Below are 47,451 nucleotides of genomic sequence, written 5' to 3'. Positions count from 1 at the left end.
TACCGGTAATCATGTTATCCAATGTATTGCCTGTCCCATTAATATTGGCACTGCCGTTTAAGATCAAGGTTTCTACATTGGCCCCCAGGGTATAGGTGATGCTGGACTGCACAGTATCAGTTCCCTCTTTAGCGTTTTCAGACACCACATCGCCAGTATTATCTACGATGTAAATGTCATTGCCCAAGCCACCAAGTAGAGTATCCGCGCCAATACTGCCGTCGAGAATATTGCTAGCGCTGTTACCGATCAGAACGTTGTTCAATGTATTGCCATTGCCGCCAATACTGGCTATACCGGTCAATGTCAGTTTTTCCAGATTGGCTCCTAGCGTATAGTTAATACTGGACTGTACTGTGTCGATACCTTCATTGGCATCTTCTACTACTACATCTCCGGCATAATCCACTAGGTAAAGATCATCGCCGGTACCGCCATACAGAGTATCCGCACCTGCACCTCCGTCTAGAGTATCATTGCCGGCTCCGCCGGTTAACGTATTATTGACGCTATTGCCTAGAAGAACATTGTCTAAGCTATTACCAGTCCCATTAATTGCGGTTGCACCTATAAGTGTCAAATTTTCAACATTGCTGCCAAGGGTGTACGTGATGGATGCCTGTACTATATCCATGCCTTCTCCAGCATTCTCTGTTACCATATCCCTGGCATTATCGACAATATAAATGTCATTACCAAGACCACCAGCCATCGTGTCCCAACCAGTACCTCCATCCAGCACATTATCACCACTATTGCCAATAATATAATTGTCCAATTTATTGCCCGTTCCGCTACTGTTAGCTGTGCCGGTCAGCGTCAGATTCTCAATGTCTGCCCCGAGTGTATAGCTAACTGATGTTTGTACTGTATCCGTGCCCTGGGAGTCGTTTTCAATGGCAACATCGTTGATATTATCCACGACGTAAATATCATTTCCCCCACCGCCGATCAGCGTATCCGCGCCTATCCCGCCGTCCAATATATCATTACCCCCACCGCCAAGAAGAACATCATCCCCATCATTCCCATACAGCAAATCATCGCCGCCAAAACCACCAACTACATCGTTGGAGCTAGTTCCCTGCAACGTTTCATCACTATCATTTCCTTGAAGGGTTACCAGCTTGGAGGTAATCTGCAAATCAGACATTACCGTTCCATCGGCAAATTTGAACTGCTTGATAGTACTGCTTTTATTCTGGAACCAATCCTCAATAGTCAACGTTTCCCCACTGTCTTTTAATTTTAAAACCAATCCATTACTCGTCGCCAGATATTCAAATGATTCCGGTGTAATCCCTGCACCAAATTGTACTAAATTATTGCCAGTATCATCGGAACTAGTAATTCTGTCATTGCCATAACCAAATCCATAAATGTAAGTATCGTCACCTGCATTGCCTTGCAAATAGTCGTCGCCAGCCCCGCCGTCGAGAATATCATTACCAGCACCAGCCCAGAGTTGATCATTGCCATTCCCGCCGTATAAGGTATCGTTACCCTGCCCCCCAAATAAGCCGTCATTACCGTCTCCCCCATCTAATAGATCATCTCCACCATTGCCGGAAAGAAGGTCGTCGCCACCAAGACCATACATCTTTTCATTATTGTCGATTCCGTTTATACAATTAGCATAGGCAGAACCATAATAAGTTGTTATCATGGACTGAATCTGCTCTGCCGTGATTATGGTGCCATCTGCAAACTGAAATTGGTTGAATTGATAATCCGTTCCAAAACGCCAATTTTTTAAAGTAAGCGTTTCTCCGGTGCTTTTCAGTTTCAATGTTAACTGAAAAATCGAAGTATCGTCTATGTACTCAAACGATTCGGGAGTAATACCCACTCCAAATTTCACTGTATCTTTGTCGGAAAGGCCACAGGAGCCGTATATCGTATCGTTTCCATAACCACTTCCGTAAATATATGTGTCATCTCCTCCATCGTCCAATATACAATCATTTCCAGCACCACCATCTACTGTATCATTGCCGATCCCACCGGTTAAAGTATTATCAATGCTGTTACCTATGATCATGTTGTCTAAGGCATTACCTATCCCCAAATTTGCTGTTGTCCCCATAAGCACCAAATTTTCAACATTGCTGCTAAGAGTGTATGTGGCGGTCAACTGTAGTACTGTATCCATGCCTTCCCCGGCATTTTCAATTACTTTATCCCAGATATTGTGCACAATGTAAGTATCATTGCCAAGACCACCAGCCATCGTATCCCAACCGCTAATTCCATCCAGCACATTGTTACCGCTGTTACCAATAATATAATTATCCATTTTATTTCCTGTCCCGCTACTGTTAGCTGTGCCGGTTAACGTCAGGTTATCAATATACGCTCCAAGGGTATAGCTAACTGATGATTGTACTGTATTAGTACTTCGGGAGTAGTTTTCAATAACAACGTCATTGACATTATCCACGATATAAATATTACTTCCCCTACCACCAATTAGTGTATCCGCGCCTTCTCCGCCATCAAGCACATTTCCGCCATCATTACCGATTAATACATTATTTAACGTATTCCCAGTCCCATTAATCCGCCCAGTGCCGGTCAGGGTCAAATTCTCTACATAGTCTCCCAGCATGTATGTAATACTTGATTGCACGGTATCCGTGCCTTCACCCGCATTTTCAATAACCAAATCTCCCGCATTATTTACAACATATGTGTCATTGCCTGCACCGCCGGTTAAAACATTGACACCGCTATTGCCGATCAGTACATTATCCAATTCATTCCCAGTCCCGTTGGTGGCTGCACTACCGGTCAGCGTCAGATTCTCAACATTGGCTCCCAACGTATAGGTTATCGAGCTCTGTACCGTATCAATACCTTCATCAGGATTCTCAATTACCACGTCTGCAGCATTATCCACCACATAGATATCATTGCCAATACCGCCAAGCAGCGTATCAACGCCTGCCCTGCCATCTAGAATGTCATTCCCCGCTCTACCGATCAATACATTATTGCCGCTGTTGCCAAAAAGCACGTTATCCAGCTCGTTACCTGTTCCGCTGATGTCCGCCGTACCGGTCAGAGTTAAATGCTCAATGTTGACTCCCAGCGTATAGGTCAGTGAAGTCTGTACGGTATCTGTTCCTTCACCTTCATTCTCGATTACCGTATCTGCAGCATTATCTACTATGTAGGTATCATTACCAGTTCCCCCTATAAGAGTATCCGCACCTGTACCACCGTCCAGCACATTATTGCCTCTATTGCCAATCAATTGGTTATCTAATGCATTCCCCTGCCCATTGATACCCGCTGCGCCGGACAATACAAGATTCTCTATATTGTCACCCAGTGTATAGGAAACATATGACTGTATGCAATCTATTCCTTCATCTGTGCCTTCATTAACCCTATCCCCAATATTATCCACCACATAGGTATCGTTGCCGGTACCACCAAGGAGAGTATCCGCACCCGCACTGCCATCAAGAATATCGTCCCCGGTACCACCCGTCAATACATTAGCGCCGCTATTGCCGACGATCGTATTAGCCAGCTCATTGCCTGTACCATCAATATTGTCGCTGCCACTTAAGGTAAGGTTTTCCACATCGGCTCCTAAAGCGTAAGTGATCCTAGCTACTACAGTATCCATGCCTTCGTCCGTATTTTCAATCACTACATCGCCCATATTGTCTACGACATATTCATCATCACCCATGCCGCCAGTCATGGTATCCGCACCAAAATCACCGTTGAGCGTGTCGTTCCCTGAGCCACCGGATAGTATATTGTTCCCGTAACCTCCTGTTATTGTGTTATCCAGTTCGTTGCCGGTACCGTTTATGCTACCACTGCCACTTAATGTGAGGTTTTCCACATTGGCCCCTAAGACATAACTGATACCGGACATTACAGTATCCGTGCCTTCTCCCATGTTTTCCGCCACGATATCGCCTATATTATCTACAACATAGGTATCATCACCAATACCGCCAAGCAGCGTATCGGCACCGGTGCCGCCATCCAGAATATCATTGCCCACTCCACCGGTTAGCACGTTGTTCCCGCTGTTGCCAAACATGACATTATCCAGAGTATTGCCGGTGCCATTCGTGTTCGCAATCCCGGTTAACATCAGATTCTCTACATTGCTCCCCAGATTATACGTTATGGATGAAAAGACGGTATCACTGCCTTCATCAGCGTTTTCGACTACCACATCGCCGGCATTGTCAACTATAAAGCTGTCATTCCCGCTACCACCAACCAGCATATCGGCACCGGCACCACCATCCAGCCAGTCATCGCCACCGCCGCCGGATAGAACATTATTTGCCCCGTTGCCGGTTAGTTCGTTAGCCAGCGTATTGCCCGTCCCATTGACGGCCGCTCCGGCGAGAATAAGATTTTCCACATTCGCCCCCAGTGTATAATCAATGGTCGCATAAACCGTATCTATTCCCTCATTCGAATTTTCAACAACCACATCTCCTGCATTATCCACCAGATAAACATCACTGCCCGCCCCACCAATCAGGGTATCGGCGCCCTGCGCCCCATCCAGCTTGTTTGCGGCGCTGTTTCCCATCAGCACGTTATTGAGCGCATTGCCGGTCCCATTTACCGCATCCGTACCGGTCAACGTGAGATTTTCAATATTGTCGGCCAAAGTAAACGACACGGAGGCTTGCACTGTGTCCGTTCCTTCGTCGGCATTTTCAATAATCCGGTCGGCCCCATCATTCACAATATAGGTATCATTGCCTATACCGCCAAGTAAAACATCACTGCCACTTCCGCCGTCAAGCACGTTATCACCGCTGTTACCGGCAATCCGGTTGCTCTGGGCATTGCCTGTACCGTTAATATTAGCCGTCCCAGTCAGTGCAAGTTCCTCTACCTCATCGGGGAGTACATAGGATACACTCGTCTTTACCGTATCATAACCTCCGCCGGCCACTTCCTGGACAATATCTCCGGCATTATCCACGATATACGTATCGTCTCCGGTACGCCCCTCTATCGTGTCAGCGCCCAGCCCACCATCCAGTGTCTGCCCACCGGCATCACCGATCAGTACATCATTGCCATCAGTCCCTTGAAGCAAAGGATGAGCCGTCGCCGGAAAGGCATCTGGTTCAGCAAAAATGAAATTAGCTGCCGAAAGCTGGTCTGCCGTTATATTAAACAGGGAAATGTACTGGGTACCAACAGCCATAGGGCCAAGCCAAACCCGTAAAAACGGTTGCCCATTAACGGTAAGTGACGTAAAGTTAAGATCGTCAAAGGATTTCACTTCACGAATGTGCGAAAGATCAATTTTTTCATTCTGGTTAGTCACTTCAAAATCATCGATTAAGTTTTTCATCAGTCCTTGGGATGCTGACGCCGATGTATCTTCAACCACAACAAAATGATCATCACCGCTGCCGCCAGCAACAGCCCCTCCGGTAAATTGTCCTTCTGTAACTGTTATATGCTGCGCAAGAAAATTTGTAGTAGCCAAATTGCTCAGCCCCTGGTCTCCCTCAAGAAATATAGTGTCATTACCTGCATCCCCACAAACATAATCAATGTCGTCACCGCCGGACAGAGTATCGTCTCCCGCTCCGCCAAAAATCACATCAATTCCGGCTCCGCCATAGATTTTATCATTTCCACTCCCTATATTTCCTCCTGTTTTTTCACCATACAATTCATCGTCGCCAGCGCCACCATAAATTATGTCACTACCATTCCCTCCGAACACAGTATCTTCGCCATCCCCGGCCCAATATGATACATCCAGTCCATCTGGAAGTTCCGTCTTTCCATCTGATGAATCGCTGCCAAAGGCATACGCATTACTACTCATTAGATCACGAGGAGTAATTCCTTCACCGATACTTATAAAATTATTAGTAGACAACGTATTTGCCTCTACGTTTTTGAGCAGCACCGATTGATTGCTGCCAATATTCACACGAGTATCCGCACCCTCTTGGGTAAAAGTTAATACAGATGAGGCACTTTCCCCTAATCCGGACAATGCAATTCTATCTGTATCAGCTGAGAAATCAGGGATAACATCACTACTTCCACTTTCTTCGGCAATTACAAATAAATCCCCATCTGATCCACCGCTCATTATGTCATTGCCACTTCCACCAAATAATACATCCTTACCGGAACCACCGGAAAGAACATCATCGCCGCGACCGCCCACAAGAATATTGTTAGCTGCATTGCCAATTAGAGTGTCATTAAATTCTCCGCCGATCGCATTTTCAATTCCGTCCGGATTTTCTATAGTCAGTGCAACTCCAGCTAAGCTAGCACTGCCCGCCGCCAAATCAATCCGGCTTGCGCTCGCAATTGCGGCAGCATTAATAGTATCTATACCTCCGTTAGTGTCATGTAGCACGTTACGGCCATCACTGGCGGCAAGTGATGCAAACTCGTTAGTATAAACATACTGGTTGTCAAGTGAACCTTCTTTTCCATATACATTAAGACTCCAACTGCTTAAAGTACCGACACTGCCACTCACAGTATCAATCACCTGGAGTTTCCATGTCCCTACCGCGGTTTCGCCCCAATCCCGGGTAGTTGTAAATACATAATCAAGCGTATCGGAACCGTTAAACGTCATGTCACCCCGCGCATTTACATCATTGGGCGATTTTCCCGGTCGATTCATTAAAACGGATTCTGTCCCGGATGGCGAAATCAGTTTCAAAATAAGATCACCGGGGCATTGATGCGTAAGGGTTACTCGAATTTCAACATGTTCAACTTGAATATTATTTTCCGGAACTGTCAGCGTGCTTATAATTCCATCGGCACTGCCATCGGGAATTGTCATGTTAATTGTGCCTGATGACGGTTGCGTGGTTAGGGAATATTCATTGCTAAAAGTCTGCTGAGTCGTCCAATTTTCAGCAAGATTCACCGCAGCCCTGGCATCCACCTCTCCAAAACCATAATCATGGGAGACGTGCATGCTTCCCCCATTCCAATTTGTTGCCCCGTTATTTGTCCAGTCAGTATTCGAATCAGCTACCTTTTTAGCCGAAAGAGCCAAAATCTCTTGAACATCACGATAACCAAGCTCTGGATTTGCCTGAAGCATCAGCGCCACAATACCTGATATAATGGGCGCAGCAAAGCTTGTCCCCTGCGACGTGGTCGTATCGGAGCCGAAGATACTGCCATTATCCCCCTGAATCATCCGCGAGGTAGACTCAATATTAGAACCGGGTGCGGAAACAAGAATATTAGCTCCCTGATTCGAAAATGGAGCTTGCCCCACCTGCAGCATACCCAAATCTGTTTGGGCATTGATCGCTCCGGTAGTAATTGATACCCGGTTATTACCGGTATTGGCGTAGTTTGTGTTTCCCCCTTGCTGGCGTTCATTTCCCCCTGCCATTACAATCACCGTACCCAGACCGTTGCGCCCATCTCTCGCTGCTTCCAGATAAGGAGTGGCAATCTGGCCGAGCCCAGTCGGGGTAAATGTCAAGCCAAAATTAACTGATCCCCCCCAGCTATTGTTGGCAATATCGTACCACTTCATATGAGAAAGGCCAGACCAATCTTGAGCATTAATCCAGTGTCCGGCCACCGTAGCATCATAAGCAACGCCTACACTGCCCTGACCATTGCGGGAGGCCACCATTACGCCTGCTACCATCGTGGCGTGGTCGCTGTACCGGCCCTCGGCGCCCTCCCCGGCCAAATTACCCGGTGTAGCAGCCGCCAACCAGTTAGGATCTATATTGTCTTTTAGATCGTAATGGGTATAGTCAAGCACCTCTTTGGTCACTGCGAAAGCGCCTCCCGGCTCAAACTGCCCGATCCGGACACCCTGACCGGTATAATTTTTCCATACCGGCAGAATGTTGGCCTCCGAAAGATACCATTCATCCACCACCAGCGGATCGGAAGGTAATTCCGGCGTCTTCAGATATACGGCCGCCCGCATGGGAGCGGTCGTCCCAGTGGCCACTCCGGCCTTGGTCTGAACTACTTCGGTACAATTTCCCTTGCTGTCAGCCACCGTGTATTTAAAGGCCATCAGCCCGGTATAGTTCGGATCAGGCGTAAACAGAATGTCTCCCGCCTGCGTGATAGTCGCCGTTCCGCCTTGCACGTCATAAAGACCGGTAATGTGAAGAGCATCCCCCTGCCAGTCAATATCATTGGCCAACAACTGGCTGGCGGCAATGAGATGGGCCGTGCTGCGGTCAAAGGCCGCTCCGTTCTTATCCGCCGTAAGCACATCCTTTACCGGCATTGCGCCTTCCATTCCTACATTTGCACCGCTGGGAAGATCAACTCGACTAACATCTTTGAAATTAACCTTTTCCACATTTTTTACAAAGTCGGTGCCGTCACGGCCGGCGACGGTATCGCTGATGAAGACGCCAGTATCCGTCCGGGTAATGCGGTATTCACTGTAGCTGCCGGTGTATTCAACGACATCGGTACCGTCACCGCCGTCAATCATGTCGTCGCCTTCCCCGCCTTTTAGGACGTCGTTGCCGCTGCCGCCATACAGTGCGTCATCACCTTGTCCGGCCTCCATATAATCATCACCGCCGCCACCGTACAGAATATCCTGGCCGCGGTTGCCTCGCAAAACATCATTGCCATAGCCGCCATCAATATAATCGTTGCCATCGTCTCCATTGATCACATCGTTGGCGGCGCCGCCGATCAGAATGTCGTCGCCATCACCGCCGTCCACGTAAACCGTGCTTGTCCCGCCGCCAATGAAAACATCGGCGCCGCGGCCGCCCTGGGCAACTTCCACTTCGGCCTGCGCCAGATTCAGCCGGACACCTTTGTCCCCCACCACCTGAACAATATCAGTGCCGGCCCCGCCGTGAATATTCTCCTGCCGGTCATCGCCGTCAATAATCAGGATATCATCGCCGGCCCCGCCGTAAAAGATATCGCTGCCGCCGTCACCGACCAACATATTATTCTGGTTATCCCCTTGCAGAGTGTCATCTCCTGTTCCTCCTACAAGGTTTCGCACCCCCAGAGCAGCGGCATCAATCACTTCGCCGCCATCGCCGGCCACATAGGCGCTGACTGTGGACTCTCCGTCTTCCGTACTGACAAGCAGTCCACTGCCGGCTACAGTGGACGTACTGCCGTTGGGATTAGCCAGAAAATTGGCGGCCACAGCCTCCCTGGTAACCAAAGCAGCCCCTGTCGTACCGGCAGGCACCGGCTGGCCGTTGGCATCCACCCATTCCGTAAAGGTGCCGCTGGCCAGCACCTCATTGCCGTTCAGCACTTTTCCTGACTGGGTCGTGCTAACCAGACTAACGCCGGTGATCCCCAGCTCGGTCAGGCTTTTTAACTCCGACGCCTCACCGGAATCAATCACCCCGTTATTGTTGACATCATCCCAGGATTTTCCGTCATGATTGGCATCCACCCAAACCTTAACGCTGTTCCAGGCCGCATCACCGGCATTGAATATACCGTCATGGTTGGAGTCCAGACTGGCCAACGCATCAAAGCCATTCTTGTAAGGTTTGGTACCGGTATCACCATTGGTTCCGGCCTGTCCGCTATAATATTCGGAAAGAGTTTCCGACATATCATCAATCTTGCCGTTGCCATTGCGGTCGACAACCACAATACCGTCCCCGGATGAAACCCAGCCGGTCTGCTCCAGCTTGCCGTCATGATCGGCGTCAAATAAAACAGGATTCGTGGCATAATCAGTCAGCTTAACGCCGTCGCCATTGAGATCCAAAACGAGCGGGTCAATCGGGAAAAAGGTTTGGTTGCCATAGGTATTCACCTGGGTGCCATGGATTGCCTGGTAGGCCAGATCGGCAATGCTGAGCGGCTCAAAGGTGTATTTTTGATTGATATTCACATTCCCCGGTGAATACCAATTGGAAGTAAACGAGTTTATATACTGATCGGTAATACTGGTGCCGTAATTCAAGCTCCAGGCGTTGTTTGTACTGATCGTCGTGCTGGCATCCTGATACACAATGCCTTGATTGACACTGTTAACTGCATCGGTTTCCCCGGCAGCCGTATTCTGGGTAGGGGTGGTAATACTGGTTGTGGTGGTGACGTTGATGGTGTTGGTCACACTTCCAGGCACTTCAATTAATTTTATTGTTGTTCCAATTTCTAATGAACCGGCTGCTATCGTATTCAACTTTTCTAAATCACCAGATTCAATACCTATCGGCAAGTGAGATGCCGCATCCGAATAAGTACCATCCTTACCAATAACACCATAAACAGTATCCCCTGATCTTAACTGACCATTATGCGTTATATTCTCCAGTTCACTAATTGTAACCGGTATTTGAAGAACTGTATTCGGATTTACTATCTGATTGTATTGAGGTAAGGTCCGCACCCCGTCTCCATAGATTTGTTCCAATTTATCCCATCCGTCGCCAGGTTGTAATGTAACCTGCACGTAGTAGTTATTGGGGTCCGTGTGGACTAAATTTATTTTACCTCCATCATTCTCGTAATTTATATAAGTTTTCTGATTTAGGAATGTATCGAAATCATTTTCTTTTAATAAATCACTCCACGATTTATTAGAATTAGAAATAGTAAGAGAATAGTCAGGCATTATAATTACACCTGTCGCTATTAAATATGTTGCCAATTTCACGGTAAGAAAAGCTTGAGTCGGGGTACTTGACAGTTGATAGTAATATTGAAGAAGGATTCCACTGGCAGCCCAAGATACTTTAAATGATTCCATTGTCCATTTTTTTAAATAATCTATTACTGGTTTATGGCTTTGATAATAATCTTCTGAAGTTTTCAGCTTATTATCAATATCATTAATCATTGCAGTCATTTCTTCTGCTGTAGGATATTCTTTAGGTAATTCAGTCATTTCGTTTCCCTCCCATGCTCATTACTAATATATCTAATTATCATCGTATTCATTACCTTATCATGCAAAGCTTGTCTCCTACTGTTCAAAAAGCAACTAATATAGCCCATTCCTATAAATAAGATACTCAAGCATTTAAATAGATTTCTTAATGTTATATGTTCTAACTTCAAATTTTTTTCATCTATTTTAATAATGTTGATATTGAACAATCTCTTTCCTGGAGATTTCCCTTGAGAGTATTCAAATATTGAAAAAATCAATATACTTATTAAAAATAATACTAAATAAAATATTGATGAATTTATAATCATATCTGTTACATACGACGTGACATCCAAATAATTTTGATAAGCTATAGTTGGTTTTACTAACCTAAATATACCACCTCCCACAAAGCCAATAACAAATAAGGATGCCAATACTAATATTGCATATAATATAGCAAAGAAGATAATATCTATAAGGCCTGCAATTAATCTTGAGAATAAAGCTGCAGGTAAATGATTATTCAAAATTTGTTTATTATTAATCAAAATTGTACCTCCTCTCCATGTTTACAAATTAAGGATTCTCATCAAAATGTGTATACTTTTATTCTTGTTATCCATGACCATCAAACGATCTTTTTATATTACGGAAATTGGAAGTGAGACAGAAGTGGACATTCCCTGTTGACAATTTTTGCTATTACGCCACACGATCTTCCTACTAGCCCCTCGCTTGAAAACTTTTATTTTTGTAGAGTGAAGGTTCAAAATAGTTCATCCTTCCTCAAACTCGCTTAACACTCCTCCTGCCTGGTTCTCATATTATATTTTCTTTGAATTTCCTTTGAAAAATCGTACTGTAATACATTCTCTTTGTTCCATTATATTCCTTTAATTAAAATAAAAGTATTTACTGTATTTTTTTGTCGATTATTGACATTTATTGCAAGACAGTTCTTTTAATGATTAGGTACTTTCTTTTTACGTTTTCAGAGTTGTCATTTTTTACTCAATTCAGAATCATAAGAACCGTCCCCCCGTAGTAATCTGGGCAGGAGTGGTAATGCTGGTTGTGGTGGTGACGTTGATGGTGCTTTGGACATTATCATACGGAGGAGAATAACTTGGATATGTTTTACCACTACCATCCGTAACCCAACCTTGAAAAATATAATCGTCAGGAACTTTACCTTCCCATAAGCCGCCCCCCACTATCATTGCGTATCCTTCATCCAATTGACTTACTCTATCACGCAAATCATTATAATTGCCCTCAAGTGCAGGTGCAATATATCGTTCATTATAGTTTGCCATAGCATTCAGTAATGATACGTTAGCTGCTGGCCACGCACTAGGACTCTGTGGAGTATCATAGGCCATGTTAGTCCCATCAAGAGACAGTGACTGTGTGCCTATTCCAGCTTGCCATAACTCCTGAAATGCAAAATCTGGGCATGCGTTCCATCCACCTATATAATCTCCAAAAGTATTATCCGCACGAGCTGCCTGACAATTTTGGTACAACGTATTATATTGGTTCGCACTCACAGCTAAGCTTCTTTGATATGTCACATCAAGATATCGCCAATCGTCATTTCTAACCAAACCCGGGCTAGTGTACATGCTTCCCTCTACTGATGGATGAAAGCCAAAATTAAATTCTTGACCCGTCTCATCATTTCTCAACGTCAACCACACGTGTCCAGTCAGAGATTGAATTATTTCTCCATTCTCTTCTTGGTATCTAGCGCCCGCAGTGGCAATTTTTACGATAACACTATACCCCATTAGTTTCCCCTACCTCCCTATATATTGTTAAAATACTAAATTTCTCTAATTCCCCATACCACTTACTTATCCTCATCTAGTTTTCATACAATCTTTCGCTGCCTGCCTACTCAATATAAAAAAACGATAGATAGCTGCAATTGGCAACAAAGTTGCAAATAACGAATATTTCCAACCGAGACCCATGGCTCCTGGAATTACTCCGGTTGGAAGCCAAGAAATTATGCCAATCCACATTAAAACAGCATGCTTTTTCATATCTTTGGTTTTATCTGCAAAATTTACTGTAATAAAAAAAAGAATGATAGATATTAATCCAAGATAAAACATTACATTCATAGTTACTTCGCGATTCAGAACATCCATTTTATAATATGATTCTGCAAACAGAATACCCGCCAACCAGCCCATTGGCCAAAGTAATAAATATGCAGATATTCTCGCTGTTTTCTTTCTCGAATTATAAACAAGTACTGCTATTGGTAAAACAAAAATGTAATGTAGTAGCACATTTATGGAAAGTTCAATGATCTCTTTTTTTAGAGTTAAGCCAATAAGCGATCGAGAATGTTGATGAACTTCCAAGCTTTGAAAACAAGCAAAAGTCATGCCATATGTTGCAATAACTGACCATATCCAAAAATGCTTTCGGCAAATAATCAAACACTCTATAAAAACCATCAACACAACGTAAAAAACAGTTAATGGCCAAAAATCGTGCCAGCCGTTCGTAAGTCCAGGCCAACTAAAAAACACCACTATCATTAGCAATATTGTTATTCCAATATCTCGTTTGCAAGCGTACCATTTTACTCTTTTATTCACGTAAATCCCCCTTTCAAATAGCGTTTGTTATTAGCTGAACCATATTGGGGGGGACATCCGGGAACGTTCCCCCGGTTGACAACTTTTTGTTATTACGCCACACAATCTTCCTACTAGCCCCTCGCTTGAAAACTCTTATTTTTGTAGAATGAAGGTTCAAAATAGTTCATTCCCCCAAACTCTCTCAACACTCCTCCTGCCTGCTTCTCATATTACATTTTCTTTGAATTTTCTTTGAAAAATTGCACTGTAATACCTTCTTCATATTCCATTATATTCCTTTAATTAAAATAAAAGTATTTAATGTATCTTTTTGTCGTCTATTGATATTTATTGTAAAATTAATATCATTTTTCAATCATCTTAACTCTGTATTGCCAGAACCAGCGCCGTTTTACGACTAAGAGCCCCAAATCCGGAACAGGTTACCGGATTTGGAGCTCTTAGTCGTATCGACCTTTTTTCTACAGATTGCGGCGCACCACGTCAAGAAATTCTTCCTCGCTATCTTTGATGACCAGTTCATCATTGATATACCCAAAGCTCTGGTCTTCATGCTGACCGCATTCACCGATACATTCGACCTGTAAATCTAACTCCTGCAGCATGTCCTGTAATTTTTCCATATCCACATGGGAACAGCTTGGACAGACCCTGACCATCCGCCAGACCCCCTTTTATCATATCAACCACAGTATATCCAGGGTACTGGGAAACCATACCAAGTTAGCCGCTCCGTTAGTGACAACGGAGCGGTTAGCTATGAGCCACCGATTTAATGAGGACTGTATGGCAAAGACGAAAACTCTCAACATGAGAAATTAATCTTCTCTTAAGCTACATTTACCGTTTCAGCCGTGCGCAGCAAGCGGGCCGAGTTTAGCACCACCAGAATGGAACCGGCATTATGGACAATGGCGGCAGCCACCGGCCCCAATATGCCTACGGCGGCAAAGCCGATAGCGACTATATTGATCAGATTGGCCACTACAATATTTTGTCCAATCGTTTTATAAGCACGCCGGCTTACCTGAATGGCTTCCGGTATTTTCCGCAAATCGTCCGACAAGAGCGCAATATCGGCCGCTTCGATGGCAATATCGGTGCCGGTGCAGCCCATGGCAATCCCAATGTCGGCCTTGACCAGAGCCGGCGCGTCGTTGATACCGTCGCCAATCATCGCCACTTTGCCGCCGGCAGCCTGATATTCCTTGATAAAATTCACTTTATCTCCCGGCAGCAAGTCGCCGTGAATGACCGGAATGTTCAGGCGGCTGCCAATCGCATGGCCGGCGGCGGCAGCGTCGCCTGTTAGCATGACCAGACTGGCAACCTGCTTAGGATACAGGGTACTAAGCACCTCGGCCGCCTCCTGGCGAATAGGGTCTTCAATGACCAGCATGCCCGCCACCGCGTCGCCTTCCACCAGGAAAACCACCGTGCCTCCCAGAGCCTGTTCCGCGTCGCAATAGGCGACCTGCTCGGCGGTTAGTACGATGTCACGGCCAGTTAACAAAGCCTTATTACCTAATAGATAGCCAATCCCTTCATAACCGGCGATAATCCCTTGCCCAATAACCGGACGCCAGCTATCCGGCTCGACCGGCAGAATGTCTTCTTCTGCGGCTGACTGCAGGATGGCCTTGGCCAAATGGTGCTCCGAACGTTTTTCAATACCGGCCGCTATCCCCAATATAAAAGCCCGGTCGCGGCTACCGAAGCAGCGGACCGCCTTTACCTGAGGCTTGCCGAGCGTAATCGTGCCGGTTTTGTCAAACAAAATGGTATCAATCCGTCCGGCCGATTCCAGGACCTCGCCACCCTTGATCAAAATCCCCCGCCGGGCAGCCGCGCCAATAGCGGCGGCGACAGCGGTAGGCGTACTGAGCAACATGGCGCAGGGACAAAAAACAATCAGAATGGTAACACCCCGGACAATGTCGCCTGTCACCAGATAGACCAGCAAGGCAATCGTCAAACTAAGCGGCACAAACCAGTTGGCCCAGCGGTCAATCATCCGGGCAATCGGCGCCTTACTTTCCTGGGCTTCCCTGACCATATTGATAATATGCCCCAGCGCCGTATCCTGCCCGACCTTGGTAGCCACCAGTTCGATACTGCCTGACGTTGCCAGGGTACCGCCGAAAACTGTATCTCCCTCCCGCCGCTCCAATGGAATGGATTCGCCGGTGATCGCCGATTGATCCACCGAGGCATAACCGGCAGTAACCAGACCGTCAACGGGAATTTTATCCCCCGGTTTAACCAGCAACCGGTCGCCAACCTGCACGGCTTCGGCGGCAATCTCCTGCTCCACACCGTCTTTTAACAGGCGCGCCTTAAGCGGCGCCAGTCCGGCCAGCTTCTGGAGCGCCGAATTGGCTTTCTCCAACGTCATATGCTCCAGCAGCTCGCCGATCGTCATAATCAGCGCTACTTCGGCGGCGGCAAAATATTCACCGATAGCAAGCGAAGCAATGATGGCGATGCTGACCAACAGCCCCACCTTGGTATCACCCCGCTGCCAGATGGCCCGGATAGCTTCACTAACGATCGGATAACCGCAAAGGATAGCGGCAATCAACGCAGCATCTATACCTGCGATGCTGGGCAGCAGCCCAAACCAGTAACCGCCGGTCAGCAGCGCCGTCACGGCTATAATTATATAATCCTTGGTATGGCCGCCATGGGTATGTTCGTGGCCGTGACCGCAGCTTGCCTGCGGTTTAGGTTTCTCTAATATAGTTGTCTTCTCCACAGAAACCACCTCACTCTTCAATATGCTCAAGGCATTGACGAAACAGTTGCACAATATGGCCGTCGCTCAGGGAATAATATACGTGCTGCGCCTCCTTACGGGTTTTTACCAGGCGCATATTTCGCAGCAGCCGCAACTGATGGGATACGGCCGACGGCGACATATTAAGCAGAGTGGCAATATGGTGCACACAGAGTTCCTCGGCCTCGGCCAAAACAAAGACAATCTTGACCCGCGTTGGTTCGCTCAGCACCTGAAAGGTATCGGCCACATCCAAAAAGATTTCTTCATCCAGCATGCTATCTTTTATCACGGCTAGCCGCCGCTCTTCCACGCACAGATTATCACCGCAGTCTGCCAGTTTTCCTTTCATCAATGAGCACCTCGCTTTAGTGCGTATATGAATATACGCTCATATAATCACATACTCATTATAATCAAACCAAGCGCCGGAAGCAATACCCGCTCGTCAAAAAAAACAAAAGCCAAAAGCACCTGTTTGGCGCCTTTGGCATACCTTACATCCGGACTTTATGGTGGTCCTTCCATGCGGGTCAGATTATCAAATTTAGTAAATTGCTTATGGAAAAAGAGCTGGACCGTATCCACCGGGCCGTTACGGTGCTTGGCAATAATGACTTCGGTAATATTTTTCTTCTCCGTATCAGGATTATAGTAGTCTTCCCGGTACAGGAAGGAGACGATATCGGCATCCTGCTCCAGTGAGCCCGATTCCCGCAGGTCGCTTAGCATCGGTTTTTTCACCTGACGGGACTCGACGCTGCGGCTAAGCTGCGAGAGTGCGATAACCGGCACATTGAGTTCACGGGCCAGTGATTTCAGCGAGCGGGAAATTTCCGAAATTTCCTGCTGGCGATTCTCGCCGCTGCGACCGCTGTTGCCACCCTGCATGAGCTGCAGATAGTCAATGATGATCAGCTTCAGCCCGTGTTCAATTTTCAGCCGCCGAGCCTTGGCGCGCAGTTCCACCACGCTGATGCCCGGCGTATCGTCAATGAAGACAGGTGAAGACGACAGCCGGTCTGCCGCCTTGATCAGCTTGGGCCAGTCCTTATCCTCCAACTGGCCGATGCGCACCCGCTGCGAGTCAATGGGAGCCTCGGCGCAGAGCATACGCTGCACTAACTGCTCCTTGGACATTTCCAGGCTGAAAAAGGCCACCGGCTGTTTTTCCCGGATCGCAATATGCTGGGCGATATTCAGCACAAAGGCAGTTTTCCCCATACTGGGGCGGGCCGCAATCAGGATCAGGTCCGAAGGCTGCAGGCCCGAGGTCAGTTGATCCAGATCCTTAAAGCCTGTGGCCAGCCCGGTGATGCCGCCCTTGGATTCATAGAGCTGTTCAATCTTGTCAATAGCACCAAAGATAATACTTTTGATCGGGGTAAAATCCTGGCCGACCTTGCGGTTGGAAACCCCCAGGATTTTCTTCTCGGCCTCGTCCAAGATCGTCGCCACTTCCTCGGTTGCCTCATAGCCCATGCCGGCAATTTCAGTGGCCGAATTTATCAGCTGCCGCAGCAGCGCTTTTTCCTCAATAATCCGGGCGTGATACAGCACATTGGCCGCTGTCGGTACGGCATTGGCCAGCGAAGTGATGTAGGAGATACCACCGGCTCCCTCCAGTTTTTCTTCCTTGCGTAAATATTCGGTTACGGTAATCAAATCTACGGCGTCGTTTTTATTAAAGAGCTGCAGCATGGCATTGAAAATCAACCGGTGCGCCTCGCGGTAAAAATCTTCTTTGCGCAAAAACTCGGCCACTTTGGAGATGGCCTCCCGTTCGATCAACATGGCGCCCAGCACCGACTGCTCGGCTTCCACATTTTGCGGTGGTACTCTATCTATCAAGCAAATTCCCCCTCACCCACTCGTACCTTACGGTGATCGCAGACTAAAACAAGAGTATAGGGACGGCAGACCATCCCTATACCAACCTGTCAGGCGCTGATTTGTTCGATCTCAGCAAATAAAATCTGCAAGGCTTCTTCCACTGTATCCACCGGACAAATTTCCAGTCCTAGATGGGACTGCGGAATATCCTGCTCGTTTTCCTTCGGAATAATCATCGTAGTAATGCCGGCTTGCTTGGCACCGTAGGCTTTTTCAAAGACGCCGCCGACCGCCTTGACCTTACCCTGAATAGAAATTTCGCCGGTAATGGCTACATTCTGCCGGATGGCCTGTCCAGTAATGGCGGAAATGATGGCCGCCGTAATGGCTGTGCCGGCCGACGGACCGTCAATCCGGCCGCCGCCGATAATATTGATGTGAATGTCGTAATTGTTCAAGTCTTCGCCGGTAATCTTACGGACCACCGCAGCAGCGTTAAAGACCGAATCCTTAGCCATGCTGCCGGCTGTGTCGTTAAACCGAATACTGCCTTTGCCGGCTTCCGTCAGCGGGAAGGCCACCGCCTCGATCTCCAGCACCGAGCCTAGATAGCCGGCTACGCCGAGACCGAATACCTTACCCACCTCAGCGACTGCCGCGGCCTTGTGGGTTACATAAGGCGTCAGGCGGCTCACCTGGGCTACCCGGTAGACATCCTCCTTGGCAATACTCAGCGAGGTTGGATCGCTGTCGGCGCGATACAAGGCCAGCCCGTAAGCATCGGACAGAATATTGATGGCTTTCCGGCCTTCAATAGTATATTCACTGATCAGACGCGGCACGTCGGCATCCATATCGACGCCCAGCTTTTGCGCCGCGTTATAGATAATCTCTTCAATGTGCTTCGGCGTCAGTGGTTCAAAGTAAATTTCGGCACAGCGGGAGCGAATAGCCGGATTGATATCCTCCGTATCACGGGTGGTAGCCCCGATAAGAATAAAATCAGCCGGTGCCCCTTCCTCAAACAGTTTTTTAATATATTTAGGGATATTGCTATCGGTCGGATCATAGTAGGCCGACTCAAACGACACCCTCTTATCCTCCAGTACCTTGAGCAGCTTATTCTGCAATAAAGGGTCCATTTCGCCGATTTCATCAATAAACAAAATCCCGGCGTGCGCATCGGTTACCAACCCCGGTTTGGGTTCGGGGATACCGGTCTCGGCCAGATCTCGCCGCGCCCCCTGATAAATAGGATCGTGGACCGATCCTAGCAGCGGATTGGTCATATCGCGGGAATCCCAGCGCAGGCTGGTGCCGTCAACTTCAATAAACGGCGCATCCGGTGCAAAGGGCGTAATTTTCATCTTCTTGGCTTCTTCCAACACCAGCCGGGCCGCCGTAGTCTTGCCGACGCCGGGTGGTCCGTACAGGATCAGATGCTGCGGATAAGGCGAAGCCAACTTGGCCCGCAGGGCTTCAATCGCCCGTTCCTGACCCACGATTTCTCCCAATGCCGCCGGACGCAGCAATTCCATGGCTGATTTGGTCAGTCCTTTTTGCTCCAGCACCTCCAGCATGGCGTATTTTTTCAGGGTCTGCGGATTTTCCACGCTGTTTTGTTCTTCCTTCAGCACTTGCATCTTGATTTCTTTCACATATTCCTGATGGCGTTCTTCCATCTTTTCCGCAATTTTTTTCTCCAGCTTTTCTTCCACTGTGCGACGGGCCATCAGATCGGCCAGTTCATCCTCAATTTCTTCCAGAATATCCGGAATCTCCTCCGGCAGCGGCAGTTTATCCACCGTCGGATCCTCAAATACGACTTTTTGCAAGGCCAGCACCCGTTCCGGCAGGCTCTCGGAACGCATCAATTCCAGCGCGTCCAGCTTGCCGGCCCGCAGCACCACCTTCTCGGCCCCCATAATGCCGGAAAAAAGGCCGTACAGGGAAGCCACCTGGCGTTTTAATTGTTCGTCTGACGATGTTTTTTGTTCCATTGACTCGGTTCGCAGAAACTTATTAAAAAAGTCTTTCATGCTGTTATTTCCTTTCTATGTTCCGAACGAACCACTACTATTTTATCTATTGTCCGTTCGCGCGCTATTGTGCCCGGATATGGACCTGGATTTTGGCTGTGATCTCCGGATGAATCCGGATAATCGCCGGATAAGTGCCCAAAGATTTGATGGTTTCCTTCAGCTCGATTTTGCGTTTGTCAACCTCAATGCCATGCTGGGCAACTAACGCTTCGGCCACATCCTTACCGGTAACTGAGCCGAACAGCTTACCGCCTTCACCGGTTTTTACGGCAATCGATACTTCCACCTTGGAAATTTGCGCCGCCAACACCGTTGCCTCATCCACCTGCTGCTGGTGCTTGCGTTCTTCCGAGGCCTTTTTCTGCTTGGTTTCGTTAATGGTGCTATTGTTAGCTATAATAGCCAGTTTCTGCGGCAGTAAATAGTTGCGGGCATACCCTTCCGATACTTCAAGAATTTCCCCTTTTTTGCCGAGCTTCTTAACTTCTTGTTGTAGGATTACTTTCATTCTCGTCACTCTCCCTTATATAGTTAGCGCTGAGTTCAATGACCCGCTGCTTCACGTCATCGATGTCCGCCCGTTTAAGCTGTGCCCCAGCCATGGTTTGATGGCCACCGCCGCCAAATTCCTCCATGATAACCTGGACATTGACGTCATCACTGGAACGGGCGCTGATGCCCACACCGTCCTCCAGCGGGAACAGCACGAAGCTCATCCGGGCTCCTTCGATGCGCAGCATGGCATCGGCGGCCTGGGCCGATACCATTTGAGCATTTTTTATATGATAGGGGCAGGTGGCAATAACCACGCCGCCCGGCAGCATTTCAATATTGCGGATAATCTCAGCCCGCGCCTTGACAATATCGAAATCGACGCGGAACAGATGCTTCACCAGGCGCGGATCAGCACCGGCCCGCCGCAGGAATGAGGCAGCCTCAAAGGTTCTTACCCCGGTCTGCACGGCGAAGTTTTTAGTATCCACCACAATTCCGGCATACAAAGCCGTCGCCTCGATCCGGGTCAGGTCCAGCTTGTTATCAAAATACATAAGCAGCTCGGTAATCAATTCCGAGGTGGACGACGCCGACGGTTCGAGGTACACCAAAAAAGGATTGGCAATAAACGACTCGGAACGCCGGTGATGGTCAATCAGAATAATCCGCTCAATCCGCTCCAGCAGTGCCGGCGCAGCCGTCAGCTCCGGCCGGTGGGTATCGACCACTACCAGCAGCGTATCCTCTGTTCCTTGCCCCACCGCTTCTTCCGGTGTAATGAAGAAATCCTGGTACTCGTCGTATTCTTCCAGCAGCAGCTGCAGCTTATTGACCGCCACGCCGGGCTGGCTGACCACAATGTGCGTTTCCCGTTCCAGATAGCGGGCCATTCTGGCAACGCCAATCGCCGCCCCCAGACTGTCAAAGTCCTCGGTCGCATGCCCCATAATCAGCACCCGCTGGGCATCACCCAGGATTTCCTTGATAGCCTGCGCCACCACCCGGGCTTTAACCCGCGTGTTTTTCTCGGCCGCCTTGGTTTTACCGCCGTAAAATTGAACCTTACCGTCAATATGGACGGTAACCTGATCACCGCCGCGCCCTAGCGCCAAGTCCAGACCGCTCTGCGCCCGCTGGCCCAGTTCGCCTACAGTGGCTTCGTCGGCCGCCACGCCGATGCTTAGGGTTACCGGAATCCGGTTGCCGGCCTGAACCGCCCGGACACGGTCAAGAATATCGAATTTATCCTGCATAGCTCTCGTCAGCGCTTGGCGGTCAAAAATAGCAAAGTACATGTCTTCGGCGTATTTTTTCAAAAAGCCGTCCAGCTCGGTCACCCATTCGACCAGTAAGTTATTAACTTCCGCCAAAATGACGCTGCGTTGTTTCTCATTCAACCCAAACAGGACATCATCATAATTATCAATCTGAATATGAGCCAGCACGGGCAAGGACATGCTGCACTGGGCCCGTTCCCGCTCGCTGGCGGAAATATCCGAAATATAAAGAATCATAAACTCCTGTTCAGCATTATCTTCTTTGAGCATTTTATGAATGACCTGAAAATGCCTGTCACCGACCGATTTTATAAAATGACCCGATTTGCCCCAGATTTTCGTAACAGTCAGTTCCGGCCACAGGTCAGTGAGTTCCTGGCCCTGTTCAACTTCCCCTTTACCCCAGTCGGTCAGGACAGAATTAAACCAGTGCAGACGTCCTTCGGCGTCCACGATAGCGATAGCTACGGGCAGATTTTGCAGAGCATAGCAGGTCGCCTGGTCAATGGTCTGGGACATGGAGTTCAAATACACGTTTAACGCCCGCTGCTGCTGAGCATAGCGCTCTTTGCCATACATGTACAGCACAAATAACAGGATAACTCCCAATATGGCAAAATAGCGGTTATAAAAAACGATAATCATAAGTAACGCAGCCGACACAGCCAGATAAACCCGTGTATCGAACCAAAAAGAAGGACCTTGTGGCATAATTTCGCCTCCATATCACAGCGTCAGCCTTCGAACACGTTTGTAAACTATTCCGTTAGTTTGCAAACACACCTAAGCTACGCTACTTCAAACTGCGAGACCGCAGCCGCCGGTAATCAAAAACCACGTCCCACAGTCCGGCAAAAAAGGTCAGCTCCATACAGAAGCCGTTAGTGAAGGTTAAGAACAGTATAATACCCTTTACCAACCTTGACAAATTGTATTTATCGGCAAGGTAGTAAAATAAAGACAGTCCCTGCAAAAAGAAGAGCACCAGGAGCAATATTCCCAGATTGGCACTGATCGTATCCAGTGGCTGTACGCCCCGGTAGTGACCCCAGTAAAACATAACTGCCACAACAGCACCGGCATATAATATGCTGCGCGGCAAATGCCATTCGGTAAACGGAGGAAAAGTCGGGACCTCCGTCCCCAGCCGCCGCAGCAGGACTCGGGCCGCCAGCAGATTGACCCAGGCATATACCACTGACGTAAGCACCAGCAAACCCGGCAGCAGCAGCTTTAAAAGCTCCAACGTAGCCGCCGACATGGCCGCCATACTGGTTAGCTGTTCTTCATTGAACAGTCCGGTGGTGCGGTATATCGTCTGCACCTCACCGAAGGCTTCAGTCATCATGTCCAGTTGATCAGCCAACGGGTTGATACCCATAACCAGAAAACCCAAGGCCAGTACGCCGGTCAGCGAGGCAGCGGTTGTCACCAGCAATGTTTTCAACGGGTGATACTTTTGCCTGATCGCGTGCCCCAGCACGACGCCCATGCCGCCAAAAGCCAACACCGCCTGCAGCGCCGTCAGCGGCTGCAGCACCATAGCCGTCACCAGACCGGTTATCACCACCGCCAGCAAGCTCCAGTTATAACCATGGCGCACTCCCAGCAGTGTAAGCGGTACAGGCCAGATAATTCCGGCCACTACCCCAAAAACTGGCAGGTAAACACTCATAATAATCATCACAATCGCTACGGCTGATAAAATGCCGCTTTCCGTCATCGGCCGAATCCGTGTCTGCTGCATCCGCTCATCTCCTCTGCTGCAGATAACGTTGACAGGCGGTAAAATCACCGAATAAGCGCTCCGCCTCATGTTCCTGCCGTATATTATCCCCAATTTTTCCCATAATAATCTCATCCAGTTCCCCAAAGGAAATACCCAGCCGCCTGGCCAGGATATAGCACAATATAATCAGGGATGCCAACCCCTCCTTGATCGCCTGTTCACTGTTCTTGGCCATCGCCTGGTATAAATAGCCCACATTGGCAATGAGCTCCGCTTTTAACCACTCTATAAACCGCATTTTGCGCAGAATTTCCGTTTCATGAGAAAACAAGGCGTTTCCCTCCTTATGATGTGCCAAACAGACAGATCGTAAATATATTCGGAAAGCCTGGCCCGGTTTCCTGCCGCCGGTGCGAAAAATAGCCGATAAAAGCCGGTTAAGGCACCTAACCGATCAGTCAGCCATAAAATAAGGCAGTTGTATCGCCGGCCAGGTCCGGATTTTGGGCCGCCGAATGACCATATCCACATGATACCTGGATTTACTTCGGCCCAGCCCGTAGCTGTCGCCCAAGGCGAAATGCACCGTTCCTGCCGCTTTTTCATCGACTGAAATATTACGAACCACCTGTCGGCAGGCGGTATTAAAACCCAGCGCAAATTCGCCGATCTGATAAATATCCGGTGCCTTGGGGGCAAGGTAAGCCGCCATAGCGGGTGAGCAATTCACCAGCCTGCCTTGTACAAACTCAAGGTGCTGCGGCTCGTCAGGCAACCAGGAACGGCTTACCGTCCCGTCGACTACCAGCACACCAGTAAGGGTTTCCTCCACCGGGCAGGTGTAGATCTCTCCATCCGGCAGCTGGGTTAGGGCCTGACTGCGGCACATACCGTCCTCGGCCAGCCAGCGCCGCCCCTTGACCGAAAAGCGGATATCGGTACCCAGCTCGGAGGTAATCGAAAACTCCTCCACCCGCTCTAGTTCCGCCTTGGTCTGCGCCAGCAACGACGCTAACGCCGGATATTCGACATCACCCCAAAAGGCATCGGCCAGATAGTTTTCCTCCCAATCATAAAGGGTCAAAATCCGGCAGCCCTGAGTCCGCAGCGCGGCACGCTGCGCCAAACAGCCCTCATAGCCCGGTCCGGCCGGCTGATAGAGTTCCAGCGCATGGCTGACCTCGGCCAGTTCCGGTCCGGTTAACAGCTGGCTAGGGCTGTGAACGAGCAGGCAGGAATAGGGCAATAGGCCGGCGATAGCTTCCGCCAGCGCCCTGTTTCTCTGATAGCACAAGACAATTTTTCTCACCGGAAACTCGCTGTCCGTCAGGGATGCCAGCAGATTTTGGCGCAATCTGTTCATAGAGAACCTCCCAAAGCTTATTAGGGCTTGTTTGTAAAATATCCGGAACGCTGCTTGACGGTGATTGTTGTACCATATTTACTTAACATCTTTTGAAATAGGGGCCGCTATTTCTGCATAATGTTACCGTGCCTGGCATGAAATCACGTGTCCAAGCTTATTCCGTTACTTTACAAACAAGCTCTACTTATATTTTATTTATGGCACTACAAAATAAGACATGGATCAGGCGAAAAGAATCAGCGTGCCTGCTGCCTAAAAAAGAAAAAAAGAGAACCCGTGGGTTCTCTCGTTTTTTATTCTGCTGTAAACGGCAACAAAGCAATGTTTCTTGCCCGTTTAATGGATACAGTCAATTGACGCTGATGTTTGGCGCAGTTGCCCGAAATACGGCGCGGCAGGATTTTACCGCGTTCAGTCGTATAACGGCGTAACTTCGGAACGTCTTTATAGTCAATGGCTTCCACTTTATCTACGCAGAAGCTGCAAACTTTTTTCTTAGGTTTTCTGCCTCTTTCACGTTTCACCGTATGAACCTCCCTTTAAAATGGTATTTCCTCTTCAGGGAAGACATCACTACCAAAAGAGCTGGCGTCATTGAAGGAATTGGTGCTGCCGCCGCCACCGCTATTGCCGCCGGCCTGACGGCTGTCCAGAAACTCAATGTTCTGGGCAATGACTTCGGCTACCCGCCGCTTCTGTCCGTCGTTCCCGTCATAGGAGCGGATTTGGAGTCGTCCCTCTACCAGCACACGGCGCCCTTTGGTAAGATTATTGCCACAAATTTCGGCCAGTTTTTCCCATGCAACGATGGGAATAAAGTCAGTCTGTTCTTGACCTTGTCCGCCGCCGAAGCGGTTTACCGCGATAGAAAAGGAAGCCACCGCTTTACCGTTCTGCGTGTAGCGCACCTCAGGATCACGAGCCAAGCGACCGACTAAGATAACCTTATTCATGGTTTATTCCCTCCGAAAGACTGCTGCTTATGAGCAGCCTCTGTAATATTTAGCGTTTTTACGCACTGCTGTTTATTCGTCTTCTTTAATAACCATATGTTTCAAGATCTCATCGGTAATCTTCATCACACGGTCAAGCTCGGCAACAACAGCCGGTTCACCAGTGAAGTAGAAGATGCAGTAATAACCCTCGGTGAAGTCTTTCACTTCATAGGCCAAGCGTTTTTTACCCCAACGATCAATCTTCTCAATGTTTCCGCCATTTGCAGTCACAAGGTTTTCAAACTTGGCAAGCACCGCGTTTGTCGCCTCTTCTTCCAACGGCTTAACAATGAATATGACTTCGTACTTTCTCACGAAATCACCTCCTCCTGTGGACTAGTGGCTCCCGCACGGGGAGCAGGGAGGTTAACAAATAAAATTTGCAAACCAACAAACCAGGACAATGTCCTAGACTAAATTATTATAGCATTAAAAATATCCAATTGCAAGAAATTTACACAAGAAGGGAACCGCTGATTTAATGGCCGGCCAGCCTGGCGAGAGATTTTTCGGCTGGCAAGGAAGTAAGGCCGCAGGAATACGGTTCCTGTTTTAAGGTTTTGCTGACAAAGCCAGACGGAAAAAGATCCGCTAGGCTATGCGGTGTGAATAAATCAATGGTTCCCTAAACATTAAAGCGGAAATAGGTCACATCGCCGTCCTGCATCACATAGTCCTTGCCCTCCAGCCGGACCAGCCCCTTTTCTCTGGCAGCAGCCTGACTGCCGGCCGCCATCAAATCGGTAAAGGATACGATTTCCGCCCGGATAAAGCCGCGTTCGATGTCACTATGAATTTTGCCGCCAGCCTGCGGCGCTTTAGTACCCCGGCAAATGGTCCAGGCCCTGACTTCCTGTTCGCCGGCCGTCAAAAAGGTCATCAAGCCCAAAAGCTTATGCGACGCCCGGATCAGCTTGTCCAGGCCCGATTCGTTCAGACCCAGCTCGGCCAGAAATTCCTTGGCGTCTGCTTCCGGCAACTCGGCGATTTCCGCTTCCACCTTGGCCGAAACGGCGACGACGCCGGCTCTTTCCTGCTGCGCATATTGGAGCACAGCCTGCACATACCGGTTGTCCTCCGGGCAGGTCACTTCTTCTTCGCTGACATTGGCGACAAAAAGGACCGGTTTAAGCGTCAGAAGATTGAGGTCGGCGATCATCGCCGCTTCATCGGCTTCCAATTCCACCCGGCGAGCCGGTTCGGCATTGCCCAAAGCGTCCTGAATCCGCTTGAGGATAGCCAGCTCAGCCTGGGCCTTTTTATCGCCACTCTTCACCAGCTTTTGGGTGCGCTCCATTCTTTTTTCTACCGTTTCCAGGTCAGCCAGACACAACTCGGTATTGATAATCTCAATATCCCGCAGCGGGTCCAGAGCGCCTTCGACATGGGTAATATTCTCATCGGCAAAGCAGCGCACCACCTGGGCAATAGCATCAACCTGACGAATGTGGGCCAAAAACTTATTGCCTAAGCCTTCTCCCTGCGCCGCCCCCTTGACCAGGCCGGCAATATCGACAAAGCGGACAGCCGCCGGAATAACCCGTTTCGATTTATACATATCGACCAGCTTCTGCAAGCGTTCATCGGGGACATCCACCACCCCGACATTAGGTTCAATGGTGCAAAACGGATAATTGGCCGCTTCAGCGCCCGCCTTGGTAATGGCATTAAACAGGGTGCTCTTGCCGACATTGGGCAAACCGACGATGCCTACTTCTAAATTTGTACTCATGTATCTTCCACCTTACTTTAAATTTCGTTGTCTTAGGAACCGCTGATGTCATGAACCTATGAGCCTGGCGAGAGATTTTTTTGCCTGGCAAGGAGGTAAAACCGCAGGAATATTTCGGCTATTTCAAGGTTTTACTGACGCAGGCAGGCGGAAAAGATCCGTCAGGACGCACAGTGTGAAGACACTAGCGGTTCTTTATATCTTTGTCTATTTTAGAGTATCACTGCCAGAATTTCAATAGTTCCCAGTGCCTCCCCCAGCGGGAAGCGGTAGTGTGGCCTCGGGGATTTTTGCCGTCAGGCAAGACGGAGGAGGCGCGCATATCGAATATATGTAAGCCGACGACAACGAAGGCTGACGGAAAAAGGCCGGTGATCTGCTACAGCTTTCGGCCGGACGAGGCACTAATGCTCCGCCGGGTCGTCGGTCCGTCCCACAATGGTTTTGACGGCTTTCTCAAATTTCGGCCGGGGAACCATTACCCAGCGGCCGCAGCCCAGGCATTTGATGCCGAAGTCAATGCCGGTCCGGGTAATTTCCCAGCGGTCCGAACCGCAGGGATGCTGTTTTTTCATTTTAACAATGTCGCCGATCTTATACTGTATCCGCTCCATCTTAATTTCCCCCTAGCTTTTTATTAACAGCGCCGGCGGCATGACAACGCCCGCCGACTGAAACAAAGTGGCCACTTTATGACGGATAGCGGTTTCCACCGCCCCCTGCTTAAGCGGCACCGTCTCGGCCACCAGTCGCAGCAGCATATCAGTGCTGCGAAATTCTACGATACCTACCACCTTGGGGCCACTCACCACTTCCGGCATGGCAGCGCCAACGGCGGCACAAGCCTCCTCCAGCAAAGCCACGACCTGATTCAGGTCGGCCTCGTAAGCGACAGGAATATTCACTACCGCCTGCATATGACCCCGGGTATAATTACTGATCCGGGTAATAGCGCCGTTAGGGATAAAATGCAGCACGCCATTGGCATCCCGCAGCTTGGTGGACCGGAAACCGATCTCCTCCACCGTCCCGGCCATATTATCACTGACAATATAATCGCCAACCGAATACTGGTCCTCCAGAATAATAAAGAAGCCGCTGATAAAATCCTTAATCAGGCTCTGGGCGCCTACGCCAAGGGCCAAACCGATCACACCGGCGCCGGCAATCAGCGAGGTAGTGTCAATGCTGCATTCCTGCAGCAGCATAATGGCCGCGATGAAATATATGATATAGCGGAGAATGTTGGCAGTCAGGGCATATAAGGTCCGGGCCCGTTTCTCTTCCAAGTAGAAGGTTTTTACACCTTGGGGTGGAATAAAAAACCGCGCGATCAGTGAACGGGATATTTTCAAAACCACTGCCGCCCCCACTAAAATGGCCAGAATCCGCAGCAGTTTATGCGCCGTCTCCAGCAAAAAATCAGGATTTACAAAAAACTCTGTCACAGAGCGACCTCCTTACAGCATCAATTGTATAATAATTAGACTTTCCAGGAAAAATTCCTCTTTTCCAGCCGGCAGTAACACGTTTCCCCGGCGCCTCATATAATGTATGACAAATCCGTGCGAAGGGGCGATCGCTATGGCGACAATACCGCAACCCATTGTTAATACTATTCTTGCCGATGTGAATGCCATCATTCCGAATTTTTCTTCGCTGGTCAGCTCCTACCGGCTGCTTGTGGGCTCCGCCGAAGAAATTCACCGTATCCCCGGTGTACCGGAAGACATTTTCATTCGCTCGGTAGAGCGGTTCGACCATACCGGAACACTGATTGACATTCTGTTGGAACTGCTCTGCTGCAAAATAAGCTACAGCAGCGACTTCCTCGGCATTACCTGCGCTCCCATTGATCTGTTCCGGCTGCTAACCAACCGGACGGACGTCACTGATACTCCTTACCGTACGGGTGATCAAATTCTGCAGCTTGAAGTGCTGCGGCGGGCTCTGGATAAATGCCGCGGCACCCCCTCCGGCTTTAAACCCGGCGATATTCCGTCCTGGCGCGGGCGCCGCAGCCGGGACAAACAGGACGAGAGTCCAAACACTCCGGACTCGCTGTAATCTTATCAACCAAAAGGGCATTGACGCCACCGTCAATGCCCTTTTTCTTCGTCTGCCGGCGGCAAAGGACAACTGCCAAAGCCGTCATGATAATCGCAAGGTTCAATATGAATGACCACATCACAGAGTCCAAGCCGTTCCTCGATTTCCCGTTCCAATTGGTCGCATACGGCATGGGCCTTATCCAGGTGCATCTCCTTGTATAAAATCAGGTGCATGTCAATCAGCCGGTAGCTGCCTGACCGCCGCGTCCGGAGCCGGTGAAAGGAGATAACCTCCTCATGACGATTAACAATTTCGCTGATAATCGCCTCCTCTTCCGCTGGCAACGCAATATCAGTAAGCTCATGGACACTTTTTTTGGTCATATCGTAACCGGCTTTAAAAACAATGCCGGCCACCGAAAGAGCAATTAGCGGGTCAAGCCAGCTCAGTCCCGTCGCTTTGATCAAAACCAGACCGATCAGCACACCGACCGAGGTCCAGATATCGGCCCGCAGATGCAAGGCGTCGGCCTCCAGCGCCTGGGATTCGGTCTGGCGGGCCACGGTCAGCAGCCGGCCGGAAACCCAGTAGTTAAGCGCGATAGAAATAACCATAAGCAAAATGCCGTATTCCAAATGCTCCGGTTTGTTGTGGGAGTAAAATTTATCGACCGCCTCATAAACAATCCACAAGGCGGCGCCGATGATTAGCAACGCTTCCACGGCGCCGGACAGGTTCTCGAACTTGCCGTGGCCATAGGCATGATTTTTATCCGGCGGCTGATCGGATTTTCGGACCGCCACATAGGCAACCAGGGACGCGATTAAATCAACCGCAGAATGGGCTGCCTCGGAAACAATGCTCACCGTACCGGTAATCAAACCTACCGCCAGTTTCAAAACCACCAGCAGCGAGTTGGACAGAATGGATAACAACGCCGTCCTGCTTTTTAGATTTCCCTCCGGATGACTCTCCTGCAACGCATAAACCTCCCTGCAAAATAATATGGCATAGACTTACTATTCCGTCGCTTATTAAAAAAGCCTGCGGAATCATTAGATCCCGCAGGCAATATATCCTGCTGCGTCATGTCTGCCCAGTCGCCGGTAACCGGCCACTTGATCCTGTTCTATAATATTAGCATACCCCTAAAAAGGTGTAAAGACTTGCCGGACTCAGTTAAAAACTCAGCCAATCTGGACTACATGCCGGACAGGATAACCCTTTTCCTGCAGCCGTGCCGAGAGTACGGCAATATCCGGAATGTCCGCCCGAATGACCATTTCAGCCTTGCCTTCCACTAGACTATGGCTAATCATACTGCCGATATTAATTCCCAAGTCGGCAAATACAGCCGTAATCTCATGGACGGCGCCTACCTTGTCGGCCATATCCAGTGTGATTCTGGTCTTGCCCTGCGGCAGACCCATGACATCAACAAAGCATTTAAAGATGTCTGTTTCCGTAATAATTCCGACCGGGGCACCGGCCTCATCCACCACAATAATGCCGCCGATCTTGTTGTTGTACATTAGGAGAGCGGCCTCTTCCACGGTAGCGTCAGCCCGCACGGTAACCAACTCTTTTTTCATGACATCTTTTACTTTCATTTTTGCCAGCAGATAGTTGATCTCATAAATTGATAAGGAAGTAGCGGCAGACGGGGAAACTTCCCGTAAATCACGGTCGGTGATAATCCCTACCAGTTTTCCGTCATCCACCACCGGCAAGCGACGGAACTTGTTTTTCCGCATAACATGCGCGGCATCGGCGATATTCGTGCCCGAAGTGATTGTTACAGGATTCGGGGTCATATGATTTGATACAAACATACAGCTCATCTCCCATACACAGGTTTTTACTCCCAAACATCATACATTGCTCAGGTACTGCTGTCATACACATCAGGCAGGCAGCGGCTCCTGTTTACTGCCGGCTTCCAAGCAGGCTAAGACGCAAGAGGAGACGCTAATCATCCACCGAGATAAGCCCTTTTGACATCCTCGCTGGCTGCCAATTCCTTGGCTGATCCCGATAAAGTAATACGGCCCGTTTCCAATACATATGCTTTGTGGGCAATGGATAATGCCATATGTGCATTCTGTTCGACAAGGAGCACCGTAGTTCCTGTAGAGTTGATCTCCTGGACAATAGAAAATATCTCTTTTACCAGAAGCGGCGCCAGCCCCATGGAAGGCTCATCCAAGAGTAAAAGACGCGGCCGGCTCATCAGGGCGCGCCCCATGGCCAGCATCTGCTGTTCACCGCCGCTTAGCGTACCGGCCAACTGCGAACGGCGTTCAGCCAAACGGGGGAAACGTTCAAAAATTTTATTCAAATCCTGCTGGATTTCCTTCTTATCGCTGCGGATATAGGCACCCAGCTCCAGGTTTTCCATAACACTCATATTGGCAAATACCCGGCGGCCTTCCGGCACCTGGGAAATGCCCAACGAAACGATGTTTTGCGCTGCCATACCACCGATTTCCTTGCCTTCAAAAACTATTTTGCCGCTTTTGGGCTTGAGCAAACCGGAAATGGTACGCAAGATGGTACTTTTTCCGGCGCCATTGGCACCGATCAGGGTGACAATCTCGCCTTCCGTTACTTCCACGCTGATTCCCTTGAGGGCGTGAATGGCACCATAATATACATTAATATTATCAACTGTCAGCATTAGTGCACTTCCTCCCCAAGATAAGCTTCAATAACCTTCGGATTGTTCTTGATCTCCTGCGGCACGCCGTGCGCAATAATGCTGCCGTAATCCAGTACATAAATCCGTTCACAGACATTCATGACCAGACTCATATCATGCTCAATCAGCAAGATGGTCAAATTGAACTCTTTGCGAATCCAACGGATCATCTCCATCAATTGATGCGTTTCCTGCGGATTCATCCCCGCTGCCGGCTCGTCCAGCAGCAGCAGCTTGGGCTGAGCGGCCAGCGCACGGGCAATCTCCAGCCGTCGCTGTTCGCCATAGGGAAGATTCTTGGCGATTTCATCCTTCTTATCGGCCAGCTTAAAGATTTCAAGAAAGCGAGTGGCCTTTTCCTCAATTTCCTTTTCTTCATTGTGATAGCGGCCAACCCGGAGCACCGATTCGGCCAAGCCATACTTGACATGAAAATGATAGGCGATTTTTACATTGTCCAGCACCGACAGATTGGAAAAAAGACGGATATTCTGGAAAGTCCGGGCAATCCCGCGCTGCGTGATCTGATATGGTTTCAAGCCGACTACACTTTTCCCGTCAAAGGTAATTTCGCCATCGGTCGGTTCGTACACACCGGTTAAGAGGTTAAACGCCGTGGTCTTACCCGCGCCGTTCGGTCCGATTAAGCCAATCAATTCGCCGTCATTGATTTCTACATCAAAATTCGATACGGCACGCAAGCCGCCGAATACCTTGGATAAATTACTTGCCTTTAACAGCGTCATGTTTGTCACCTCCAAATAACCGGCCCCAGTTTTTGAATACCTGCAGGCTAAGTTCTTTATTGCCGAATAATCCTTGCGGACGGTAGATCATCAGTACAATCAGTACTAGGGAGTAAATCACCATGCGCCATTCGGGATAGCTGGCCAAGGCAGCCGACACAAAGGTTAAGAGGACAGCAGAAGTAATCGAGCCGGTGATACTGCCCAAACCGCCCAACACCACCATGGTCAGAATATCGAAGGACTTCATGAAGGTAAAGGACGCCGGATGGGCAATGTAAAAGTAGTGGGAGAACAGCGTCCCGGCTACGCCGGCGAAAGCCGCGCCGACGGTAAAGGCCAGTACTTTATAGCGGGTTGTATCAACACCCATGGCCTCGGCGGCGATTTCATTTTCTCTGATGGAAATAATCGCCCGTCCATGAGAAGAATTAATTAGGTTCTTGATAAAAAAGATAGTAAACACTGTCAAAAAGAAGACCCATGTGAAAGTGGTATAACGGGGGATGCCCATGAAACCGGACGCACCGCCCACATAGGGAATATTCAGGATGGTAATACGGATAATCTCGCCCAACCCCAAGGTGGCAATGGCCAGATAGTCACCGTTTAGCCGCAGCGTCGGCAAACCAATCAAAAAGCCAAGCATACCGGCCGCCAAAGCACCGCCCAAAATAGCCACAAGGAAGGGGAGATGCAGCTTCACCGTCAGGACCGCTCCCAGATAGGCACCGACCGCCATAAAGCCGGCATGGCCGATGGAAAACTGTCCGGCAAAACCGTTAATTAAATTCAAGCTGCTTACCAAGATAATGTTAATACAGATCAGCACCAGATTCAGCTGCCAGAAAGGACCAATAACATTCGTCGTAATGAGCGTTTGTAGAATACCGTATACAACCAGGCAGGCGCCCAAAGACAGTATATCTTTTTTCGTAGCCTCTCTCATCTTGGTCACCTACACTTTCTCACGTACATTTTTGCCAAGCAAGCCGGCCGGCCTGAACAGCAAAATGAGGATTAATATGCCAAAGGCTGCGGCATCGCGGAAAGTAGAAGAAATGAAGCCGCTGACCAAGGCTTCCACCACACCCATGATAATACCGCCGAGCATGGCCCCCGGAATCACGCCGATCCCACCCAATACCGCCGCCACAAAGGCCTTCAGACCGGGCATAATGCCCATCAGCGGATCGATCGAATTGTAGTAAACGCCGACCAGCACACCGGCAGCAGCAGCCAGACCGGAACCGATACCAAAGGTAAAGGAAATAACCCGGTCCACATTGATGCCCATTAAACGGGCGGCATCGGTATCAAACGAAACAGCCCGCATGGCTTTGCCGATTTTTGTCTTCTGCACGACATAAGTCAACAGCACCATGAGCAGCAAGGCAACGACCAGAATGACAATCTGCTGGCTGTTGATAACAATGCCGCCAATATTATAAAGCTCCGCGGCAAACACCTTCGGGAAAGTCCGCGGCTGCGGCGTTACAATCAGCATCCCGCCATACTCTAAAAGCAGCGACACGCCGATGGCTGTAATCAATACGGCAATCTTCGGCGCCGACCGCAGCGGCCGGTATGCCAGCCGTTCAATGATCATACCTGCCAGAGCGGCTCCCACCATGGCTACTACCAATGCCGGCAAGAAGGGCATTTTCAATGTCGTGGTGGCAAAAAAGCCCAGATAAGCTCCCAGCATATAAATATCGCCATGAGCAAAATTGATAAGTTTGATAATGCCATAAACCATGGTATAGCCAAGGGCAATCAAAGAATAAATGCTGCCCAGGGATACACCATTAATCAACTGTTGGATAAACTGTTGAAAAAAGGATGATGCCTCCATGTTGATTTTCCCTCCATAACTCTTTCTTTTTCATTACAACAATCCCTGCCGGAAATCCTTTCCAAACAATTGCAACAGGAAGGGGATAAGACTAAGATGCCTTATCCCCTTTTGGACACACGTAACCCGAAGTCTGTACTGGCCCTTCTGCGGCGCCCCACCATGAAGCTCTGCCGAAGTGATTGCAGCAGAGCTATCTATGCTGTTGTTAGACTGCTTTTTCAGGCCCCACACAACCGACTGTTTCGCGTCAACCCTATGCTAAGTTACTCAATTATGCAGCCATATATCGAATCTCGGCGGTGGACAGTCTTTAAGGATTAATTTTCTCCTTAAAAGTTTGCTTGCCGTCCTTCATTTCAATGATAACGGCACTCTTCACGGCATCATGAGTTTCATTCAAGGTAATCAAACCGGATACAGCCTGATAATCCTTAGTCTTAGCCAGTGCGTCCTTAATTGCAACCGGATCGGTTGAATTAGCCCGCTTGATCGCTTCGATGACCATCATCGTAGCATCATAGGACAAGGCGGCAAAAGCGTCCGGTACCTGGCCGTACTCTTTCTTATAAGCCTCAACAAAGTCTTTGATCGCCGGACTGTTGTCGTCAGGAGAATAATGGTTGGCAAAAAAGGTATTGTTCAGCGCATCGGCGCCGGCAATTTCCGGCAGTTTAGCCGAATCCCAGCCATCGCCGCCCAGCACCGGCATCATTAAACCAAGCTCGCGGGCCTGTTTGATAATCATACCCACTTCCTGATAATACCCCGGTACAAAAAGCACATCCGGATTGGCTGCTTTTATTTTGGTGAGCGTTGCTTTAAAATCGGTGTCTTTAGCTAAATAGGCCTCTTCGGCTACAATCTTGCCGCCGTTTTTCTCAAAGGTTTCCTTAAAGAACTGGCCCAGCCCTTTGGCATAGTCACTGGAGTTGTCGATGTACAGAGCCGCTGTTTTGCCCTTCAGCGATTTGGTGGCAAAATTAGCCATAACCGAACCCTGGAAAGGATCAATAAACGCTGCTCTGAACAGGAAGTCTCTTACCTTGCCGGTGGCCGGATCAACCGTAACCTTGGGATTGGATGCCGTCGGACTGATCGCCAACACCTGGTTGTCAGCGTTTACCTGAGCGCCGGCAATCACGCTGGAGGACGCGATAGGAGCGATTACCGCCACTACCTTATCCTGGGTAATCAGTTTTTGCATGGCATTAGCGGCTTCCGCAGCCTCACTCTTGTTATCGGCTACCACTAAATCCAGTTTCTTGCCCAGCACGCCGCCCTTTTCATTTACCTGCTTGATAGCCAGTTTGGCACCATTGCTTGCCGATCCGCCAAAGGTAGCATTTCCGCCGGTCATTTCCAAATTAGCACCGAGCTTAATGACGTCTGCGCTTTGCTGCCCGCCACAGCCCGCCAGTAAAACGGCTGACATGGCAAGTCCGAACAATGCTTTTACCATCTTTTTCGCAACCATATTTCTCCTCCTATGTTTATTACTGATAGATCCGTATCCATCCCTATGATACTGCCGTCCATCTGTTTCGTATCTTTCCAGGATGAATATAACACGATTTCGTATCATTTACAGTGTATATTATATGGTTGCGCTTGGTGGCTGTCAATACTTCACACAAGGACTTTAACGTAAAAGTCCTTGTGTGGTAGACATTGTGTTTTTTTCCGGGAAACAATGCGGGAATCCGTCTTTTTTACTGTGATGAATTAGGGATTAACTTTTTCTTTAAACACTTGTTTGCCGTCTTTCATTTCCACTACAACAGCACTCTTGATTGGATTATGATTAGCATCCAAGGTCAGTATGCCGGTAACAACCTGCAAATCTTTGGTCTTTTCCAGGGCTTCTCTGATTTTTTCCGGATCATCGCTGCCGGCCCGTTTGATTGCGTCAATCAACATGAGCGCCGTGTCATAGCCGAGAGCGGAGAAAGCACTGGGTGCTTCATTGTATTCTTTTTTATAGTCTTCCACAAATTTAACTACCCGGGGATCCTTGTCTTCTGCTGAGTAGTGATTGCTGAAGAACGTATTGTTCAACGGTCCGGCGCCGGCGATTTCCGTTATTTTGGCGTTATCCCAGCCGTCGGTGCCCAGTAAAGGTACATTGATGCCCAATTCGCGGGCCTGCTTTACAATCTTGCCAACTTCTTCATAGTAGGCCGGAATAAAAATAATATCGGCATTGAGGCTCTTGATTTTAGTCAGAGTAGCCTTGAAATCCTGATCCTTTTGCAGGAAGGCTTCTTTGCCGATGATCTGTCCGCCGTTTTTCGTAAAGCTTTCTGTAAACGATTCAGCCAGATTCTTGGAATAATCGGAACTGCTGTCGATATAAATGACTGCCGTTTTAGCATGCAGCGTCTTGGTAGCAAAGTTAGCCATTACGATGCCCTGGAACGGGTCAATAAAGCAGCCGCGGAAGGCGTACGGCCTTACCTGTCCATTGTCATCTACGGTAATTTTTGTATTAGTGCCTGTAGGCGTAACTAAAGGAACTTTATTATCCTGAGAAATTTGCAGCGCCGCAATTGCGTTGGAACTGGTAATCGGTCCTAGCATAGCTGAAACTTTATCCTGCGTAATCAATTTTGTTGCTGCATTGGCTGCTTCCGAAGCTTCCGACTTGTTGTCAGCCTGTACAAGCACAATCTTTTTGCCCAGCACACCGCCGGCATCATTGGCTTCTTTGATCGCCAGCATGATACCGTTTAACGATTGTTTGCCATAGTCGGCCACGCCGCCGGTCAGCTCAAAATTGCCGCCGATACGGATTTCCTTGTCATTCGAGGTAGCACTATTTCCGCAACCTGCTACCAACGACATCAGCACTAAAGCAGATGTCATAACTCCCAACCACTTTTTCTTCATACCTGTCATCTCCTCTGTCTTGATCCGGCTGCCGCCAACAATAAAAAAACCCCATCACAGGTTTCTAAAAAAACCCTGCTGGGCGTCGGCCCCTGTTGATTAAGCCGGGATAACTCCCGCTGCGCTGTCAACCTTCTTTACACATTGTCCGGATCGTGTTTTCTGATAGTACACAACACAAACATGTTTGTCTATGAGACTTATTATAGGCCCCTCCATATCCGCTGTCAATAGATTATTTCTGGATATACAGGGTTTTTGTCCATCCTTAAAAAACAAAGGTATTTATAGTCTTTGTTTTTTTCCACTTACACCTGTAAAGTAAACACCTGCGACAAACATTCCAAAACAGAAAATGAAAGCAGCCCCGCCGGTTGATCTTACCCAGCGGAGCTGCCTAATGTATCAGTGTACTTACGGATTTACTTTTTCTCTAAATACCTGTTTGCCGTCTTTCATTTCGATAACCACGGCACTCTTAACCGGATTGTGGCTTTCATCCAGCGTCAATATGCCGGTTACAACCTGCAGGTCTTTAGTTTTTTCCAGCGCGTCTCTGATTTTGCCCGGATCATCACTGCCGGCCCGTTTGATCGCGTCGATCAGCATGAGTGCCGTGTCATAGCCAAGTGCTGCCAGGGCGCTTGGAGCTTCGTTGTACTCTTTCTTATAGGCTTCCACAAATTTGACAACCCGGGGATCTTTGTCTTCCGGTGAATAGTGATTGCTGAAGAAACCGTTATTCAAAGCGGCTGCGCCAGCAATTTCCACCAGTTTGGAATCATCCCAGCCATCGGTGCCAAGCAGCGGTACCGTGATACCTAATTCACGGGCCTGTTTGTTAATTTTGCCAACCTCTTCATAATAGGCCGGAATGAATACAACATCAGGATTCATTCCTTTGATTTTGGTCAAAGTAGCTTTAAAGTCCTGGTCTTTTTGCAAGAAAGCTTCCTTGCCGATAATCTGTCCGCCGTTTTTCGTGAAAGCGGCTTCAAAGGATTCGGACAAGCCCTTGGAATAGTCGGAACTGCTGTCAATATAGATGACCGCTGTTTTGGCTTTCAGGGTTTTAGCCGCAAAGTTTGCCATAACCTGACCCTGGAAAGGATCAATAAAGCAGCCGCGGAAAGCATAGGGTCTAACTTGGCCGTTATCTACCGTAATGCTAGGATTGGTTCCGGTCGGGGTAATAATCGGCACTTTGTTATCCTGGCCGATTTGCAGCGTAGCCAGTACGTCAGAGCTGGTTACCGGGCCCAATACGGCCGATACTTTATCCTGGGTAATCAGCTTGGTTACCGCGTTGGCTGCTTCAGAAGGCTCCGACTTATTATCGGCCTGGACCAGCACCAATTTCTTACCGTTAACACCGCCGGCTTCATTAACCTCTTTAAAAGCAAGCATAATACCGTTGACTGTCTGTTTGCCGAAGTTGGCGACACCGCCGGTTAACTCAAAATTGGCCCCGATTTTAATTTCCTTTGAATTAGAACCCGTTGAGGAACTGCAGCCAGCTACCAAACCTGTTACCATAACGGCACTCAACAGCAACCCCATCCATTTTTTTCTCATCTTTTCATCTCCCCCCAAAAATTGGCTAACCCGCTGCCTGACTCATTCCCCGGTTTCACTCCATCCCGGCCCGCTCCGAACCGGGATTCACACATCAGTAATGGAGCCGCCGCCGGTCTCTCCCCTCCGGCACATAACAAACGACTGCAATCCAATCCACTATGTATCGAACAACCGCAATGTTTACACATTTACCGCTGTTCTTCCGGAATGAGTACTCTCTAAACAAACCTTTGTTTATGAAAATTATTATATTCGCCTCATCAGGCGACTGTCAATCAATTTTTTGTTTCATTTATACACATTTGTCTTTTCTCAAAATACACCCATCTTATATTTAACCTTTTCTGATTATCGCTACTGCCATTGAAAGCAGCTCAATACAAATCGGGCCGCCGGTGCTGCAAAAGCGGCAGCTCCTGCCGTACCTTCTGCAGCCTGGTCAGATCAACCGCAACACAAAGCAGTTCTTCCTGGCTGCCGCATTGACCAAGCAAGTCTCCCCAAGGGTCCACCGCCAGGGAGTGGCCGTAAGGTTGATAGACGGCACCCGGTGTGGCCCCTGGCGATACTCCTACCGTAAACACTTGATTGTCCACGGCCCGTGCCCGGAGCAGCAGTTCCCAGTGGACCGGCCCGGTAACCGGGCTAAAGGCGGCGGGATAAATCAGAATATCCGCTCCCTGCAGCACCATGGCACGGGCCAGCTCCGGGAACCGGATATCATAGCAAATAGCCACCCCCAGGCATAGCCCGTCAACCGTCAGGACTGTTCCGGCACTTCCGGCAGTGATGACCGCCGATTCCTGAAACTGTGCCCCCTGAGCAATCGCTACGTCAAATAAATGGATTTTCCGGTACTTGGCCAGCAAATTACCCTCCCGGCCAAAAACAAAACAGGTGTTATAAATCCTTCCCGCGCTGTCCCGTTCAGGAATCGAGCCGCCCACCAGCACAACGCGGTGCCGGGCCGCCAGTTCTCCCAACAATTGAAGCGTTTCACCATCGGGATAGCTTTCGGCATAGGCGGCAAATAGTTCGGTCTGATAGGGGCAGTTGAACATTTCCGGCAGTATTACAATCCGGCAGCCCCGAACAGCGGCCGCCGCCACGTAGGCTGCCGCTGTTTTCAGGTTTTCCTTCTTTTCTTCCACAACCGGCATCTGGCAGATGCCCAGGCTAACGATAGGCATGACTGTCCCTCCCTTTTCTCTATCTTCCTTTATTTTACATGTCTTGTAAACCTTTTTTAACGAAAAAAACCGGGCTCAGCAAGCTGAGACCGGTTTTAGTGAATCACTATCAAAGAATAATCGGTTCATTATTTTCGTACATGCTCCAAATACCGCAGGGACAGATGCCGGCGCAAATACCGCAGCCGATGCACTTTTTCGAATCGGAAACATATTCGAAACCTCCGTCGGAAAGCGTCACCCGTTTGATAGCCCGCTCGGGACAGGATTTTTCGCACATATGACAGTCGCGGCAGGTACCGCAGCTAATACAACGGTTATGGTCCTCGTTGGCTTCCGGCAAATCGCAGGAATGGCACTTTTCAAAGTAAGCTGTGCTCAGTTTAGCGGCAGGTACTTTTTCCTTTTTCTCCAGCGGCTTAAATTCAGTTTGCGTCAGATAGGAATGCACTGCCTGCACAGCCTGGTTTGCCGCGCCGATGGCATCAACCAGACGTCCGGGCTTCACGGTATCACCGGCGGTAAATACGCCTTCAGCGATTTTGTAGTCAAGACCCACTTTCAGACATCCCCGTTCAAGAGCGATGCCTTCCGGCAGAAAATCCAGCTCAGGCGCATCACCAATATTGATGATGACCGTATCGGCCTTGATCAGTTCGCCGGCCTGGGTGATAATCCCTTCCGCCGTGATTTCCTTGGTGTATACCGGCCACAGGAGCACGCCGCCCATTTCTTCTACATGGGCGATTTCCTTCTCATCGGCGGCCGGCCGCTGCACGTCGATACAGGTGACCTGCTCGGCTCCCATCTGGTAGGCGCCGACAGCCGCGTCCATGCCGGAATTGCCGCAGCCGATAACTATAACACGTTTACCGACTTTATAATGTTTTCCCTTATTAATGGTTTTCAGAAATTCAATCCCCTTGATAATCCGCTCATGGCCGGGCCAGGGAACGACTTTACCGATATGACCGCCGGTAGCTACGACTACGGCATCATAATTTGCTCTGATTTCAGCAAATTTCACCTTATCCACCTTGGTATCGGTGATAAAGGTTACGCCCATATCTTCAATCCGTTTTAATTCCCTGGTCAGCGTTTCATGGGGCAGACGGCCCCGGGGAATAACCTGCTCCATCTTACCGCCCATATGGGAATCAGCTTCAAAGACGGTCACTTTATGTCCCAGGCGGCTAAGCTGCCAGGCTGCCGTCAAACCGGCGGCACCGCCGCCGATAATGCCGATGGTTTTGCCGGTCTCTTCCGCCGTTTTATCTAGGTCGGACATGACCGAGTAAGTTCCCAACCGACCGATTTGCGCCGAAATATCAATATTCCGGCGGGTACATTCATCCATACACAGATTGGGACATACCGCGCCGCACACCGAGCCGGGGAAGGGAGTATACTCCAGCACCAACCGGTAAGCCTCTTCAATCCTTCCTTCCCGCAGCAGGTTAAACCGCTGCTGTGATGGGATGGACGCCGGACAGTTGAACTCGCAGGGCGCGGCATAGCGGCCATTCTCCCAGGCGGGGACCCGCTGCCGGTAGGTTGACGTCGTCACCAAACCGACCACCTTGAAATCATCTTTATATACATCGCTGAAAATGCCGCCTGGCACCCATTTGTCCATACGGAAGGAATAGGTGTCGCTGGCGGCCTTTTTCGGCCGCTCATCATAGGTCAGGGGGACTACTTTGCTCCACTGGTCCCAAATACTCAGCTCGGCTTCCAGCTCCGGCCGGTCGACAGAACCTAGGAAGTCCTGCATATTACCGCTCAGATAAGCAATGTCCTCTTCTTCCAGCGGCAGTACCTTTACATCCTTTTGGGAAATGCCCAGGGCCGTACCCCGGAAATACAACGTACCGCCAACCATACCCATACAGGAACGGTCACCCAGCACCGAAGCGAACTCTTCGCTGTCATAGCCGCAAACCACGGCAATGCCGCCGCCCATAAATTCAAAGGAGAAGCTGCCGCAGTTTTTCAAAACCCAAAATTCCGGCGGTGCATACAAAGGGTCATGCTTCATTAACGAGCCGGAACGGGTTCCGGCCCGGCCGCCCACGTAGATCTTGCCGGCTGCCGCACAGTGTGCCGTGGTGTCACCACCGTCGCCTTTAACAACAATCTTGCCGCCGGCGTTGAGCCAGCCCACGTCGGCTGAGGCAGAACCTTCGACGATGATCTCAGTTCCTTCCAAACACATCGAACCTACCCGCTGCCCCGGATTGGTCACATAAAACCGCAGCGTCTTGCCTTCCGGATGCCATAGGGGCCCGCCAATATCGTGCTGGCCTGCCGCTTCTATCTGAAATTCCGTTTCTCCGTTAGCCAATGCATTGTTAATGGCCTGTAGGAGGTCCTGGGTAGACATACGGTCATTCCCATTAATTGCGCTTATTTTAAACATAATGCTCCCCCTCCTAGCATACGTACTGGATGCCCAGTTTTTCGGCTACCGCATCATCTTTGCTCACCAAAGCATCCGAACGTCCCACCGGTAATGAACTGTTGCCGATAGGCGCCATCATTTTTTTCATTTCGCTGTCAAGTGCCAGCATGTAGTCTACGATATTCTGCGCCGCCTTATCAATATCCAGGCGCTTAACCAGACGCGGGTCCTGCGTACAAATGCCGGTCGGGCATTTACCGGTGCTGCAGGAGTTGCAGCGGCCCTGTTCATTGCCGATACAGCCGCACAACTGGATTAGGACTTTGCCCATAAATACACCGTTGGCGCCCAAACAGATCATCTTGAAAGCATCGGCCGCCGCATTGCCGGTCAGACCGATGCCGCCACCGGCCCACAACGGAATCTGCCCCTGCCGGCCCTGATTGACGGCTGCCAAATAGCAGTCACGCAGCTTGGATACAATATGATGGCCCGTGTGGTCCAGCGACACCTCGTTGGCCGCGCCGGTGCCGCCCTGAATGCCGTCCAGGAAGAACCCGCCGCAAATGCGGTACGGATCACGGAGCAGATTGTTATATACCGAAACCGAAGTAGCCGAAGCAGCGCACTTGATCGCCACGGGCACCCGGAATTTGAAGGCTGCATTCATCGACATAAACATCTTCTGCACCGACTCCTCGATGGAATACAGGCCCTGATGGTTAGGCGGCGATAGCAGGTCGGCCTTGGGCACGCCGCGGATCGCCTGAATGTGTTCCGCCACCTTGGCAGCCGGTAAGAGGCCTCCGTCGCCCGGTTTTGCCCCCTGGCCGATCTTGATCAGTATACCGGCCGGGTCGACTTTCATTTTAGGCATAGCCTTGATAATACGGTTCCAGCCAAAGTGGCCGGACGCGATTTGTAAAATCACATATTTCAAATATTCCGATTCCATTAGCTTGACAGGCATACCGCCCTCGCCGGAACACATCCGCACAGGCAGGTGATGCTTTTCGTTCAGATAAGCCGTCGCCATGCACACCGCTTCCCAGGCACGGGTAGACAGCGCCCCGATGGACATATCGCTCAGGATAACCGGAAATATCCAGTTGACCGGCGGTGTTTTACCGGCAAAAGACAACTCACCGTTGTTTACCGAAAAGGGCAGTTGGCTGGCCGGCAGAACACGGCCGAAGGGAGCCAGAATATCGAAGGTATGACGTTCCGAATCCAGCGACGGGTCGGTCATTTGAGAAATACGGCCGATTACGATTTTATCTAACGTACGGTCGGCGTTCAAATTAGTCCGCCCGCCCCGTTTAATGGAGTTGCCGCCGCTGCGGGCCAGCAGGTTGAAACGGCTGTCCACATTGCGCACCGGCCGGATCGCCCGGTTGGGACAGACTTTTTCGCACATGCCGCAACCCACGCAAGCCTGGGCTACACTGTTTTTCTGTTTAATCACCGGAATGGCGGCGTGACGCTGGGTCGGCTCCGGCTGCCGCGCCGTGGAAACGGTCATCGAGCGGCGTTCGACTGTAGCCTCAATCGCATTAAATGTGCAGGCAGCCACGCAACTGCCGCACATGGTACACCGTTCGGTGGAGTATTCGATTTTCCAGGGCAAATCATTGACAGTCACGTCCTGGGTTCTTACTGTTTCCATCGCTGCACCTCCAAGTCTTCCGTAATGACAACGACTTCGCGTTCATTCGGGTAAATATCGGCCTCTTTATTGCGGTTGGGCAGAATAACGTTCAAACCGCAGACTTCCGAGGCAATCGCCATCGTCGTATCATCACCGCCGACAACAACAGGCCGCAATTTTTTGGAATCACAGCAGGTCATCATATTCCCGTCTGGCAGCAGGGCAATAATCGTATTCGGTCCGTTTATCTCCAAATGCCCCAAAGATTGCCTGATGGCCGTAAGCTCGGCCTTATCGGGACGCTGTTCGATTTCGTCAAAGGGCAGCGGTGTAATGACATGTTTATAGTACTTAATAGGCCACTTCAGTTCATGCAACACATAATGCAGCGTATATAAGAAGTTTTGCGAGTCCGATTCAAAACCGATATAGCCCCGGTGCAGTGATTTCTGGTATTCCTTGTTCTTGGTATAAAAGGTATTCTCACCATTGGCACACAGGGTATAACCCTGCAGAAAGAACGGATGCGCCGCGTAGCGGACAATATCATAGTTGGTGTTCTGCCTGCATTGCACCACAATGTTCTTAGCCAGCAGGCTGTCATTCTTGTCCCATAGCTTGAAATAGGTGGCAATATCGCGGGGATCGCCGATTTCTTTCAAGGTCAATACATCAGGCCAGAAAGAGTAGGCATAGCCCTGATTGTCTTTTTCTAAAATAGCGCGTAAAGCCAGCCGCACGTCTAAGAGCAGCTCTTCCTTTTCCTTCTGGCTGGCGCCGCTGAAATGTTCCGGATAATCATAAGCCCGGAAGATATAATACGGCATGGCCTTAATATCCAGTCCCGGCTGACGGTTGCCCCGCGGAATCCATTCATATACAGGCTGGAAATCGTGCGCTTCCATATAGTCCTCCACCAGCTTGGCTCCCTTTTGCGTACAGGCCAGCGATAATAAGGGCTTATCCTTGTACTTGGCAAACATTCCGTCCAGATCCTGCATCACCATGGCAAACCCGGAATTATCATGTCCTTCCTGTTGAGGCAGCATTAAATACAATGCATCAGAAGGATGAAACGGCACTTTGCTCTTAATAGCACCAATTCGGCACATAGGTATTCCACCTCTCCCATAAATAAAAATAAAGCATAAAAAAATAAACCCCTGCGAAAAGTACCGGAACTTGTTTTCCAGGACCTTCCGCCGGGTTTTTTATACCAACGGTGTAGCACAGCGCTAACCTTATGCAAGGTGCCACGCTGCACCTGTGCCGCTCGGTCCAGACCGCCAAGACGCGGAACCCTAGGCACACTCCTTAAAACTGTGTCTATTATCAGCACAGTACTATATAATGCTATCCTTATTATAAAAACGAAATGTTATGCTGTCAATATGCATATTAAAATAAAGTTTATTCTGATAAATCCTATATTTCCAGGCTTAGCAGAGTTATTATCCTTCTGATATATGAATATTTATTCATCCCTTGCCACTCCCCGCACCTTTTACACATATCCATGTTTCATAGTATTCCTGTACTTTCCGGATGAACTTTTGTATGAATAAGTTTAACAATGTATTGAATTGTTTTTCGGTATACAGTTTAATTTAAACATACGACGTTCCTGCTTCAGACTGTATGTATATAAAATTTAGTATAAATTGCCTTTCTCCTGTATAAGAAATAAATACCATACATATACTGATAGCAAATTACCTAATGAGGAGCGCCTATGCTAAATAAAGTTTTTCGACTGCCGCAACCTTCCACTGAATGCAAGTGCAATGTCCAGGACCCTACCGCTACCTACACGATTGCGATGAATATCCGCAACCTGCTGCAGGAAAGCCAGGAAACTCACCAAAATGTCATCGTCCTTTGCATTGGCACCGACCGTTCCACCGGTGACTCGCTCGGTCCCTTAACAGGCACCAAGCTGCGTTCCCTCAATTTGCATCCCCATATTTTCGGTACCTTGGATCAACCGGTTCATGCCACCAATCTGCAAGACGTCATTCAGCAGATCACCACAAGCTTTGTCGACCCCTATATTATTGCCGTAGATGCCTGCCTGGGCAAAAGCGAGAATGTAGGCTATGTATCCTTAGGCAAGGGCTCGGTTAAACCAGGCGCCGCCGTAAAGAAGGACCTCCCGCCGGTCGGCCATGCCTATATTACCGGCATCGTTAATGTAGGCGGCTTCATGGAGCATTTGGTACTGCAAAGCACACGGCTCAGTCTGGTGATGAAAATGGCCGATACCATTGCCTATGGCATTTCCTTCGGGCTTCGGGGCGCCGGAAATACCGCCCGAATATGAGAACAGCTAAGTCAGGACCACCCGTAAAACGGGTGGCTTGATTACGCCCTATAAGGGCAAGGTACTAGCTGAGTCTCAAGACTCACTGAAAAAGTCTGCCAACCGCATAACCTTTTCAGTCAGCCCCTAAAGGGGCTCTTTTTATGACTTTTTCACGGGCTCACCCGTAAACGGGTCTGTCAATTCCTTCAAACTTAGCTGGTCGACAATTATATCTTCTTGTAACTGCTCTCGGATATATTTTGCTATTGCCTCTTTGTTTCGTCCCACCGTATCCACAAAATATCCTTTGCACCAAAAATGCCTGTTTCCATACTTATATTTTAAATTCGCATGTTTATCAAATATCATCAACG

At 49.2% G+C, this 47,451-nt stretch carries 36 protein-coding genes; 2 read left to right on the top strand and 34 right to left on the bottom strand.

Annotation, left to right across the window (positions count from 1 at the left end):
- The 20 genes from F3H20_RS14275 to F3H20_RS14180 form a co-directional block, all read right to left on the bottom strand.
- Positions 1-10,393, bottom strand: a 10,393-nt coding sequence (locus F3H20_RS14275; protein WP_188128349.1) for a S8 family serine peptidase, incomplete at its 3' end; no start/stop codon positions are given.
- 470 nt (positions 10,394-10,863) lie between these two features.
- Positions 10,864-11,403 carry an RDD family protein gene (locus tag F3H20_RS14270; protein ID WP_188128348.1) on the bottom strand — a complete coding sequence of 180 codons (540 nt, stop codon included), beginning with the start codon at positions 11,401-11,403 and terminating at the stop codon, positions 10,864-10,866.
- Positions 11,404-11,877: 474 nt separating this feature from the next.
- Positions 11,878-12,645, bottom strand: coding sequence for a hypothetical protein (locus F3H20_RS14265; protein ID WP_149735585.1), 768 nt, complete (start codon positions 12,643-12,645; stop codon positions 11,878-11,880).
- Between the two features lie 72 nt (positions 12,646-12,717).
- Complete coding sequence (locus F3H20_RS14260; RefSeq protein ID WP_149735584.1) at positions 12,718-13,470, bottom strand: hypothetical protein; 753 nt, start codon at positions 13,468-13,470, stop codon at positions 12,718-12,720.
- Positions 13,471-13,934: 464 nt separating this feature from the next.
- Positions 13,935-14,132: a DUF1450 domain-containing protein gene (locus F3H20_RS14255; RefSeq protein WP_149735583.1), complete on the bottom strand. Its 198-nt coding sequence runs from the start codon at positions 14,130-14,132 to the stop codon at positions 13,935-13,937.
- 170 nt (positions 14,133-14,302) lie between these two features.
- On the bottom strand, positions 14,303-16,228 hold the full coding sequence (locus tag F3H20_RS14250) for a heavy metal translocating P-type ATPase (RefSeq protein WP_149735582.1): 1,926 nt from the start codon (positions 16,226-16,228) through the stop codon (positions 14,303-14,305).
- Between the two features lie 10 nt (positions 16,229-16,238).
- Positions 16,239-16,601, bottom strand: coding sequence for an ArsR/SmtB family transcription factor (locus tag F3H20_RS14245; RefSeq protein WP_149735581.1), 363 nt, complete (start codon positions 16,599-16,601; stop codon positions 16,239-16,241).
- A gap of 158 nt (positions 16,602-16,759) precedes the next feature.
- Entirely contained in the window at positions 16,760-18,100 is a 1,341-nt protein-coding gene (gene dnaB, locus F3H20_RS14240; RefSeq protein WP_091750183.1) for a replicative DNA helicase, read from the bottom strand.
- A gap of 89 nt (positions 18,101-18,189) precedes the next feature.
- Positions 18,190-20,121, bottom strand: coding sequence for a Lon family ATP-dependent protease (gene lonC, locus F3H20_RS14235; RefSeq protein ID WP_149735580.1), 1,932 nt, complete (start codon positions 20,119-20,121; stop codon positions 18,190-18,192).
- A gap of 64 nt (positions 20,122-20,185) precedes the next feature.
- The gene (gene rplI, locus F3H20_RS14230) at positions 20,186-20,632 is read right to left on the bottom strand and encodes a 50S ribosomal protein L9 (RefSeq protein WP_149735579.1); all 447 of its coding nucleotides are present in this window, start codon (positions 20,630-20,632) and stop codon (positions 20,186-20,188) included.
- Positions 20,604-22,607, bottom strand: a complete 2,004-nt coding sequence (locus tag F3H20_RS14225) for a DHH family phosphoesterase (protein WP_149735578.1) — start codon at positions 22,605-22,607, stop codon at positions 20,604-20,606. The genes rplI and F3H20_RS14225 overlap by 29 nt, the downstream gene beginning before the upstream one ends.
- 82 nt (positions 22,608-22,689) lie before the next feature.
- Complete coding sequence (locus tag F3H20_RS14220) at positions 22,690-23,643, bottom strand: YybS family protein (RefSeq protein ID WP_188128347.1); 954 nt, start codon at positions 23,641-23,643, stop codon at positions 22,690-22,692.
- Between the two features lie 4 nt (positions 23,644-23,647).
- A complete protein-coding gene (locus tag F3H20_RS14215) occupies positions 23,648-23,956 on the bottom strand; it encodes a MazG-like family protein (RefSeq protein WP_149735576.1) in 309 nt (102 codons plus the stop codon).
- A gap of 123 nt (positions 23,957-24,079) precedes the next feature.
- Entirely contained in the window at positions 24,080-24,988 is a 909-nt protein-coding gene (locus F3H20_RS14210; RefSeq protein WP_149735575.1) for an aminopeptidase, read from the bottom strand.
- Positions 24,989-25,284: 296 nt separating this feature from the next.
- Entirely contained in the window at positions 25,285-25,515 is a 231-nt protein-coding gene (gene rpsR, locus F3H20_RS14205) for a 30S ribosomal protein S18 (RefSeq protein ID WP_149735574.1), read from the bottom strand.
- Positions 25,516-25,530: 15 nt separating this feature from the next.
- On the bottom strand, positions 25,531-25,944 hold the full coding sequence (locus tag F3H20_RS14200) for a single-stranded DNA-binding protein (RefSeq protein WP_149735573.1): 414 nt from the start codon (positions 25,942-25,944) through the stop codon (positions 25,531-25,533).
- Between the two features lie 72 nt (positions 25,945-26,016).
- Positions 26,017-26,301, bottom strand: coding sequence for a 30S ribosomal protein S6 (gene rpsF / locus F3H20_RS14195; protein ID WP_091750211.1), 285 nt, complete (start codon positions 26,299-26,301; stop codon positions 26,017-26,019).
- 310 nt (positions 26,302-26,611) lie between these two features.
- Positions 26,612-27,718 carry a redox-regulated ATPase YchF gene (ychF, locus tag F3H20_RS14190; RefSeq protein WP_149735572.1) on the bottom strand — a complete coding sequence of 369 codons (1,107 nt, stop codon included), beginning with the start codon at positions 27,716-27,718 and terminating at the stop codon, positions 26,612-26,614.
- A 404-nt stretch (positions 27,719-28,122) separates the two neighbouring features.
- Positions 28,123-28,332, bottom strand: coding sequence for a DUF951 domain-containing protein (locus F3H20_RS14185; protein ID WP_149735571.1), 210 nt, complete (start codon positions 28,330-28,332; stop codon positions 28,123-28,125).
- Between the two features lie 12 nt (positions 28,333-28,344).
- A complete protein-coding gene (locus F3H20_RS14180) occupies positions 28,345-29,166 on the bottom strand; it encodes a mechanosensitive ion channel family protein (RefSeq protein WP_149735570.1) in 822 nt (273 codons plus the stop codon).
- 136 nt (positions 29,167-29,302) lie between these two features.
- Here F3H20_RS14180 and F3H20_RS14175 point away from each other — a divergent pair, with 136 nt between their 5' ends.
- A complete protein-coding gene (locus tag F3H20_RS14175; RefSeq protein ID WP_149735569.1) occupies positions 29,303-29,785 on the top strand; it encodes a hypothetical protein in 483 nt (160 codons plus the stop codon).
- A 32-nt stretch (positions 29,786-29,817) separates the two neighbouring features.
- On the opposite strand, the gene F3H20_RS14170 is transcribed toward F3H20_RS14175, so the two are convergent.
- The 13 genes from F3H20_RS14170 to F3H20_RS14110 form a co-directional block, all read right to left on the bottom strand.
- The gene (locus F3H20_RS14170; RefSeq protein WP_149735568.1) at positions 29,818-30,750 is read right to left on the bottom strand and encodes a cation diffusion facilitator family transporter; all 933 of its coding nucleotides are present in this window, start codon (positions 30,748-30,750) and stop codon (positions 29,818-29,820) included.
- 207 nt (positions 30,751-30,957) lie between these two features.
- Positions 30,958-31,602 (bottom strand): CBS domain-containing protein, encoded by a 645-nt coding sequence (locus tag F3H20_RS14165; RefSeq protein WP_149735567.1) that lies wholly within the window; start codon positions 31,600-31,602, stop codon positions 30,958-30,960.
- A gap of 140 nt (positions 31,603-31,742) precedes the next feature.
- Positions 31,743-32,447 carry an ABC transporter ATP-binding protein gene (locus F3H20_RS14160; RefSeq protein ID WP_149735566.1) on the bottom strand — a complete coding sequence of 235 codons (705 nt, stop codon included), beginning with the start codon at positions 32,445-32,447 and terminating at the stop codon, positions 31,743-31,745.
- A complete protein-coding gene (locus F3H20_RS14155) occupies positions 32,447-33,214 on the bottom strand; it encodes an ABC transporter ATP-binding protein (protein ID WP_149735565.1) in 768 nt (255 codons plus the stop codon). Before F3H20_RS14155 ends, F3H20_RS14160 begins: the two co-directional genes overlap by 1 nt.
- Complete coding sequence (locus F3H20_RS14150; protein ID WP_149735564.1) at positions 33,192-34,163, bottom strand: branched-chain amino acid ABC transporter permease; 972 nt, start codon at positions 34,161-34,163, stop codon at positions 33,192-33,194. Before F3H20_RS14150 ends, F3H20_RS14155 begins: the two co-directional genes overlap by 23 nt.
- A 9-nt stretch (positions 34,164-34,172) precedes the next feature.
- Complete coding sequence (locus F3H20_RS14145; protein ID WP_149735563.1) at positions 34,173-35,069, bottom strand: branched-chain amino acid ABC transporter permease; 897 nt, start codon at positions 35,067-35,069, stop codon at positions 34,173-34,175.
- A gap of 313 nt (positions 35,070-35,382) precedes the next feature.
- The gene (locus F3H20_RS14140; RefSeq protein ID WP_149735562.1) at positions 35,383-36,546 is read right to left on the bottom strand and encodes an ABC transporter substrate-binding protein; all 1,164 of its coding nucleotides are present in this window, start codon (positions 36,544-36,546) and stop codon (positions 35,383-35,385) included.
- A 248-nt stretch (positions 36,547-36,794) separates the two neighbouring features.
- A complete protein-coding gene (locus F3H20_RS14135) occupies positions 36,795-37,958 on the bottom strand; it encodes an ABC transporter substrate-binding protein (protein ID WP_149735561.1) in 1,164 nt (387 codons plus the stop codon).
- A gap of 414 nt (positions 37,959-38,372) precedes the next feature.
- On the bottom strand, positions 38,373-39,533 hold the full coding sequence (locus tag F3H20_RS14130; RefSeq protein WP_149735560.1) for an ABC transporter substrate-binding protein: 1,161 nt from the start codon (positions 39,531-39,533) through the stop codon (positions 38,373-38,375).
- Positions 39,534-39,910: 377 nt separating this feature from the next.
- The gene (locus tag F3H20_RS14125; RefSeq protein WP_149735559.1) at positions 39,911-40,726 is read right to left on the bottom strand and encodes a carbon-nitrogen hydrolase family protein; all 816 of its coding nucleotides are present in this window, start codon (positions 40,724-40,726) and stop codon (positions 39,911-39,913) included.
- A 109-nt stretch (positions 40,727-40,835) separates the two neighbouring features.
- Positions 40,836-43,145 carry an FAD-dependent oxidoreductase gene (locus tag F3H20_RS14120; protein WP_149735558.1) on the bottom strand — a complete coding sequence of 770 codons (2,310 nt, stop codon included), beginning with the start codon at positions 43,143-43,145 and terminating at the stop codon, positions 40,836-40,838.
- Between the two features lie 13 nt (positions 43,146-43,158).
- Positions 43,159-44,793, bottom strand: coding sequence for a glutamate synthase-related protein (locus F3H20_RS14115; protein WP_149735557.1), 1,635 nt, complete (start codon positions 44,791-44,793; stop codon positions 43,159-43,161).
- Positions 44,781-45,887 carry a class II glutamine amidotransferase domain-containing protein gene (locus tag F3H20_RS14110; protein ID WP_149735556.1) on the bottom strand — a complete coding sequence of 369 codons (1,107 nt, stop codon included), beginning with the start codon at positions 45,885-45,887 and terminating at the stop codon, positions 44,781-44,783. The genes F3H20_RS14115 and F3H20_RS14110 overlap by 13 nt, the downstream gene beginning before the upstream one ends.
- Positions 45,888-46,507: 620 nt before the next feature.
- Between F3H20_RS14110 and yyaC the strand changes: the two genes are divergently transcribed.
- Complete coding sequence (gene yyaC / locus F3H20_RS14105) at positions 46,508-47,095, top strand: spore protease YyaC (protein ID WP_149735555.1); 588 nt, start codon at positions 46,508-46,510, stop codon at positions 47,093-47,095.
- A gap of 141 nt (positions 47,096-47,236) precedes the next feature.
- On the opposite strand, the gene F3H20_RS14100 is transcribed toward yyaC, so the two are convergent.
- Positions 47,237-47,451 (bottom strand): transposase (locus F3H20_RS14100; protein WP_188128292.1); only part of this gene is annotated, 215 nt, incomplete at its 5' end.

Origin of the sequence: Propionispora hippei DSM 15287 (assembly GCF_900141835.1) — a bacterium.
Classification (GTDB): domain Bacteria; phylum Bacillota; class Negativicutes; order Propionisporales; family Propionisporaceae; genus Propionispora; species Propionispora hippei.
The sequence above is the reverse complement of the archived record's forward strand: the minus strand, read 5'-3'. Positions and strand labels throughout refer to the sequence as shown.

What these genes read in the sequence shown, in the direction of transcription:
- F3H20_RS14265 (WP_149735585.1), bottom strand. Translation starts at nt 12,645, where the DNA reads ATGGGGTATAGTGTTATCGTAAAAATTGCCACTGCGGGCGCTAGATAC.
- F3H20_RS14255 (WP_149735583.1), bottom strand. Translation starts at nt 14,132, where the DNA reads ATGGTCAGGGTCTGTCCAAGCTGTTCCCATGTGGATATGGAAAAATTA.
- F3H20_RS14245 (WP_149735581.1), bottom strand. Translation starts at nt 16,601, where the DNA reads ATGAAAGGAAAACTGGCAGACTGCGGTGATAATCTGTGCGTGGAAGAG.
- lonC (WP_149735580.1), bottom strand. Translation starts at nt 20,121, where the DNA reads ATGAAAGACTTTTTTAATAAGTTTCTGCGAACCGAGTCAATGGAACAA.
- rplI (WP_149735579.1), bottom strand. Translation starts at nt 20,632, where the DNA reads ATGAAAGTAATCCTACAACAAGAAGTTAAGAAGCTCGGCAAAAAAGGG.
- F3H20_RS14225 (WP_149735578.1), bottom strand. Translation starts at nt 22,607, where the DNA reads ATGCCACAAGGTCCTTCTTTTTGGTTCGATACACGGGTTTATCTGGCT.
- F3H20_RS14220 (WP_188128347.1), bottom strand. Translation starts at nt 23,643, where the DNA reads ATGCAGCAGACACGGATTCGGCCGATGACGGAAAGCGGCATTTTATCA.
- F3H20_RS14210 (WP_149735575.1), bottom strand. Translation starts at nt 24,988, where the DNA reads ATGAACAGATTGCGCCAAAATCTGCTGGCATCCCTGACGGACAGCGAG.
- F3H20_RS14200 (WP_149735573.1), bottom strand. Translation starts at nt 25,944, where the DNA reads ATGAATAAGGTTATCTTAGTCGGTCGCTTGGCTCGTGATCCTGAGGTG.
- ychF (WP_149735572.1), bottom strand. Translation starts at nt 27,718, where the DNA reads ATGAGTACAAATTTAGAAGTAGGCATCGTCGGTTTGCCCAATGTCGGC.
- F3H20_RS14185 (WP_149735571.1), bottom strand. Translation starts at nt 28,332, where the DNA reads ATGGAGCGGATACAGTATAAGATCGGCGACATTGTTAAAATGAAAAAA.
- F3H20_RS14175 (WP_149735569.1), top strand. Translation starts at nt 29,303, where the DNA reads ATGGCGACAATACCGCAACCCATTGTTAATACTATTCTTGCCGATGTG.
- F3H20_RS14165 (WP_149735567.1), bottom strand. Translation starts at nt 31,602, where the DNA reads ATGTTTGTATCAAATCATATGACCCCGAATCCTGTAACAATCACTTCG.
- F3H20_RS14160 (WP_149735566.1), bottom strand. Translation starts at nt 32,447, where the DNA reads ATGCTGACAGTTGATAATATTAATGTATATTATGGTGCCATTCACGCC.
- F3H20_RS14155 (WP_149735565.1), bottom strand. Translation starts at nt 33,214, where the DNA reads ATGACGCTGTTAAAGGCAAGTAATTTATCCAAGGTATTCGGCGGCTTG.
- F3H20_RS14150 (WP_149735564.1), bottom strand. Translation starts at nt 34,163, where the DNA reads ATGAGAGAGGCTACGAAAAAAGATATACTGTCTTTGGGCGCCTGCCTG.
- F3H20_RS14145 (WP_149735563.1), bottom strand. Translation starts at nt 35,069, where the DNA reads ATGGAGGCATCATCCTTTTTTCAACAGTTTATCCAACAGTTGATTAAT.
- F3H20_RS14140 (WP_149735562.1), bottom strand. Translation starts at nt 36,546, where the DNA reads ATGGTTGCGAAAAAGATGGTAAAAGCATTGTTCGGACTTGCCATGTCA.
- F3H20_RS14135 (WP_149735561.1), bottom strand. Translation starts at nt 37,958, where the DNA reads ATGAAGAAAAAGTGGTTGGGAGTTATGACATCTGCTTTAGTGCTGATG.
- F3H20_RS14130 (WP_149735560.1), bottom strand. Translation starts at nt 39,533, where the DNA reads ATGAGAAAAAAATGGATGGGGTTGCTGTTGAGTGCCGTTATGGTAACA.
- F3H20_RS14125 (WP_149735559.1), bottom strand. Translation starts at nt 40,726, where the DNA reads ATGCCTATCGTTAGCCTGGGCATCTGCCAGATGCCGGTTGTGGAAGAA.
- F3H20_RS14120 (WP_149735558.1), bottom strand. Translation starts at nt 43,145, where the DNA reads ATGTTTAAAATAAGCGCAATTAATGGGAATGACCGTATGTCTACCCAG.
- F3H20_RS14115 (WP_149735557.1), bottom strand. Translation starts at nt 44,793, where the DNA reads ATGGAAACAGTAAGAACCCAGGACGTGACTGTCAATGATTTGCCCTGG.
- F3H20_RS14110 (WP_149735556.1), bottom strand. Translation starts at nt 45,887, where the DNA reads ATGTGCCGAATTGGTGCTATTAAGAGCAAAGTGCCGTTTCATCCTTCT.
- yyaC (WP_149735555.1), top strand. Translation starts at nt 46,508, where the DNA reads ATGCTAAATAAAGTTTTTCGACTGCCGCAACCTTCCACTGAATGCAAG.